A 57,671-nucleotide genomic window follows, 5' to 3' on the forward strand; every position below is an offset into this window, starting at 1 on the left:
GCTTCAGGCTCGCCCTCGGCTTCAGGCTCGCCTTCGCTCTTCAGCTCAACGCCACCACCATCCCGCCCCCATTCCCCCGGCACATCCCGCACCACCACCGGTGGCCCGTGCCGCAACTCGCCGCGCACTCTTGTCCGTTCGGCGAAGAGCGTTTCCGCGCGCAGGCGCAGCGCCTCCGCCGAGGCCTCCCGGCGTCGGGACCTGCCGCGGTAGGGCCGGCGGCGGTGTCGCATGCGACCGTCGGAGACCGGGCCGCGGCCCGGTCCACTGGTGGCTGTCGTGGTCCGTGAAGGTGATCGAAGTGCCATGCGACGAGAATGGGGCACAAGGCACGGTCCCCGATGATCTTGCTCAATTCCGGGGGATTACCGCCCAGTTGTGGATAACTCCGTCACCTGCACGGGTTGAAGCACCCGCCCCGAAGCGTCGGTCCGCCCTCTCACCGAGGCGAGACGACCGCCCCCAGCAGACCGGGCCCCGTGTGCGCCCCGATCACCGCTCCGACCTCGCTCACGTGCAGGTCGGCCAGCCCCGGGACCCGTACCCTCAGCCGCTCCGCGAGCGCCGAGGCGCGGTCGGCGGCGGCGAGATGGTGGACGGCGATGTCGACCTGGGCGCTGCCTGCCCGGTCGGCCACGATCTCTTCGAGACGGGCGATCGCCTTGGTGGCGGTGCGCACCTTTTCCAGCAGCTCGATACGGCCGCCGTCCAGTTGCAGCAGCGGTTTGACGGCCAGCGCGGATCCGAGCAGCGCCTGCGCGGCCCCGATCCGGCCGCCCCGGCGCAGATAGTCGAGGGTGTCGACGTAGAAGTACGTGTCCGTGCCCGCGGCCCGTTTCTCGGCCGCCGTGACCGCGTCGTCGACCGTGCCGCCCGACTCCGCGGACTCGGCGGCCGCCAGCGCGCAGAAGCCGAGGGCCATCGCGACCATCCCGGTGTCCACCACGCGCACGGGCACGGGAGCCTCCCGCGCGGCGAGGACCGCCGCGTCGTACGTGCCTGAGAACTCGGAGGACAGATGCAGCGAGACGATGCCGGTGGCGCCGGACTCGGCGATGCGACGGTAGGTCTCGGCGAAGACCTCGGGGCTGGGCCGGGAGGTCGTGACGGGCCGCCGCTTCTGCAGTGCCAGCGCCAGGGAGCGGGCCGAGATCTCGGTGCCCTCTTCGAGTGCCTGGTCGCCGAGGACCACGGTCAGAGGTACCGCGGTGATGCCGTGGCGCTCCATCGTCCACGACGGCAGGTAGGCCGTTGAATCGGTGACGATCGCGACATGGCGGGACATGAGCTGGAGGTTACCTGTCAGGAGACGTGGACGGCAGTGCGGGCCTCCCCGCCTGCGGCCGGACCGACTGGACCGGCCGGACCGGCTGGATCAAGTCGTGCTCTCCGGGCGGGGCTTCTTCTCCCAAGGGTAAGCGGGCCGCTGTGCGGGTGCGTCGATCGCGGGCCGGGTGGGCTCCTCTGCCGTGCGCGACTCGGCGCTCTCCGGCCAGGTCTGCCGGTCGGCGTCGGCGCTCGGCGCCTTCGGCCACGGCGGCGAGGCCGGGGCGGCGGCGGGCTCCGTCGTCCGCGTGGGCGCCGGCTTCGGCGTGGGAGTGGACGCAGGAGCGGGCGGCGTAGGCGTGGGAGTCGGCTCCGTCGTCCAGTGCCGCAGCGCGCCCGCCTCCATGTCGATCTGTGTGCTCAGCGAGTCCAGGTCGTCGCCCCCGAAACGCTCGGCGCGGTCGCGCGCCGCCCAGCGCAGTGCGTCGGCCGACTTCGTTATCTGCTCGGTGCGCTCCCGCAGCGCGGGCAGCCGCTCAGTGAGGCGCGCCCTGTTCGGTTCGCGCTCCAGCCGCTTCAACTCGCCGTCCAGTTCCTGGCCGTGCACGCTGAGCCGGTCGAACAGTGCCAGGGACTCTTTCAGCGACTCGTCCTCGGCCACGCCCGCGTGCAGTGCCTCCTGAGTGGCCCGCATCGACGTGCGCAGGGAGAGGCGCAGTTGGGCGAGCGCGCCCTGGGCTCCCGGCTGGGCGAAGGTCTTCGCCCTGAGCGTGGAGTCCTCCACTGTCCGGCGGGCCTGTGCGACGGTGCGGTCCACGCCTCGCTTGGCGGCGCCGACCACCTTCACCGTGGCATACGCGCCCAGAACCACGAACAGCACGAAGATCAGTGCCACGATGGCGACCACGGCTTCCATGACGGTCCTCTCGGGTGCTGCGTCGTGCTGCGACCAGTGCCTGCGGGCCCTTTCACGGTAAACGGAAAAGGCAGGCCGAGGGTTCCAGCGGAACCCCCAACCTGCCCTTAGGGGACTACCCCGACCCGAACCGGCCGCACCGGGACGGCGTTCGTCGCTACGCCGGAACGATGTTCACCAGTTTCGGCGCCCGCACGATCACCTTGCGGATTCCCGCCCCGTCCAGTGCCACGACCACCTTGTCGTCGGCCAGTGCCACCTTCTCCAGCTCCTCGTCCGAGATCGACGGGGAGACCTCCAGGCGTGCCTTGACCTTGCCCTTGATCTGCACGACGCAGGTCACGCTCTCGTCCACGGCGTACGCCGGGTCGGCGACGGGGAAGTCCCGGTGCACGACCGAGTCGGTGTGGCCCAGCTTGCGCCACAGTTCCTCGGCGATGTGCGGGGCCAGCGGCGCGACCATCAGCACCAGCGACTCGGCGACCGTCCGCGGGACCGGGCCGCCCGTCTTGGTCAGGTGGTTGTTCAGCTCGGTGACCTTGGCGATGGCGGTGTTGAAGCGCAGGCCCTCCAGGTCCTGGCGCACGCCGCCGATCGCCTTGTGCAGGGCGCGCAGTGTGTCCGTGTCGATGTCGGCGTCCGCGACGTCGACGACGGTGACGTCACCCGTGGTCTCGTCGATCACGTTGCGCCACAGCCGCTGCAGCAGCCTGTACTGGCCCACCACCGCGCGCGTGTCCCACGGCCGCGACACGTCCAGGGGGCCCATCGCCATCTCGTACAGGCGCAGGGTGTCCGCCCCGTACTCGGCGCAGATCTCGTCCGGAGTGACCGCGTTCTTCAGGGACTTGCCCATCTTGCCCAGCAGCCGGGAGACCTTCTCGCCCTGGTGGTAGTACGCGCCGTCGCGCTCCTCCACCTCGGCGGCCGGTACGGCGATGCCACGGCTGTCGCGGTAGACGTAGGCCTGGATCATGCCCTGGTTGAACAGCTTGTGGAACGGTTCCGCCGAGGAGATGTGCCCCAGGTCGAACAGCGCCTTGGACCAGAAGCGCGCGTACAGCAGGTGCAGTACGGCGTGTTCGGCGCCGCCGACGTACAGGTCGACGCCGCCGTGCGGCTGGCCCTCGCGCGGACCCATCCAGTACTGCTCGATCTCCGGGTCGACCAGCTTCTCGGAGTTGTGAGGGTCCAGGTAGCGCAGCTCGTACCAGCAGGAGCCGGCCCAGTTGGGCATGGTGTTGGTTTCGCGGCGGTACGCGCGCGTGCCGCGGCCGTCGCCCAGGTCCAGCGTGACGTCGACCCAGTCCTCGTTCCGGGACAGCGGCGTCTCCGGGGACGTGTTCGCGTCGTCGGGGTCGAAGGTGCGCGGCGAGTAGTCCTCGACCTCCGGCAGCTCCAGAGGCAGCATCGACTCGGGCAGCGGGTGGGCGATGCCGTCCTCGTCGTAGACGATCGGGAAGGGCTCGCCCCAGTAGCGCTGACGGCTGAACAGCCAGTCGCGCAGCCGGAAGTTGACGGTGCCGCGGCCGACGCCCTCGCGCTCCAGCCACTCGGTGATGCGCGCCTTGGCCTCGGCGACGCCCAGGCCGTCCAGCGAGATGTCGTCGTTCGCGGAGTTGACGATCTTCGCGTCGTGCGATCCGAAGGCGTCCTCCCACGTCGACGTGTCGGTGCCGCGGCCGTCGGTGGGCCCGACCACGCAGCGGATCGGCAGCTCGAAGGCGCGCGCGAACTCGAAGTCGCGCTGGTCGCCCGCCGGGACGGCCATGATCGCGCCGGTGCCGTACCCCATCAGGACGTAGTCGGCGATGAAGACGGGGATCTGCTCGCCGTTGACCGGGTTGGTCGCGTACGCGCCGATGAAGACGCCCGTCTTGTCCTTGGCCTCGGCCTGCCGCTCGACGTCCGACTTCGAGGCGGCCTGCGCGCGGTAGGCGGCGACGGCCTCGGACGGCGTGGCGTGGCCGCCCGTCCAGACGTCATGGGTGCCCTCGGGCCAGGCGGCCGAGGTGAACTTCTCGACCAGCGGGTGCTCGGGGGCCAGCACCATGTAGGTCGCGCCGAACAACGTGTCCGGGCGCGTGGTGAAGACCGCGATGTGCTCGCCGTCTACGGGGAAGTCGACGCGGGCGCCCTCGGAGCGGCCGATCCAGTTGCGCTGTTGCAACTTGATGGCCTCGGGCCAGTCCAGGGCGTCCAGGTCGTCCAACAGCCGGTCGGCGTACGCGGTGATGCGCATGTTCCACTGGCGCAGCTTGGCCTTGAAGACGGGGAAGTTGCCGCGCTCGGAGCGGCCGTCCGCGGTGACCTCCTCGTTCGCCAGGACGGTGCCCAGCCCTGGACACCAGTTGACGGGCGCGTCGGAGGCGTACGCCAGGCGGTGGTCACTCAGGATGTCGGCGCGCTCGACGTGAGTCAGCTCACTCCAGGGGCGCCCGCCGGGCACCGCGCGCTCGCCGCTCTCGAACAGGGCGACCAGTTCGGCGATCGGCCGGGCCCTGTCCGCCTCGGTGTCGTACCAGGAGTTGAAGATCTGCAGGAAGATCCACTGGGTCCACTTGTAGTAGTCCCGGTCGATCGTCGCGAAGGAGCGGCGCTTGTCGTGGCCCAGGCCCAGCGCGCGCAGCTGGGACTTCATGTTGGCGATGGCCGCCTCGGTGGTGATCCGGGGGTGCTCGCCCGTCGACACGGCGTGCTGCTCGGCGGGCAGGCCGAAGGCGTCGAAGCCCAGGGTGTGCAGGACGTTGTGGCCCGTCATGCGCTGGTAGCGGGCGGTCACATCGGTGGCGATGTATCCCAGCGGGTGGCCGACGTGCAGACCCGTGCCGGAGGGGTACGGAAACATGTCCATGATGAACTTCTTGGGCTTGGCGACCAGGTCGGGGTCCCCCGCCAGGTCGCCGCTCGGGTTCGGCGCCTCGTACGTGCCCTCGGCGTCCCAGAAGTCCTGCCAGCGTGCCTCGATGTCAGCGGCCAGCGCGGCCGTGTAGCGGTGCGGCGCTGCCACCTCGGAGGCGGCAGCGGTATTCGTCTCGCTCATGATCCTCAAAGCTCCATCGATCGTCTCTGCCAGCGGCTCAGGAAATGAAAAAACCCCTCGCACAGGAGGGGGCGCCGCGCCGATTCCGGTCGCGGATTTCCGGCGACCGGGTGTGATCAGCGCGGCTCACTAAGCAGAAGGCGTACGGCACGCATGGCGTCAGGGTACCGCAGCGGCCCAGCGGACCGCGACGCGGTTTCGGCTACGCTCCGGCACTGAGTGTCGCTCGCGCACTCGCTCACGCACTCGGTCGCCGGAACCCGAGCGAGGGCCAGAGGTTACTTCGCGTAAGGGCCGCTAAGGGGCATCACAGCTCCCTCGCCACCCTTTGATAACAGCGATATAACTGAAACCTCGTACTCATCGGTATGGCTCGACCTAGAGTGCGGCAGCGGGACCGCTTTCCCGAACTGTTCGGAGTTGCCCCCATGAACTCTCGCCGCAACAACAGCACACTCTCCCGGCCGAGTCGCTCGGTCCAGGGCGGAGTGATGGCTGCCGTCTTGCTGCTCATACCCCTTGTCGTCGTGATCGGAGGTGACGGGCTCAGGGACTTCCTCAACTTCGGTGCGGGCGTTCTCTCGCTCGTCGCCCTCACCCTCTCGGTGCTCTGGGGCCTCGTCGCCACCGACCGGGTGTTCCTCAACACCCGCCAGCGCCTGATAGCCCAGGCCGTGCACCGGACCACCGCGGTGAGCTCGGTCGGCTTCCTGCTGCTGCACGTCTCGGTCAAGCTCACGCTCGACCACACCTCGGCGATCGCGGCCGTCGTCCCCTTCGGTCTCGGCGTCACCGGCACCGGCGGACTCATCGGCCTCGGCACCCTGGCCGGCCTCCTGATGGTCTTCACAGCCCTCACCGGCGCGCTGCGCAGCGCGTTCGCGTCCCCCGTACAGGTCGCCGCCCGCTGGCGCGCGGTGCACATGCTGGCCTACCCCGCCTGGTGCTCGGCCCTGATCCACGGCCTCTTCGCGGGCCGCGAGGCGAAGCCGATCTTCGTGATCCTCTACGGCCTCTCCCTGGTCGCCGTCATGGGCGCGCTGGCCCTGCGGGCGGCTCCCCTGCCGTTCAAGCGGAAGTTCGCCAGGCGCGTCCTGACCATGCTCGACGGCGGCAACAACAGGTCGTTCCGCGAGGAGCCCGCGCCGCGCCGCACCGCGGAGGCCCCGCAGGCCGGCGGCCGGCCCGGCTTCCCCGACCAGCCGATACCCCAGCAGCGCACCGGCCCCCGGGGCAGCGAGTCCTTCACGGACACCGGGTCGCTCACCGACACCGGCGGCTTCGCGGCTGCCTACCGGGCCGTTTCGAGCCCGCCGCGCGGTCAGGATCCGCTGGTGCCCGACCCGACGCAGCGCATGCAGATGCCGGCGGACATGCAGCCCACCCAGTCGATGCCGCCCGTCGACGGCATCCCGGGACCCCGCTGGCCGACCCCGTCGCCGCCGCTCTACGAGGCCCCGCCGCGCCCCGCCCAGACGCCGAACTACGACACGGGAAGCTTCAGCCCCGTCTCGGACACGGGCACCTTCAGCGCCGTCTCCTACGAGACTCCCGCGCCCGACGGCTCGTACGGCGGAAGTGACGTGTACAACACCGGTGAGACGAACGACCCCCTCGGTACGTACAACCCGAATGACACGTACAACAGCGGTCCCGCCACTGAAACGCTGCCCGGTTCCTACGAGGCACCGAGCAACGGCGAACCCTGGAACGCGCCTTCCGGAGGCTTTTAGTGAACGAGGCCCTTCCCGACGTACCCGAAGTCCGAGTGGTGGGCCTTCCCCAGCTCACCTCCGGATTCGATCTCGTCGAGAGACTCGACCTGCCCATGCACCTGAAGGTGCACGGGCCGCTTGAGCCCATGGGCGGAGAGCAGCTCGCGCAGCTCTCCGAACGCATCAACCTGAAGGGCCGCGGCGGCGCGGGCTTCCCGTTCCACAAGAAACTGCGGTCGGTCGCCGAGGCGGCGATCCGCCGGGGCGTACGGCCCGTGGTCGTCGTCAACGGAAGCGAGGACGAGCCCGCCTGCCGCAAGGACACGGTGATGATCAACCGTGCCCCGCACCTGATCCTGGACGGTGCCCTGCTGGTCGCCGAGGCCCTGGGCGCCCGCACCCTGGTCATCGGCGTGACCCGCGAATCCACCCAGCGGTCGATGGAGGCGGCGCTCTCCGAGCGCGGGCTGACCAACCGGCGCGGCGCAACCATCCGCGCGCGCGTGCAGCGCAATCCCGTACGGATGGTGACCGGGGCTGCCGCCTCGCTGGTCCGCTCCATCGACGGCGGGCCTGCGATCCCGCCGGGCCGCAAGACCAGCGCCTCGCAGAACGGCGTCGGCGGTGCGCCCACGCTCCTGTCGAACGCCGAGACGTTCGCCCAGCTGGCGATCGGCGCCCGCATCGGCGCCGAGCGCTACGGCAACACCGGCCTGTACGACGAGCCCGGCACCGTCCTGCTCACCGTCTCCGGGGCGGTCGCCCGCCCCATGGTGATCGAGGCCCCGACCGGCGTACCGCTGCGCTACATCCTGCAGCTGGCCGGCGCCCCGCCGGTCCCGCAGGGCGTGCTGACCGGCGGCTACCACGGCAAGTGGCTGGACTCCGCGACGGTCAACGAGGCGATCGTCTCGCGCAACTCCCTGGACGCGGTGGGCGGTGCGCTCGGTGCCGGCGCGATCCTCCCGATCAGCCAGTCGACCTGCCCGCTGGGCGAGTCGCTGCGGGTGGCCCAGTGGCTGGCCGAGGAGAGCGCCGGCCAGTGCGGCCCGTGCTACCTCGGGCTGCCGGCCGCGGCCCGCGGCATGGAGGACATCCTCAACGGCGGCGGCCCGGCCGCCCTCGAAGCGCTCAAGCAGGTCGCCAACGCCGTGAAGCGGCGCGGCGCGTGCTCGCACCCGGACGGCTCCGCGATGTTCCTGGAGTCGACCATCAAGGCGTTCACGGACGACCTGGCCGCCCATGTCCTCGGCAACGGCTGCGGACGGCCCGTGGAGGGCGTTCTGCCGCTCTTCGAGGGCGGCCAGCAGCCCACCGGCATCCCGGGCGGTCAGCCGCCGGAGGAGGAGCAGGGCGCACCCCGCCAGAAGATCTTCGTGGACTGGACGCTGTGCCGCGGGCACGGCCTGTGCGCGGACATCCTCCCGGAGGTCTTCCAGCTGGGCGCCGACGGCTTCCCGACCGTCGCCCAGGCGCAGGTGCCCCGGTACGCGGAGGCGAAGGCGCTGCGGGCCGTACGGCGCTGCCCGGCGCTCGCGCTGCGACTGGAGGAGACCACCGGCGGAGCGGCCCCCCGACAGAACCTGCCCGCCGTACGCGAGGGCGGCGGGGGCGGTCGTCGCGCGCTGGGCCGCGGTCGCTGACCCAGCCCGGCACCTCACCACGCAGAAAGCGGGCCATCCTGATCGGATGGCCCGCTTTCATCTGCTGTGGAGCTAAGGAGAATTGAACTCCTGACCTCCTGCATGCCATGCAGGCGCTCTACCAACTGAGCTATAGCCCCTTGCGGTGTTCCTCCGGGTCTCCCCGGCGGCGACGCCAACATTACCGGTCCTCCCGTGCACCACCAAATCGTTTCCGGCGCTCATCGACATTCCTCGCAAGGGTGATGTCCGGGACGAAACCCCGGCCGGGCTCGGGTCGAGCTCGGGCCGGGCTCAAGCCGGGATCGGACCGGGCTCAGGCAGTCGCGAACGAATAGAAGCGCTTGAGCGTGCAGTGCTCATCGAGGAGCCGGCCGTAGATCGGCTCCCCCTCCAGCTCGCGGTACGTCTCGATGGGGTCGCCTTTTATGATCAGCGCCCGTGCGCATTCCTCGCACCAGTACTGGTAGTCGTGGTTGACCGGTTCCATGTCGCGGACGATGGGCGTACCGCTGCCGCACCAATCGCACTTTCGCCTGTGCGCACCCATCGATCAGCTCCAGCTGTGGCCGCAGGCCGTGCACACGTAGGAAACTCCTCCGTTGTCGCCGAGGACTTGAGCGACGTGGGCCGAACCGCAGGAAGGGCAGTCGAGGCGCGTGATCGGGTTCCGAACCACCTCGGTTCCGGGAAGGTCGACGACCTTCCCGAGGATGCTCGCAGGCATCGCCACTCCCTCCCGTCGGGCCGCGCCCCCTTCCGGCCGTTTGATTCTGCCACGGCCGGAGCAATACGGTCAGCGACGCCTGCGTACCAGTCCGGACACAGCACCTGCCGCGGCGGTCGCGGCCAGCGCGAACATGCAGACGAGTAGCGCGTCCGAAGAGGTATACGCCCCCGAAGCCCCAAGTGACTCAAGCCGGTTCAAGAAGAGTGTGCCGAACGCGGCGACGCCCATGAGCTGGCCGAGCTGTGCGACCGTGGCGAGCAGTCCGCTCGCGTCCGCCGCGTCCTCGGGGCGCACCGTCGCGAGCGCCCCCGTGAGCGTCGGGCTGAAGGAGAGCGCGAGCCCCGCGCCGACGGCGGCCAGAGCGGCGTACAGCCGGAACCCGGCCTCGTGGCCGTCGCGCAGTGCCAGTCCCACGGCCGCGACGGAGACCGCGGTGAGCGCGAACCCGGCCGGGATCAGGGCTCGTTGCCAGGAGGCGGGCCAGGTGCGCCAGGTCAGCCCCACCAGCCCGAAGACCACCGCGGTCGGCGCGAAGGTGAGTCCCGCGCGCAGCGCGCTGTAGCCGAGGCCGCCCTGGATGTGCAGGGTGAGCACGAACAGGAAGCCGCCGTTGACGGCCATCGCCGCCATGATCCGGAAGACCGCGAGCCCGACACCGGGGTGGCGCAGCACCCGGGGCGCGATCAGCGGGGTGCCGCCACGTCGGGCGACCCGGGACTCGTACACCGAGAAGAAGGCGAAGAGCACCGCGGAGGCCGCGAGTGACAGCCACGACCACAGGGGCCAGTCCTTCTCCTGCCCGAGCACCAGCGGGATCGTGAGCAGCGAGACAGCCGCGCCCAGGAGGACCAGGCCCGGCAGGTCCAGGCGGTGCGCGCGCTCCGGAGCGCGCGCGTCGTCGCGCGGCAGGACGCGTGCGCCGAGGAGCAGGAGTACGACGCCCACGGGCACGTTCACCAGGAACACGGGACGCCAGCTCGTGCCGAACAGGTCGGCGCTGACGAGGAGTCCGCCCAGCACCTGCCCGACCGCGGCGCCGGTCGCGAGGACCGCCGAGTACAGGCCGAGGGCCCTGCCCCTCGCCTCGCCGGTGAAGTGGCGCTGGATCAGGCTGAGCACCTGCGGGATCATCACCGCCGAGCCGGCGCCCTGGATCATCCGGAAGGCGATCAACTGGCCGGTGCCCTGGGCGAGTCCGCAGGCCAGTGAGGCCGCCGTGAACAACGCGAGGCCGGCCAGATGGACGCGTCGGTGACCGAGCAGGTCGCCGAGGCGAGCGCCGGTGATGAGCAGAACGGAGTACGGGATGGCGTATCCGGCGACCACCAGCTGCAATCCGGCGCCGGTGGCGTGGAGTTCGGCACCGATGGTGGGCACCGCCACGTTGACGATGAAGGCGTCGACGAGCGCCATGAACTGGGCGGCGAGGACGATCGCGAGCAGTCGTCCGGGGCGATTGTCAGTGCCGGGAGTTCTACTGGAGGCAGGCCTTGAACCGGGTCCGGGTGCGGCGCCCGGGCCCGTGGGGGTTGTGGTCGTCATGGCGTCGAGCGTGGCGGCGGGCGGAGTCGGGTGCCGAGAGTCCGTCGATGCTGGTACTGACAGCACCTGGAAGGCGCGGGGCCCAGGGGCGAGGATGGGGGATGTGACGACGATGGCCAAGACACACCGGCGGCGTCCTGAGCTGGCCGCCTTCCTGCGCAGCCGACGGGCGCGGGTGACACCGGCCGACGTGGGGATGGAGCCGGGTCTGCGCCGGCGCACACCGGGGCTGCGGCGCGAGGAGGTCGCGCAGCTCTCGGGCGTCGGGGTCACCTGGTACACGTGGCTGGAGCAGGGCCGGCCGATCAACGCGTCTTCGCAGGTCCTCGACGCCGTGGCGCGCACGCTGGGGCTCGGCCAGCCGGAGCGCGAGCATCTGTACGACCTGGCCGAGGTGCCGTTCACCCACGACTACGAGTCGGCCGCGCCGGCCGTCGGCCCCGAGATCCAGGAGATCCTCGACGCGCTCGACCCGATTCCGGCGGTCGTCTACAGCGCGCGGTTCGACATCCTCGCCGCCAACCGGATGTACCGGGACCTGTTCCTGATACCGGGGACGGCCGCCACCGGCGGCGGCCGGATGGGCAACGCGCTGTGGTCGCTCTTCGTCGTGGACGAGGACGTCTGTCAGCTGCTGTTCCGGGAGAGCGTGCTGCCGACGATGGTGGCGACGCTGCGGTCCGGGTACGGCAGACATGTCGGTGAGCCCGCGTGGGAGGACTTCATACGCCGGCTGTCGCAGGCCAGTGAGTACTTCGCCGGGCTGTGGCGCAACGGCGATGTGGCACCGCTCGGGCCGCGTGTGAAGACGTTCCGGCACGGGGCGGTGGGCGAGTTGCGGATGACGTCGGTGTCGCTGTCGGTCAACGGAATGCCGGACTGCCGGATCGTGGTCCACCGGCCGGACGACGAGGAGACGAGCGCGCGGATCTCCCGGCTGCGGGACCTTTCCCGGTAGCGGGCCCAGGGAAGGGCGCGGAGGACGACGAAAAATCCCGCCCCCTGATGGGGACGGGATCATCGGTCCACGTTCGTGGAGTCAAGTGGAGCTAAGGAGAATTGAACTCCTGACCTCCTGCATGCCATGCAGGCGCTCTACCAACTGAGCTATAGCCCCTTGTACTGTTCCCACCGGGTCTCCCCGGTGGCGGAACAAGAAGAACTTTAGCCTGCGACCAGCCGGAAAGTGAAATCCGGTACTGCGGGGCACCGGGGTCCGGATTCGAGCCGAGGTCCGGCGGATCGAACCGGGCCCGACGGGCCACGTCACGATCCTCCGGCCGGCGTGGGCGGGCGGTGCGGGCAGGCCCACGCGTCCCGGCCGGAGGTTCTAGTCGTCGTCGCCCAGTACGGGTTCCGGGAGGGTGCCCGCGTTGTGCTCCAGCAGCCGCCAGCCGCGGGCGCCCTCGCCGAGGACGGACCAGCAGCAGTTGGAGAGGCCGCCGAGGCTTTCCCAGTGCTGGGACTCCAGGCCGAGGAGGCGGCCGATGGTGGTGCGGATGGTGCCGCCGTGGCTGACGACCACGAGGGTGCCGTCGTCGGGGAGCTTCTCGGCATGCCTGAGCACGACAGGGGCCGCCCGGTCGGCGACCTCGGTCTCCAGTTCGCCGCCACCCCGGCGAACGGGCTCGCCGCGCTTCCACGCCGCGTACTGGTCGCCGTACTCCGCGATGATCTCCGGGTGCGTCAGGCCCTGCCAGCGGCCCGCGTACGTCTCGCGCAGGCCCTCGTCGTGCGTGACGTCGAGGCCGGTGAGCGCGGACAGCTCACCCGCGGTGTTCGCCGCCCGCTTCAGGTCCGAGGCGACGATCGCGTCGGGCCTGAGGGACGCGAGCAGCCGTGCGGCGCGGCGGGCCTGGCCCACGCCGGTCTCGGTGAGCTCGACGTCCGTGGTGCCCTGGAAGCGGCGCTCCACGTTCCACAGCGTCTGGCCGTGGCGCCACAGGATGACGCGGCGCCCCCGCCCGGCCTTCTTGCCGGTCTCGGACAGCGGCCTGCCGTCCGCCGCCGGCTGCCCCGCGCCGGCGGTCATCGAAGCTCTCCGCGCAGCTCTGCGGCGTCCTCCGTGTCCTGGAGCTCGCTGTGCTCGGCGGCCTTGCCTCGGGTGGCCTTGGCGTCGGCGGGCAGGTCGAGCTCGGGGCAGTCCTTCCAGAGCCGCTCCAGCGCGTAGAACACCCGCTCCTCGCTGTGCTGGACGTGCACCACGATGTCGACGTAGTCGAGCAGGATCCAGCGGGCGTCGCGGTCGCCCTCGCGGCGCACCGGCTTCACGCCGAGCTCCTTGTTCAGCCGCTCCTCGATCTCGTCGACGATCGACTTGACCTGGCGGTCGTTGGGCGCGGAGGCCAGCAGGAAGGCGTCCGTGATCGACAGCACGTCGCTGACGTCGTACGCGATGATGTCGTGCGCGAGCTTGTCGGCGGCCGCCTGTGCGGCGGTGGTGATGAGCTCGGTAGAGCGGTCAGTGGCGGTCACTACAAGGCTTTCCGTAGACGGTCAGGAAACCCCGAGGGGTCATACCCCAAGGGTCTCACGGACCGCCGACGGCGCCCCACGCGATAAAAGGCGCCCTATTCGCTCCGGCTCACCTTGTAGTCCTGGCCCAGGACCACCGACACGTCCGCGTTCGAGGTGACCTTGCCCTTCTTCACGGCGGTCGTGGGCAGGTCCAGCGTCTTGGCGACCTCCACCGCGTCCGCCTTCTTCGCGGCGTCGGCGTATGTGATCTCGGACACCGCCTGTGCGACTTCGGCCGTACCGCCGTCGACGAAGGTGTAGCCGCCGTTGAGCAGCACGACCCGCGCCTTCTCGGTGGCGTCCTTGTCGGCGGTGGCGTTGCGGATGCCCACCTGGACGGCGTCGCCCTTCTCGGGGCTCTTGGCCGCTCCGCCGAGCACGTCCTTGACCACGCTGTCGCTGGCCTGCGTGCTGAGCCGGCCGTCCGTCTGGACCGGCAGCAGAGCCGTCTTGAAGTCGCCCTCCTTGGCCCGGTCCGCGAGTTTGGCGAGGAACGTGCCCAGGTCGCTGTCGGTCAGGGAGGGGTCGAGGATCTGCGCGAGCGTCTGCACGGTGGTCGTCGCGGCCTGCGCGTCGGACGACAGCTTGCGCAGCACGCCCTGCATGACCTGCCCGAACCGCTGCAACTGCGCGTTCTGCGACTCCCCGGAGGCGCGGTACGTGGCGTACGCGACGGCCATCTTGCCGCTGAGCGTCTGCTGCTCGCCCTTCTTGACGAGCGGGGTCTCGCCCTTCTTCTTCGCCTCGGGGTCCGGCACGTCCGTGTCGGTGTCGATGTCGATGTTGCCGACGAGTTCGACGAGGTTGTTGAGGTACGGGGTGTCGAGGCGCCAGGTGCCCTCGATGTCCGTGCCGAGCACGGTGTCGAGTTCGTCGCGCGTCCCCGAGGAACCGTCGTCGTCGACCGACTTGGAGAGTGTGGTCCCGCCGCCGTCCTCGTCCGTCAGGGCGAGGGCGTTGGGCAGCAGGACCGTGGTGCCCTGCTCGGTGGTGGTGTTGTTGACCAGCAGGGCCGTCGAGGTGCCGCTGCCCTTGGTGTTGTGCAGGTGGACGACGATCACGTCACGCTTCTGGGCACCGGCCGCGGTGGTCGCGCCGGCCTTCGAGTCCGACGACGACCCGGGCAGCTTCCCGGCGAACCAGAGATACCCGGTCCCGCCGACCGCGACCAGCGCGAGTACGACGACGAGGGCGACGACCCGGCCGCGCGCCCGGCGCTTGGCCTCCTCGCGCCGCTCGGTGCGGTTCTCGGTGAACGTGAGCCAGTCGATGACGTCTTCGGATTCCTCGGGCTGCTCCTCGACGAAGGCGAACTGCTCGGTGCGGTAGCCCTGTTCGGCCCCTCGCTCGTCGTCCACCGCCGACGCCGGCGCCGGCGGCTCCGCGGGGCCCGTCTGCTGCGGGATGTAAGCGGTCTGCTCCGCGACTTGGGGCTGCTGCAGGCCGGTGTCATAGGACGACACGGGTTGCTGCTGACCGGTGTCATACGGCCCCACAGGCGACGCCTGCTGTCCCGCTTGCTGCCCCGTCGCGTACGGGTCGTATCCGTAGCCCTGTTGCCCGTAATTCTGGCCGTAGTCCTGCCCGTAACCCTGCGCCTGGCCGCCGTAGGGGTCGTACTGGCCGTACTCGTCCTGTTGCCCAGAGTGCTGAGGGTGTTGCGGAGGCTGCCCCGGCTGCGGCACCTGGCGGTACACAGGCTGCCCGAACTCGTCGTAGCCGACGAGTTCGTACTGGTCGCCCCCGTACCCAGCGTCGTATCGGTCGTTCACCGGTGCCCCTCTCGGCTCACTGGCCGCGGTACAGCTCTCGCTTGTCGATGTAGCGCACGACACCGTCCGGCACCAGATACCAGACCGGATCCCCCTTCGCGACCCGGGCCCGGCAGTCCGTGGAAGAGATCGCGAGCGCGGGGACCTCGACGAGCGAGACACCGCCCTCGGGCAGGCCGGTGTCGGTCAGTATGTGGCCGGGCCGGGTGACCCCGATGAAGTGCGCGAGGGAGAACAGCTCCTCGGCGTCGCGCCAGGTGAGGATCTGGCCGAGCGCGTCGGCGCCGGTGATGAAGAAGAGGTCCGTGTCCGGGTTGAGCACGCGCAGGTCGCGCAGCGTGTCCGTGGTGTAGGTCGGGCCGCCGCGGTCGATGTCGATGCGGCTCACGGAGAACTGCGGGTTCTCGGCGGTCGCGATGACCGTCATCAGATAGCGGTCCTCGGCCGGGGAGACCTCGCGGTCGGTCTTCTGCCACGGCTGGCCGGTCGGCACGAACACCACCTCGTCGAGGTGGAACTGCGCGGCGACCTCGCTGGCGGCCACGAGGTGTCCGTGGTGGATCGGGTCAAACGTTCCGCCCATGACGCCGAGGCGGCGCTTGCCCGGGTTCGACGGGCCGTTTCCCGGGCCACGCCGTACGCCCTGCGCCGGCGCGCCCGCCGGACCGGTAGGCATGTCCTGCTCTCCCATGCGTGCAGACCCTACCGGCCCGGACGGCGGGCTCTGTCGCGCGGGCGTCAACGGTCCCGGTTGAAACGGGTGGTGACCCACAGCAGCAGCAGGAGGAGGACGAAGGCTCCGCCGCCGACGAGCAGGGGGTTCAGGCTCTCGTGGTTGCCGCCGTGCTCCTCGCCCTCGGCGGCGAGTGTGACCAACTGGGCAGCGGTGCTGTGGAGGCTCATCTTCGACAGGACCTATCCGATGGTGGTCCCCCGCTCGCGAAGCCGAGAGCGGAGGAGGGCGGGATAAAGACTTCCGCACATCGTAAGCGCGTGCTCTCTCACCCATCACTCCGACTCCGCCGTTGGGAACGTCGGGCGGCGACACCGCGGCGGGAACCTTCCGCGGGGTCTCACTCGTCCCGTTTGTAGCCACGCAACAAGAACCAGGCGCCCAGCACACAGCCGACGACCATCACGACCAGCACGACGCGGAGGAGATTGCCCGCCCCTTGTTGCTGGGCGGCGCTCGCCGCCTCGGTGAGCCACGATCCGGGGGAATGCTCCATGACGTACTACTCCTTCGCTGTACTGCCCGTCCACGGTATCTCCGCCTAGGCTGGGCCCCGTCTCGGGGGCCAGAGAAGGCAACCAAACGCATGGGGGACCACATGCCAGAAGACAGCCACGAGAACGTACCGAGCAGGCAGCGCAGGCGCTTCGAGGGAATCTCCTCCCGGGCGTACGAGCACCCCGCGGACCGCTCGGCCCTGGTCGCCCTGCGCAAGCTCACCGGCTTCGACACGGTCTTCAAGGCGCTCAGCGGCCTGCTCCCGGAGCGCAGTCTGAGGCTGCTGTTCCTGTCGGACTCGGTGCGCGTCTCGGACGCCCAGTTCGCCCACCTGAACACGATGCTGCGCGACGCCTGTTACATCCTGGACCTGGAGAAGGTCCCCCCGATGTACGTCAACCAGGACCCCCAGCCGAACGCGATGTGCATCGGTCTGGACGAGCCGATCATCGTCGTCACCACCGGCCTGGTGGAGCTGCTCGACGAGGAGGAGATGCGGGCGGTCATCGGCCACGAGGTGGGCCACGCGCTGTCGGGCCACTCCGTCTACCGCACGATCCTGCTCTTCCTGACCAGCCTCGCCCTGCGCGTGGCGTGGATCCCCCTCGGCAATCTCGCGATCATGGCGATCGTGACCGCCCTGCGTGAGTGGTTCCGCAAGTCCGAACTGTCCGCGGACCGTGCGGGCCTGCTGGTCGGCCAGGACCTGCGGGCCTCGATGCGCGGCCTGATGAAGATCGCGGGCGGCAACCACCTGCACGAGATGAACGTGGACGCGTTCCTCGCCCAGGCCGAGGAGTACGAGGCCGGCGGCGACCTCCGCGACTCCGTGCTCAAGATCCTGAACGTGATGCCCCGCTCCCACCCGTTCACCACGGTCCGGGCGGCCGAGCTGAAGAAGTGGGCGGAGTCCCGCGACTACCAGCGGATCATGGACGGCCACTACCCGCGCCGCGACGAGGACGGGGACACCTCGGTCACGGACTCCTTCCGTCAGTCGGCGGCCAGCTACGCGACCGACGTGAAGAACTCCAAGGACCCGCTGATGAAGCTGGTCAGCGACATCGCGGGCGGTGCGGGCGACCTCGGCGGCCGGGTGCGCCGCGGCTTCGGAGGCTTCGCGGGCGGCGGCAACGGCGGAGGCGGAGAGGCAGGCGGCAGCGGCGACTCCGAGGGCTCGGGCGGCTCCGGTGGCTCTCCCAAGGACGCGCCGCGCACCGACCGTCCGGACCGTCCGGACGACGAGAGCCCGAACGGCAGCGCCTGATCACGGGCGCCGGCAACCCGGGCCGGGACCAGAGGGTTGGGCCAGGACTAGAGCTTGGGCTGGGCGCTGGCCGCCAGTGAGCCGCAGAGCGCCGTGGCGCTGCCTGTGGCGAACGGGTCGGTGCCGGCCGGGCCGCCCGCCTTGGCCGTCTCCCCCGCGAGCAGCGGACGCAGATGGTTCGTCGAGTCCTCGGCGCAGGCCAGCGGTCCGGCCTGGACGTACGAGACGAGCAGCTCGGCCTGGTGCATGCGCAGGTCGTCGCGGTCGAACCGGAAGTGCAGCTCGCGCCGCAGCGTGAACAGCGAGGCGTCGGCCGTCTCCTGCGAGCCGGTCGGCCGCAGCGCGTAGACGAAGGTGTGGTCGGCGCTGACCTCAAGGGTGTCGGAGTCCGTCTCGGCGGCGGTCAGCGTGCCCTGCACCCGGATCTTGGGGTCGGCCAGCTCGGTCCGCGTCGGGTCGAAGCGCACCAGCCAGCCGGTGGGCGCGTGCCGCCCGTCCGCGGTGGGGTGCTGGAAGCTCTGGTCGAACTGGTCGAGCTGCTGCGGGTCGAGCAGTATCCGTACGGATCGGCTGGCGCCGCCGGTGAGGACGTCCGGGTCGAGCGAGGACTCGACGAGGTAGTCCTTCGCCGTGGTCAGCGCGGTGACGACCTGGCTGTCGGAGAAGTGCGCGGTGCGCCGGGAGGCGGGCAGGGTGATGCCTTCGGCGCCGGTGCGGAACTGGTCGGCCGGGCTGTGCGCGTACAACGCGTCGACGTCGGCCGAGCCGGGCACGCGGCTCTGTGGCGCGAGCGGTATCACCGTCATCCGCAGGGGCTCGGGGTGCTGCGCGACGGGGGTCTGGTACGGATGGCGTACGCCCATGTAGATCGCCGTACCGAACGCCACGGCGATCAGGACGACGAGGACCAGTGCCTGCCGGGACAGCAGACCGCGGCGCATCGGGGGGCGGCGGCGGACGGCCGGGGTGTGGTCGCCTATGCGCTCCTGCGCGGAGAACTCCTGGAGGCGGGCAGCCCGGACGAACGATTCGTCGAAGACGACGGATCGGTACTCCTCCTCGCCACCGCCGGGAGTACCCTCGGGCGCTCCCTCAGGTGGGTCTCCAGGCCCGCCCATACTTTCAGAGTAGGTCTCCTGGGCCTCAGGTAAACGCCCTGCTACACCACAAGTTCTGACAGGTTCTCACCAGGTTCACCGCACGGTCCCGGACCGGCCCGGCAGACTCGCGGAGAGGCTTTTCAAACCTCTTTCGGCCCCCGTCTCACGACTGATGCCCCAGCTGATCCCCCCGCACCTCTCAGGGAGTGCGGGGCACCGCGGAGACGGCCGGCCGGGGATAGCCGGCGGAGGCCGAGGGACCCACGCGGCTGCCCTGTTCGAGGCCGGTGGAGGCGGGCGGCGGAACCTGGTCCCCGCTGCTCGACGAGGCGCCCCGGTAGACCGCCGCGAAAGCCAGCGCGACCATGCCGATGCCCATCACGAGAGCGAGTACCCAGGCCACGGGGCGGTGCCAGCGGGCCTGCTTGCCGTACGTGCCCGGGTTGCCGTAGCCGCCGAGGACATCTCGGTCGTCCAGGTCGTCCAGATCCGGGTCATAGCCGAAGTCGTCCCGGCCGTCGGGGCCGAACCCGTCCTCGAAGAGCTCGTCGTCCCCTCGTACGCGGCGGGCGTGCGCCCGGCGGGCCTCGGCCTCGGAGGCTTCCGCTCTCGCCTGTGCGGCGGCCAGGAGACGCTCGACGGCGGTCGGCTCGTGCACCGGCGCCGCCCGGACGAAGGCCTCGTCGAAGACCACGGAGGCGGACTCTTCGTCGGCACCCCCGCGGTCGCGGTCGTCGTCGGGCTCCCAGCCGTCAGGGAACGGCGTGCCCCCCACGTCCTCCGGCACGGATCCAGAGTAGACCGGGGTGGTCGATTTGGGCAGACCACAAGGAAAGTCGTCCGCCCGGCGAGACGCTTTTCCGAGCAGGCACCGAGCAGGCCCCGAGCAGGCCCCGGCTCAGCGCCGGACGTGTCCGTCGCCCGTGACGATGTACTTGGTGCTCGTCAGCTCCGGCAGCCCCATGGGCCCCCTCGCGTGCAGCTTCTGCGTGGAGATCCCGATCTCGGCGCCGAAGCCGAACTGGCCGCCGTCCGTGAAGCGCGTGGACGCGTTCACGGCCACCGTCGTCGAGTCGACCAACTGGGTGAAGCGGCGGGCCGCCTGCTGCGAGGTGGTGACGATCGCCTCGGTGTGCCCGGAGGTCCACAGCCGGATGTGGTCGACGGCCCGGTCCAGCGAGTCGACGACGGCCGCCGCGATGTCGTACGACAGGTACTCGGTCTCCCAGTCCTCGACGGTCGCCTCGACGACGGTGGCCTTGGAGTTCTTGGCGTAGCCGAGAACTCGCTCGTCGCCGTGCACGGTGACCCCGGCCTCCGCGAGGGCGTCGAGGGCGCGCGGCAGGAACGCGGGCGCGATGTCCTGGTGGACGAGGAGCGTCTCGGCGGAGTTGCAGACGCTGGGCCGCTGCGCCTTGGAGTTGATCAGGATGTCGATCGCCATGTCGAGGTCGGCCCGCGCGTCGACGTACACGTGGCAGTTGCCGGTGCCGGTCTCGATGACCGGGACGGTGGACTCCTGGACCACCGTGCGGATCAGCGAGGCGCCGCCGCGCGGAATGAGCACGTCGACGAGGCCCCGGGCGCGCATCAGTTCCCGTACGGACTCACGGTTGTCGCCCGGCACGAGCTGGACGGCGTCGGCGGGCAGGCCCGAGCCGCCGATGGCGTCGCGCAGGACGCGGACGAGGGCGGTGTTGGACTCGTACGCCGAGGACGAGCCGCGCAGCAGCACCGCGTTCCCGGACTTCAGGCAGAGGGCGGCGGCGTCGACCGTCACGTTCGGGCGGGCCTCGTAGATGATGCCGACGACGCCGAGGGGGACCCGGACCTGGCGCAGGTCGATGCCGTTCGGGAGGGTCGAGCCGCGGACGACCTCGCCGACCGGGTCGGGCAGCGCCACCACGTCGCGCACGTCGGAGGCGATCGCGCGGATCCGCTCGGGCGTGAGCGTGAGACGGTCGATGACGGTCTCGCTGGTGCCGGCCTCGCGGGCGCGCTCGATGTCCTTGGCGTTGGCCGCGATGACGTCACTCGTACGGACTTCGAGCGCGTCCGCGATCGCGAGCAGCGCGTCGTCCTTCTCGGCCCTCGGCAGCGGGGCGAGGTCGGCGGCGGCGCCCTTGGCACGGTAGGCGGCCTGGGTGACCGGGGACATCGAGTCGTACGGCGAGAGCGTCGTCATAACCCGCAGAGTAGTGCGCCCGCGAGAGGTGTTCAGCCGTTGTCCCATACCGCGAGACGGGTCCGGAAATGGCCGTAGAAAGCACGTATCCCCAGGACATCAACGGTATCGACGACATCAACGACCCCGAAGACCCTGTTAGAACGGGTGTACGCCCACGGGGGCGGCGGGCAGTTGCCCGTAACCCTCCGCGATCCGCTGGTGGTAGGTCTCGCGGTCGATGACCTCCAGGCCGACGATCTCCCAGGGCGGCAGCTTCGCGGTCTGGCGGTGTTCGCCCCACAGCCGCAGCGCGACCGCGGCCGCGTCGTGCAGGTCGCGGGCCTCCTCCCAGTAGCGGATCTCCGCGTGGTCGTTGGCGTACCGGCTGGTCAGCAGAAAGGGGTGGTCGTGGGCGAGCTGTTCCAGGCCGCGTCTGACGTCTTTGAGCGGGGCCTCCCCGCCCGAGACGCTCAGCGTGACGTGCCACAGCCGCGGCAGGTCCCGCACCTGCTCGACCTCGTACGTGTCACCGGCAGCGACGCTGGTGAGCGCTCGCTCCTCGCCGGCCGCGCGGGAGCCGGCAACACCGCGGGACGCCGCCGCCCCAGGGCGCACTCGTCTCACGACGGCCTCCTTTACGCAATGGGTCCGCTCGGACTCAGGGGGTCTCCCTGAGTCAAAGTTGAGCAGGTGGGAAGGCGCCGCGTGGCGCTTTTACCGAAGGTCCCCCTCCGGACAGCGGCTTTGTCCGGCGTTCCCCCCTGTTTTCGGCCGGGCCGGGTCGACGGCCGCGACGACGACGCGGAGGGCGTCCAGCGGGGCGGGAGCGGCCCCGTCGGCGTTCACGGGTTCAGGAGCACCAGGTCGTCCCGGTGTACGACCTCGCGTTCGTACGCGGGGCCCAGCTCGCGGGCCAGCTCGTGCGTGGAGCGCCCGATGAGCTGCGGGATCTCCCTGGCGTCGAAGTTGACCAGCCCCCGGGCGACCGGCAGCCCCGCGCTGTCGCGCAGTTCGACGGGGTCGCCCGCGGCGAAGTCGCCCTCGACGGCCGCGATGCCCGCGGGCAGCAGCGACGTACGGCGCTCGACGACCGCGCGCACGGCCCCGTCGTCGAGGACGAGCGCGCCCTGCGGGGTCGACGCGTGCTGGAGCCACAGCAGGCGGTCGCCGGAGCGGCGGCCGGTGGCGTGGAAGTACGTGCCGGTGTCCCGCCCCGCGAGGGCGTCCGCGGCGTGCACCGAGCTCGTCAGCACCACCGGGATGCCTGCCGCGGCCGCGATCCGGGCCGCCTCGACCTTGGTGACCATGCCCCCGGTGCCGACGCCCGCCTTGCCCGCGCTGCCGATGTCGACGTGGGCGAGGTCGGCCGGAGTGCGCACTTCCGCTATCCGCGACGTGCCGGGCCTGCTGGGGTCGCCGTCGTACACGCCGTCCACGTCGGAGAGGAGGACCAGCAGGTCGGCGCGGACGAGATGGGCGACGAGGGCCGCGAGGCGGTCGTTGTCGCCGAACCGGATCTCGTCCGTGGCGACGGTGTCGTTCTCGTTGACGACCGGCAGGGCACCCATCGAGAGGAGCTTGTCGAGGGTGCGGGAGGCGTTGCGGTGGTGGGCGCGGCGGCTCATGTCGTCCGAGGTGAGCAGCACCTGGCCGACCCGGACGCCGTAGCGGGCGAAGGAGGCGGTGTAGCGGGCGACGAGGAGGCCCTGGCCGACGCTGGCGGCGGCCTGCTGGCGGGCGAGGTCCGTGGGACGACGGCCCAGGCCCAGCGGGGCGAGTCCCGCGGCGATGGCGCCGGACGAGACGAGGACGACCTCCTTCCCGCCGCCGGCGCGGCTCTTGGCGAGTACGTCGACGAGGGCGTCCACCCGGTCGGCGTCGAGCCCTCCGGACGCGGTGGTCAGGGACGAGGAACCCACCTTGACGACGATCCTGCGGGCATCCACCACACCCTGCCTGCTTGCCGCTGACACGCTGTACCCCAATGTTCCGACCTGCCACCTGCCCGGTCCGTGCAATCTACGTGACGGTGGGTGGCGGACGCCCGCGGGTTTCGAGTGGCGGACAGGTCCGAGGCGGTTGTGCCGAGGACCGCGGGGAGCACCAGGGGCGCGCCTCACAGGCTCCTATCGTTTTAACCCCATATCCGGTGATAGTTCTCACGCAAGATTGCTAGGCGACCCGCAGAGGTCATACGGTCAGGGATCGGCCTCTCCCGTACGAGCTGTAGGGAGGTACGGCGAGGCCCGACCTCAACGCTTCCCCCCCATCCGCCGCATCCCTCGCAGGAGTCCATTCCGTGCCCTCCGCCGGACTCGCCCCCCGCCGCATCGTGCAACTGTTCGCGCTGCTCTCGATGTTCGCGCTCTTCACGGCTCAGATCGTCTCCGCTCTGGTGCCCAGCATCCCGGTGTTCATCGCCGCGAGCGCCGCGGGACTCGCCCTCGACGTGTTCCTGCAGTACCGGGACCCCGGACTGCTCTCGCTGCTCGGCAAGGTCCGCTTCGACGCCACGGTCCGGCAACTGCTGCGCGACATGATCATCATGGTGGGGCTCCTGCGGATCGAGGGCATCAACCCGACACGCGAGCAGGCGCCGCTGATGGTCGGGCTGTGCGTCTTCTACGCCCTGCACTTCTCCTGCCAGGCCGCCGCGGTCATGGTCCGCCGCGTCCGTACGCTGCCGGTCGTCACCCGCAACATCGACGCGTCCGAGCTGCACCTGACCGCCGCGCCGCCGCGCATGCTGGCCCGCCGCCCCGGCCACCGGCTGCTCACCTTCTCCGTGCCGACCACGGTCGGCCTGGTCGTCACCGCCGCCACCAAGGACGCGTACTGGGGCGCCATCGGCCTCGGGATCGCCCTCGTCCTGATCGGCGGCGGCACCGTCTACCTCGCCACCTGGCTGCTGCCGAGGAAGCGCGCCAAGAGCGAGCAGAAGGTCATGGAGTGGCTGGACAAGTGGCTGGCCGACTACCGGCCGACGGTGGCCATGTACTTCTCCGGCGGTACGACCTCCGCGTACCAGGCGAACATGTGGCTCTCCACGGTCTCCGCGCTCGACGCGAAGCCGCTGATCGTGCTGCGTGAGCGGTTCATGGTGCAGAAGATCGAGGCCACCGACGTGCCGGTCATCTGCTTCCCCAAGGTCTCGACGATGTTCTCCCTGGAGAACTCGACGCTGAAGACGATGCTGCACCCGGCCAACGCCGCGAAGACCTCGCAGGTCCTGCGCATTCCCACGATCAAGCACGCCTTCATCAACCACGGCGAGAGCGACAAGCTCTCCTCGTGCAACCCGTACGCGAAGGCGTACGACGAGGTGTGGGTGGCCGGTCCCGCGGCCCGCGAGCGGTACGCGCAGGCCGAGGTCGGCGTCGAGGACAAGGACATCGTGGAGGTCGGCCGCCCGCAGCTCGCGCCGATCCGCCCGTACTCGGGGGCGCCGACGGGCGCGTACACGACCGTGCTGTACGCCCCCACCTGGGAGGGCTGGGACGGCAACCCCGGCAACACCTCGGTGGTGCTGGCCGGCGAGAACATCGTGCGGCGGCTCTTGGCCGACGACGGCGTACGGCTCCTCTACAAGCCGCACCCGATGACCGGTTCCGTCGAGCCGCGCGCGGGCGCCGCGAACGAGCGCATCAAGGCGATGATCCGCGAGGCCGGCGCCCTGCGCTCGGGCGCCCGTCCGGACGCCGGCGCCGCCGCCGAACTGGCGCGCCGTACGGCCGAGCTGGACAGGCTGACGTCCACCGACTTCCGGACGAGCGCCGACGAAATGGAGCGGATGCTGCTCCAGGGCGCGCCCCGGGGTGACCGCGAGGCCGCCATCACCGAGGCCACACTGGCCTGGGAGAAGGCGTACTGGGCGTCCTTCCCGGAGTGGGAGCACCAGATCATCACGGAGGCGCGGCCGGGCATCTTCGCCTGCTTCAACCAGGCGGACCTGCTGATCAGCGATGTCTCGTCGGTCGTCTCCGACTGGCTGTCGAGCGAGAAGCCGTACGCGGTCGCCAACACCTCGGGGATGTCCGAGGCGGCGTTCCGTACGGGCTTCCCGACCGTGTCCGCCGGTGTGGTCCTCGCGCCCGGTGCGGAGGGGGTGCCGGCGCTTCTGGAGTCGGTCAGGCGGCCCGAGAAGGACCAGTTCACGGCGGCCCGTGCCGCGCTGAAGGAGCACCTGCTCGGTCCGGCCGACCCGCCGTCGATGGTCCGCTTCAACGCGGCGATCGACGACCTGTGCGCGAAGGCCGACGAGCGGCGGGGGCGGATGGAGTCGCGGCTCGCCGCGGAGATTCCTTCGCCTCGGTCGGCGAAGGAGGATGCGGCCGAGGAGGCCGCGCAGGACCCCAACGAGGCGGAGGACTCCGTCAACGCGTAGGCCTGACCGGCGCTCACCTTTGCCGGCCTCGCTGGTACGTGTTCGACTGCGGCCCGGTGGGGGCTGACCGCGCAGTTCCCCGCGCCCCTAGCTCCTTAGGGGCGCGGGGAACTGCGCGATCAGCCCCCACCGGGCCGCGGCGTATCAACCACCCCGCCCGGAGGGAGGGGCAACCCGTCAGAACGGTTTGAAGTCGTCGAACGCCTCGTCCGCCTCGTCCCGCTCCGCCTGCTTGTCCCGGCGCCGCTGCTCAGCCGGCCGCGGCGGCTCGAAGCGGTGGTCCTCACCACGGCGCCCGAGCATCTCCGCGCCCGCCATGACCGTGGGCTCCCAGTCGAAGACGACCGCGTTCTCCTCGGGGCCGATGGCGACGCCGTCGCCCGAGCGGGCACCCGCCTTCATCAGCGAGGTCTCGACGCCCAGGCGGCTGAGCCGGTCGGCGAGGTAGCCGACGGCCTCGTCGTTGCTGAAGTCGGTCTGGCGGACCCAGCGCTCCGGCTTCTCGCCGCGCACGCGGTAGAGGCCGTCCTCCTCCTTGGCCACCGTGAAGCCGGCGTCGTCGACCGCCTTCGGGCGGATGACGATCCGCGTGGCCTCTTCCGCCGGCTTCGCCGCACGGGACTTCGCGACCAGGTCGGCGAGGGCGAAGGACAGCTCCTTGAGGCCCGTGTGGGCGACCGCCGAGATCGCGAAGACCTGGTAGCCGCGTGCCTCCAGGTCCGGGCGGACCATCTCGGCCAGGTCCTTGCCGTCCGGCACGTCGATCTTGTTCAGGACGACGAGGCGCGGCCGGTTGCCGAGGCCGCCGTACTGGCTCAGCTCCTGCTCGATGATGTCGAGGTCGGAGACGGGGTCACGGTCCGACTCCAGGGTCGCCGTGTCCAGGACGTGCACCAGCACCTCGCAGCGCTCCACGTGCCGCAGGAACTCAAGACCCAGGCCCTTGCCCTGGCTGGCCCCCGGGATCAGTCCCGGCACGTCGGCGATCGTGTAGACCGTCGAGCCGGCCGTGACCACACCGAGGTTGGGGACGAGCGTGGTGAAGGGATAGTCGGCGATCTTCGGCTTCGCGGCCGACAGGACCGAGATCAGCGAGGACTTGCCCGCACTCGGGTAGCCGACGAGCGCCACGTCCGCGACGGTCTTCAGCTCCAGGACGATGTCCTGGAGGCCGCCGGGAACACCCAGCAGCGCGAAGCCGGGCGCCTTGCGGCGGGCCGAGGACAGGGCCGCGTTGCCGAGGCCGCCCCGGCCGCCCTCCGCGGCCACGTACGTCGTGCCCTGGCCGACCAGGTCCGCGAGCACGTTTCCGTCCTTGTCCTGGACGACCGTGCCGTCCGGGACCGGCAGGATCAGGTCCTGGCCGTCCTTGCCCGACCGGTTGCCGCCCTCGCCGGGCCTGCCGCTGGTGGCCTTGCGGTGCGGGGAGTGGTGGTAGTCGAGGAGCGTGGTGACGGCCTGGTCGACGACCAGGATCACGTCACCGCCACGGCCGCCGTTGCCGCCGTCCGGGCCACCGAGGGGCTTGAACTTCTCCCGGTGTACGGAGGCACAGCCGTGACCTCCGCTACCCGCGGCGACGTGCAGCTCGACGCGGTCCACGAAGGTGGTCATGGAATGTGCCTCCAGTTACGTACGGAAAATCTCTCATCGATGATCACCACGCGGTCGCCGCCAAGTGATCACTACTCAGTTAAAACACGCGAAAGGCGGACCCGCTTCCCGTACGGGAAGTGAGGTCCGCCTCGCGAAAGATCCGGTCAGGCGACCGGAACGATGTTCACGACCTTGCGGCCACGGTGCGTGCCGAACTCGACCGCACCTGCGGCCAGCGCGAACAGCGTGTCGTCCTTGCCACGGCCGACCTTCACGCCGGGGTGGAAGTGGGTGCCACGCTGGCGGACGATGATCTCACCGGCGTTGACGACCTGACCGCCGAAGCGCTTCACGCCGAGCCGCTGAGCATTGGAGTCGCGACCGTTCCGGGTGGACGATGCGCCCTTCTTGTGTGCCATCTCTCCTCAGTCCCTTACTTCGCAGCCGCGGGGATCTCAGTGACCTTGATCGCCGTGTACTGCTGGCGGTGGCCCTGACGACGGCGGTAGCCGGTCTTGTTCTTGTAGCGAAGGATGTCGATCTTCACACCCTTGTGGTGATCCACGATCTCGGCCTGGACCTTGATACCGGCAAGGACCCACGGGTCGCTGGTCACGGCGTCGCCGTCGACAACGAGCAGGGTCGAGAGCTCGACCGTGTCGCCAACCTGGGCAGTGGAAATCTTGTCAACCTCAACGATGTCGCCGACAGCAACCTTGTGCTGGCGACCACCGCTGCGCACGATGGCGTACACGCGGATCTCTCTCTCACTCGAAATCGGAATCCCCGCAGTCCAGCCACCGAACGAAGCAGGCGGCCTCTCCCGGGGCGCGAGCCACCGGGAGGAAGAGGTTTACGGGAATGCGGCGCATCAACAAACACGCCGAGGTTCAAGGCTACGGGGCCCCGACCTGGGGGTCAAACCGGCTCCGGACCATGCCTCAGGTGGGCTCGCCGTCGTCGGGCAGCGGCTTCACGCCCTTGCACAGGTCCGTGGTGTCCGCGGTGCCCGGGTAGGCCGCCTTGGTCACCCGGTCGAAGTGGATCCGGTACATGTCGTGCACGGCGTCGTCGTCGACCTTCACGATCGACTCGTCGTTCTCGCGCAGCGCGGGCCCCGTGTAGTTGCCGGAGCCGGTGAAGCTGACCTTGTTCTGCACGCCGTCGTACATGCCGTCGACGAGGATGTACTTGGAGTGGATGATGTACGGCGCCGCCAGCTTCTTGCCGGGGTTCAGCGGGTCCCGGTCGTCGTTGTAGCAGCGTACGGTCGGGCCCCCGGTGGTGTGCATCTGCTCCCAGGTGCCCTTGGTGCCGCCGCTGCTCTTGGCGCTGTCCGCCTCCGCGTAGACGATGCTCACGGAACAGCCCGCCTTCTTCAGCGAGACCAGCTTCTCCGCGATGGCCAGTCGCGTGATCTTGAAGATCGCCACCCGGACCTTGGTCGACTGCGTGACGCCCGCGGTGTCCTTGTACTTGCAGGTCACGTTGTTCAGGATCGAGTACACCGTGTCGGTGGCCCGCGAGTTGCCCGTCCGCGGGAAGAAGTACGCCTTGTAGAGGCCGTTGCTCACCGTGCGGTAGTTCCAGGACTTCCAGTCCCGCGTGACCATCGTGTCGAAGTAGTCCGCGTACGCGTCGTACATCGTCGGGTTGTTCGGCAGCAGCAGCGCGTCGTTGAAGAAGCGCGTGTGCGCGGACGGCGTGGAGTTCGAGGTGGTCTCGACGACCACGTTCGTGGCGCCCTGCACCGCCGAGAACAGCCAGAACTTGTTGTGCATGATCGACTTCCCGAACTTCGGGTCGCCGAGGCACGACTTGTCCTTCGGGCAGGTCGAGACGTACGAGCCCCGCGTACGGTCCGTGCCCAGACCCGCGACGAGCGTCCCGTACGCGGTGTTGGTCGGGCGGTCGCTGACGCTGGACTCGTCGAGCAGCACCTGTACGTTCACACCACGGTCCTTGGCGGCGACCAGCGCGTTGACAACCCCGGTCTCCCAGACGTGGTAGACCGCGACCTTGATCGAGGAGCCGGGCAGCGCCGAGTCCGTCAGCTCGATCAGCCGCGTGCGGATCGCGGCCTGCTGGTCGGTGGTGCCGAGCGGATCGTTGAAGATCGGCCCCTCGGTCCACGTCGGGTTGTCGATGGCCTCCGCCGTACCCGCCGACGTGGCGGCCTGGACGCCCGCCGCAGACAGTACCGTCGCCAGCGCGATGGCCTGACGGCCTCCCTTGACCGGCTTCACGGCACGGTGCCGCCCAGTGCTCTTCAGGCGCACGCGCGCCATGTGTTCCCCTCCCCTGACACGCATGAGCGTTCTCCCCAACGCGCATCCGTGTGTCCATACCAATGAGTCTTCAAGTTTTACAGGTAAGTGATCGTGTTCCAAGTGGCGAGCGGTGAATGTGATGTCCGTGTGATGCTGCAAAAACATCTCACGGTACGTCAAACCGGGCGCTCAGGATGGCAGTTCCGCACACTGCGCGGGTCCTGCGAGTTACGTCGGCACCTCCGCCGGATACGTACGGCGGCGCCCGCCGGCCGGGCACACCGACGCCCTCCGACCGGCACGGTGACCGCCGGTCGGAGGGCGTCGCGGGGTCGTCAGTCCTCGTCGGTGGAGGACGTGACGGTGGACGGCGTCTGCTGCTCCGCGGCCGCGGTCTTCTTCGACGTCGACTTCGCGGCCGTCTTGGCGGTCTTGGTCGCCTTCTTGGCCGTGGTCTTCTTGGCTGCCGTCTTCTTGGCCGCCGTCGTCGTCTTCTTCGCGGCGGCCTTCTTCGCGGGCGCCTTCTTGGCCGCCTTGCGGGCCGTCTTCTTGGCCGGAGCCTCGTCGCCCGCATCGGACGCCGCACCGGACGACTCCGCGGGGGCCTCGACCGGCGCCTCGGCTTCCTGCGCCGGGGCCTCGGGCGACGCCGACGGCACGACCACGACGGCGGTGTCCGCGGACGAGGTCGGCGCGGTGGCCTTACGGACCGCACGGCGCCTCGGACGCGCCGGGGCGGCGCTGTCGGCGACGGGCTGCTCCGTCGTGGCGGCGGGCTCGGCGGCCCGCTCCACCTCGGGCTCGGGCGCGACGGGCGCGGCAGGCGGGGCGACCGGCTCGGTGACCGTCACCACGGCGTCCTGTGCCGCCTTGGGCGAACCGGCCGGCGCGGACACCTTGCGGGTCGCCCGACGGCGCGTACGCCCCTTGGGAGCGGCGTCGGTGGCGGCCGGGGCCTCGGCGGCGGCCGGAGCCTCGACCACCGGGTCCTCGGCGGCGACGGGCTCGGTCTGAACGACCGCGGCCGGCTCCTGCTGCACGGGGCGCGCGACCTCGTCCTCCGCTGTCACGGACTGCGCGGTCGGCACCTCGCCCCTGCGCTCGGCCCTCTCGGCCCTCTCGGCCCTTTCCGACCTGCGGGATTCGGACCTCGGCGCACCCGCCGGGGCCGATGCCCGCCGGCTCGCCCGGCGACGCGAACGGCCGCGCGTGGCCGCGGCCTCCGCCTCGGCGGCGCTGCTGTACAGGTCCTCGTCCGGTACGAAGTCGTCCAGGCGTGCCTCCGCCAGGGCGGACTCGGGAAGCTCGACGGACTCGGCGACCTCCTCGGTGACCTCGGCAGCCGACTCGGTCGGCTCGATCGCGTCGGCCGACTCCGGCTCGTACGTGTGCTCGTGCGTGTGCTCGTGGGCCTGCTCGGCACCGCCGCGGCCGCGCTTCTTGCGCTTGCCACCGCCGCCGCCACCCGCGGCGGTCGGCTGCTCCATGTGCACGATCACGCCACGGCCGTTGCAGTGGACGCAGGTCTCCGAGAACGACTCCAGCAGGCCCTGGCCGACCCGCTTGCGGGTCATCTGGACCAGGCCGAGCGAGGTGACCTCGGCCACCTGGTGCTTCGTACGGTCGCGGCCCAGGCACTCCAGGAGGCGCCGCAGCACCAGGTCCCGGTTGGACTCCAGGACCATGTCGATGAAGTCGATGACGACGATGCCGCCGAGGTCGCGCAGCCGCAGCTGGCGCACGATCTCCTCGGCCGCCTCCAGGTTGTTCCTGGTGACCGTCTCTTCGAGGTTGCCGCCCTGACCGGTGAACTTGCCGGTGTTGACGTCGATCACGATCATCGCTTCGGTCTTGTCGATGACCAGCGAACCGCCGCTCGGCAGCCAGACCTTGCGGTCAAGCGCCTTGGCGAGCTGCTCGTCGATCCGGTACGTCGCGAAGACGTCGACCTCGGAGGTCCACCTCGACAGCCGGTCGGCCAGGTCGGGCGCGACATGGGCGACGTACCCGTGGATGGTGTTCCACGCCTCGTCGCCGCTGACGATGACCTTGGTGAAGTCCTCGTTGAAGATGTCGCGGACGACACGGACGGTCATGTCCGGCTCGCCGTACAGCAGCGTCGGCGCGTTCGAACTGCCGCCGCTCTTCGCCTTCTTCTCGATGTCCTCCCACTGCGCCTGGAGCCGCTCGACGTCACGGCGCAGCTCGTCCTCGCTCGCGCCCTCGGCGGCGGTGCGCACGATGACGCCCGCGTCCTCGGGGACGATCTTCTTGAGGATGGTCTTCAGGCGGGCGCGCTCGGTGTCGGGCAGCTTGCGGCTGATGCCGGTCATCGAGCCCTCGGGCACGTAGACCAGGTAGCGGCCGGGGAGCGAGACCTGGCTCGTCAGACGGGCGCCCTTGTGGCCCATCGGGTCCTTCGTGACCTGCACGAGGACCGACTGTCCTGACTTCAGGGCGCTCTCGATGCGGCGGGGGCCGTTGGCCATGCCCAGCGCCTCGAAGTTGACCTCACCGGCGTACAGCACGGCGTTGCGGCCCTTGCCGATGTCGATGAAGGCGGCCTCCATCGACGGCAGCACGTTCTGGACCTTGCCCAGGTAGACGTTGCCGACGTACGAGGTCGACTCCTCCTTGTTGACGTAGTGCTCCACGAGCACGTCGTCCTCAAGGACGCCGATCTGGGTGCGCTCGCCGCTCTGGCGGACGACCATCACGCGCTCGACGGCCTCACGACGGGCCAGGAACTCGGCCTCGGTGATGATCGGAACGCGGCGGCGGCCCTGCTCGCGCCCTTCACGGCGGCGCTGCTTCTTGGCCTCCAGACGGGTCGAGCCCTTGATGGACTGCACCTCGTCCGAGCCGTCGTGGGACCGCTCGTCCTTCTTGCGGGGCTCGCGGACCTTGACGACCGTGCGCTCGGGGTCGCTGTCGCCCGCGCCCGACTCGACCTCGCCGGAGGAGTCACCGGCGCGGCGGCGACGGCGACGGCGGCGACGGCTGCTGCTGGAGCCGCCGGCGTCCTCGTGCTCGTCCTCCGCGTCCGCGGCGTCCTCCTCGACCTGCTCGGCCGTGTCTTCGGCGTCCTGGGCCTCTTGGACCTGCTGGGCCTCCTGGACCTGCTGGGTGCCCTGGCCGGCCCCGGCTGCCTGCTCACCGCGCTCGTCCTGCTCACCGGCGAACTCGTCGTCCGCGTCGGCGGACTCGCCCCGGCGGCGGCGACGGCCACCACGGCGGCGACGGCGGCGCGAACCGGTCTCCTCGTTGTCGTCACCGTCGGCGGCGTCCTCGGCGGACTCCTCCTCGGTGGACTCCTCGTCGACGGGCTCCTCGGCCTCGGGGGCCCGCTCGACCGGGGCCCGCTCCGCCGGGGCGGCGGGCTCCTCGGCCTTCCTGCGGCGGCGCCTGCGCGGTCCGCCGGTCTCCTCCTCGACGACCGCGGGGGCGGCCTCCTGGACCGGCTCCGCGACCTCCTCGGTCTCCTCGGCGGCCTCGGCCGCGGCGGCGGCCGCCGCGCGCTCCGGCGTCTGGAACATCGGCTCGGTGAAGACCGGCGCCTGGAAGACGGCGACGGCGGGACGCGCGGGGCGTCGGCCCGACTCCTCCTCGGCCCGCGCGGCCTTGCGCGGTGCGGGAGCGGAGAAGCCTCCGGCCGCCTTGCGGGTGGCCCGGCGGCGGGCACGGCGCGGGGTGGTGTCCTCCGCGTCGGCGGGGGTCTCGGTCTCGGCGGACCGGTCGTTCTTGGCAGCGGCCACGGGGGCCTCCCTGCGCTCGTCGCGGACAACGGCCTCGGTGGGCTCGGTCGCGGTGGGGGTCTCGGCGCGCTCCGCCTTCGGCTGGGTGGCGCGGCGAGCGGGCTCGGCGGCGGCCTCGTCGGACGCCGGCTCGGGGGTCTCGGTCTCCGCCTGCGGGGCGCCGGCGGGCGCGGTGGCCCGGCGCGTGGCACGACGCCGCGTACGCGGAGCGGGGGCGGCCTCGGCCTCGACGGCCGGTGTCTCTTCGGGTGCCCCGGACGTCTCTTCGGATGTCTCCGCGGCGGCCGGGGCCTCGGCGGCCCCGCCGGACGCGGGCGTCACAACGGTCACCGGAGCGGCTTCGGCGTCGGCCGTCTGCGGCGTACCCGTGGGCGCGGTGGCCCGGCGCGTGGCACGACGGCGCGCGCGGGGAGCGGAGGCGGCCTCGCCATCGGTTTCGGCGGCGGCGGGTGTCTCGGGCTCCGTCTGCGCGAGGGACTCCGCCTGCGCGACGGGTGCGGCGGTCGTTGCCTCTGCGGCGTCGGCCGTCTGCGGCGTACCCGTGGGCGCGGTGGCCCGGCGCGTGGCACGACGCCGCGCGCGGGGAGCAGGGGCGGCCTCGCCATCGGTTTCAGCGGGTGCTGCGGCGGGTGTCTCGGGCTCCGTCTGCGCGAGGGACTCCGCCTGCGCGAGGGGCGCGACGGGTGCGGCGGTCGTTGCCTCTGCGGCTTCGGCGCCCGGCGTACCCGTGGGCGCGGTGGCCCGGCGCGTGGCACGACGGCGCGTACGCGGGGCGGGGGCGGCCTCGTCGGCCGCTGCCTGTACGGGCTCTACGGGGGCCTCGTCGGCGCCCGGGGCGGTGGCCTCGGCAGCCGTCTCCTCCGGGACCCCAGAGGCACCGGCCGGTATGGCCGGCGCAGTGTTCTCCGCCGGTGCCGTGGTCTCTGTCACGGCGGCACCTTCGGCGTTCGCCGAGGGGGGTCCCGCGGGGCGGGAAGCGGCGCGACGGCGCCGGCGTGGTGGCAGCGTGTCGCTGGGGGTGCTGTTGTCGGAGCCCTTTGCGGGCCCAGTGGGTTCGGTCGGCTCAAGCATGCGGGTGGATCTCCCGTCAGGCTCCCGGGCGCCGCGGATCCGGTGACGTCCGCGGCTCGCGCGTTGCGCGGTGCCGCCGTCCGGGGCGCGGGCGCCGCACGGGAGCTCTCTGTGTCCTGTCTCGCCGGTTCCGTACGCCATGTGTGCGTACGGCCTGGCGAAAGTCTTCTGGTCGGTGCGCTGCCCGACCCAGGTGGCTCCCGGATACGAGGGCTGCGCTTCGACGTCCGTCCCTACGCGGGACCTTCCTTACGCCGACGCCTTCGCGGCGGCAGTTGCGGTGTCCCCGGCCGAGGCCGGAGAGGGTGCTGCTGCCTCGCGGTCGGGCGCGAGCGGGTCGGTCACCGTGCCGGTCTCTTCATCGAAAAGCCCCTGCGCCAGCCTGGTCACCGCTGCGGGGACCGGCGGCGCCAGGTCGGCCACGGATCGAAGACCGGACAGGACGTCGTCAGGTCGAACGGCAGGCGTCACGTGCCGAACAACCAGCCGCAGTATCGCACAGGCCTGGTCGGTCGGCCTATCGGCCTGTGCACTGTGCGCCTCCGACTGCGCACTGTGCGCCTCCAGGCTCGCGACTGCGCCGCGGGCGTCGAAGGTGCGGATACCGTTCTTCGCCTTGCGCCGGACCTCGACGGTCTCCGCCGCCATGAAGGCGTCGACCGCACGCTCCGCGTCCTCGGGGGACACGCCGTCGAGGCGCAGCTCCCACACGGACGCGGTGAGCCGGTCGGCGAGACCCGACGTACGGGCCTCCACGGCGTCGATGATGTCGAGCCCGACGGGCATCGACTCGTCGAGGAGCAGGCGCAGCTTGTCGGGGTCGCGCGCGTCGGTGAGCGCGATCTCCAGGTACTCGGCCTCACTGCCCGTGCCGGTGGGTGCGGCATTGGCGTACGACACCTTCGGGTGCGGCGTGAAACCGGCCGAGTACGCCATGGGCACCTCGGCTCGGCGCAACGCGCGCTCGAAGGCACGCTGGAAGTCACGGTGGCTGGTGAACCGGAGGCGACCGCGCTTGGTGTAGCGCAGTCGGATGCGCTGCACCGCGAGTGCGGGCGGCGGGCCTTCGGGCTGTCGCTTGCCCAGTGTCGTTCAGTCCTTCGTGAGAGCCGTCGTACTCCTACCTAGAGTACGTGTCCCGGCGGCCACGTGTTCCCTCCGGGAGCGGTCCGGCGCGCGCTACAGGGGTCCGCCGGGCTTGACCAGGCGTACCGGCTCCGGCTCGCCGCGGGGTCCGGCCAGGGGCGGCGGCTCGCTCTCGCGCGGGGCGCCGAACAGCATGCGCCGGATGTCGGCCCTGGTCTGGCGTGCCGTCTCACGGGCGCTCGCCAGGGCCTGCCGGGTGGCGCGGCCCGCGCTGCGGGCGGCCTGTGCCGCGGGCCGCCAGACGATGTCCCGCACGAGGTGCCCCGCGGGGGTGAGCACACTCAGGTACACCCACCGCACCGGCTCGACGAAGATCCACCGGAAGAGCCGGGCGAGGAACCGCCCGACGGCCAGCGATACGTACCCGGCGACCCGCCAGGCGTGTCCCAGCGCCTCGCCGATCTCCCGCGCGACGACGGCGAGGCCTCGCCCGAACGGGGCGAGCACCCAGCGCCACAGGGCGACGAGGGGCACGACGAGGAGCCACCGCAAAAGCGTCCCGACAACCATGGCGAGCCAAACCCCCACGACCCGCACTCCCCGGCCCACCCATGTCATGCCGGCCCACAGCCCTCCACCGACCCACGTGATGCCGGCCCACAACCCACTGCAGACCCACACGACACCGGCCCAGAGCCCACTGCAGATCCGCACGACGCCGGCCCAGAAGCCCCGGGAAACCCATGTCACGCCCGCCCACACACCACGGCCGACCCATGTGATGGCGGCCCACAGTCCCAGGGTCGCCCAGGCAAATCCCCGCCCGGTCGGCGCGAGCAGCGCCCGGTACAGCCATCCGGCGGGAGTGACGATCGCCACCCGCCACAGCCAGGCGCACCCGGCCCCGAACCCCCGCAGGGCCAGCACCGCACCGTGTCCGAGGGGCGTCAGCACCCACCCGTACAGCCACCGGGCGGGGACGACGAGCAGCACGTGCCCGAGCCAGGCGAGCCCCCGGCCCACCGGCACGGCCACGTAACGCCACAGCCCGACCCACGGCCAGACGAACACGAACCTGCCCAGCCACAACAGCACCTGCCCGAGACCGGTCAGCAGCCACCCGACGACGGTCGCGATGCCTTCCGCCAGCCATACGAAGGCCCGGCCGACGGGCGCGAACATCCAGACGAGCGCCCGGCCGAAGGGCCGGAACAGCGCGTCGCCGAGGAACCGGCCACCGACGACCAGCGCGTCCCACACCAGCCGCACGGGCACGACCAGCACGAACACCACGATCCGCACCGGAATACGAATGGCGACGGCGAGACACCCCTCGGCAGGAGCGACGTCCCGCTGCCGCACGGGAGTCTCGGGTGGCGCGGGCCGCGGCGACTTCTCCAGGTCCATACCCACCAGGACGCGTCAACGGCCCGTTCGGATGCAGAATCGGCCTCTTGCTGCCGGCGGTACGCGGCCTTCGGCGAGGCCGACCGGCGCTGAACGGTGTTCGGGCTGGTCGTCCATGGTCGTATCTCCGACGGTGCTGGGGGCATCAGCCGCGTCGCTGCCACCAGCGCCGCTTCGACTCGGCCTGCCGAGAACGGTCTGCGGTCTCACCAGAGGCAGGTCTCCGTTCCAACGGATGCTGTCGCCGCTGGTGCGCGTAACCTCGCCGACCACCACAGCCTGCTCTCGGGCACCGTCCTCGATGATGTGACCCAGCACGTAGGCCGCGATCGGGTGCTCACCGAGACCGGCGACGTCCTCTTCCGTGGCGGCGATGCCTTCGGTGATCTCGTCGGTCGTCCAACTCCACCCCTTGCGAGCGCCGTGCGCGTGCAATCCGGTGGTGGGCATGACCGCCACCCCCAGGTCGCCGAGATGAGTCCACCCCTGCGCGAAGCGGATGACCTCGCCCTCACCACCTCGCTCAGGTCAGTGGGTGTGTCCGCTGGTTGCCGCAGTGTCCTTCTTGACCGTCAGCGGCAGCAGTTTCCTGCCCGTCGGGCCGATCTGGATGTCGAGGTCCAGTTGCGGGCACACCCCGCAGTCGAAGCAAGGCGTCCACCGGCAGTCGTCGACCTCTGTCTCGTCGAGTGCGTCCTGCCAGTCCTCCCAGAGCCAGTCCTTGTCCAGGCCGGAGTCCAGGTGGTCCCAGGGGAGGACCTCCTCGTAGGTCTTCTCGCGGGTCGTGTACCAGTCGACGTCCACGCCGAACGAGGGGAGCGTCTTGTCGGCGCACCGCATCCAGCGTTCGTACGAGAAGTGCTCGCGCCAGCCGTCGAAGCGGCCGCCGTCCTCGTAGACGGCGCGGATGACCGAGCCGATGCGGCGGTCGCCGCGGGAGAGCAGGCCCTCCACGGTGCCGGGCTTGCCGTCGTGGTAGCGGAAGCCGATGGAGCGGCCGTACTTCTTGTCGCCGCGGATCTTGTCGCGGAGCTTCGTCAGACGGGCGTCCGTCTGCTCCGCGGACAGCTGCGGCGCCCACTGGAAGGGTGTGTGGGGCTTGGGGACGAAGCCGCCGATGGACACCGTGCAGCGGATGTCGTTCTGGCCGGAGACCTTGCGGCCCTCGGCGATCACCTTCGTCGCCATGTCCGCGATCTGCAGGACGTCCTCGTCCGTCTCCGTCGGCAGGCCGCACATGAAGTACAGCTTGACCTGGCGCCAGCCGTTGCCGTACGCCGTCGAGACCGTCCGGATCAGGTCCTCTTCCGAGACCATCTTGTTGATGACCTTGCGCAGGCGCTCGGAGCCGCCTTCGGGGGCGAAGGTCAGACCGGAGCGGCGGCCGTTGCGGGTCAGCTCGTTGGCCAGGTCGACGTTGAACGCGTCGACCCGGGTGGAGGGCAGCGACAAGCCGACCTTGTCCTCCTCGTACCGGTCCGCCAGGCCCTTGGCGATGTCGCCGATCTCCGAGTGGTCCGCCGAGGAGAGGGAGAGCAGGCCCACCTCCTCGAAGCCCGTCGCCTTGAGGCCCTTCTCGACCATCTCGCCGATGCCCGTGATGGAGCGCTCACGGACCGGGCGGGTGATCATGCCGGCCTGGCAGAAGCGGCAGCCGCGGGTGCAGCCGCGGAAGATCTCCACCGACATGCGCTCGTGGACCGTCTCCGCGAGCGGCACGAGTGGCTGCTTCGGGTACGGCCACTCGTCCAGGTCCATGACCGTGTGCTTGGAGACCCGCCACGGGACCCCCGACTTGTTGGGGACCACCCGGGCGATACGGCCGTCCGGCAGGTACTCGACGTCGTAGAACGCCGGGACGTACACGCCGCCGGTCCTCGCGAGGCGGAACAGGACCTCCTCGCGGCCGCCCGGCCGGCCCTCCGCCTTCCAGGCGCGGATGATCTCGGTCATGTCGAGCACGGCCTGCTCGCCGTCGCCGATGATCGCCGCGTCGATGAACTGGGCGATCGGCTCGGGGTTGAACGCGGCGTGTCCGCCGGCCAGGACGATCGGGTCGTCGAGACCGCGGTCCTTCGACTCCAGCGGGATGCCGGCGAGGTCGAGGGCGGTCAGCATGTTCGTGTAGCCCAGCTCCGTGGAGAAGGACAGGCCGAACACGTCGAAGGCCTTCACCGGCCGGTGGCTGTCCACCGTGAACTGGGGGACGCCGTGCTCGCGCATCAGCTCCTCCAGGTCCGGCCAGACGCTGTACGTGCGCTCGGCGAGGACGCCCCGGCGCTCGTTCAGGACCTCGTAGAGGATCATGACGCCCTGGTTGGGCAGTCCGACCTCGTACGCGTCCGGGTACATCAGCGCCCAGCGGACGTCGCAGTCCTCCCAGGGCTTGACCGTGGAGTTGAGCTCTCCGCCGACGTACTGGATCGGCTTCTGCACATGCGGGAGCAGAGCTTCGAGCTGTGGAAACACCGACACAGCGGTTTCGGCAGGCATCTGGCGAACCTTCGTGAGCTGACAAGGGGGGACTGTCAAGCCTAACGTGCCCACGGGCAGCCCCCGTCCGCCGTTCGGAGCCACCCGCAGGGACCCCTCCGGGCACACGCCCCTCCACTACGCGTCCCGGCGCCGCTCAGACGCTCGTCCCCTTCCTGATCGTCTCCCACGCCCCGGGCAGCTCGGCCTCCACGGCGGTGGCGGCGCGCTCCTCACGCCCGTACAGGACCCCGTACGTGAAGCTGTTCTCCCCCGCCGCGTGCGCCTGGGTCGCCAGGTCACGCAGCGCCTCCCGGGCCATCACGCTGTCCTGGTGCTCGCCGAGCAGGCTCTGGAGCGACTTCATGTCGCTCACCAGGCTCTTCGCGGGTTTCCCGAGGACGGGCGCGGCGAGTTCGGCCGCGTAACGGGTGCGCTTGGTCTTCTTGCGGGCCTCGTGGATCGCGAGGTCACGGCTCTCGCCGGGCGGCAGCTCGATGGCCTCCCCGACCAGTCCTGACAGCTTGTCGAAATCCTTGCGCACGGCCTTCGTGACCGCCTTCTGTGTGGTGTCCGCGGCGGCCTCGCGCAGCGGCGGGGTGGCGAGCAGCGCGTCGAGGGAGACCAGGAGATCCAGGTAGCGGGCGCCGTCGAGGACCGCGACCAGGCGGCGCCTGGAGCCGGCCCGACGGGCGTTCGCCCAGGTGCGCAGCCGGCCGCGGACGGGCCCGGCGAGCAGGGCGCGCGGCAGTTCGCCGAGATTCCCGGTGAGCCGCTCGGTCAGGACCTCGTGGTCGCGGTCGACGCCCAGCTCCCCCGCCAGCCACTTCAGTTCGTCGCGGATCGGGTCGGTGACGGCCCGGTCCAGGACATTGCCGTACGAGCGGAAGGTGCTGCGCAGCCGGCGGGTGGCGACGCGCATGCTGTGCACGGCGTCGTGGACGTCCCGCCGGACGGCCGGGTCGAGTTCGACGATCGCGTCGCGCTGGGTCCGGACGTACGCGAGGACGTGGTCGCCCGCGGTGACGGGCGCCGCCCGCACGACGGCCGCCTTGCGCGGCCTGCGGCCGGTCTCCTCCAGTGCCCTGGCGAGCTTGGACGCCGACGTGGAGCGGGAGACGCCTGCCTTACGCAGTTTCTTCTCGACCTTGTCGAGGAAGGCGGGGTCGCCGTCGTCCGCCAGTTCGACCTCGATCTCGGTCCACCGGGCGGTGCCGTCGCCGCCGCTGAGCCGCTCGGCCTCTACGCGGTCGACGCTGATCTCGGCGAGCAGGCCCCCGGCCTCGTCGACGAGGTGGCGGACGTCGCGGGCCGACCGCAGCCGTACGACGGGGATCAGCTCGGCCCCGCGCACCCGGGAGCGGACGAGTCCGGTGAAGGTGCGGGGCACGGTGTCGGACAGCGGGGCGTGGATCTCGTCCCGTACGCCCTCGGAGACGGGAAGTTTCAGATGCCAGCCCGCGTCGTCGCCACCGGTGCGGCGACGCAGGGTGAGTGACGCGGCGGCGAGGCGTTGGTCGGCCGTGTCGTAGTAGGTCGCGTCGAGTTCGGCGACGCCCTTGTCGACGACGGCCGAGACGCCCGGGACACGCGTCAGGTCCGGCAGATCCGACAGTCCGGCATGCTCATCGGCTTCGTACTTACGCTCGATCTCCCGCTTTGTCTCCGCCATGATCTGAATCTAGACGCGATCGAGGCCCCTGGGCAGCCCCCGAACCCCGTATGGATCGCCGACCCGCGCCCCGTAAGGGGCGCGGGGAACTGCGCGCCCAGCCCCCACACACCCGCACCCGACAGGCAGCCCGCACCCCTCGGGGCCACGCCAACCCCAGTGGAACGCCTACGCCGACATGGGGCGCTGCACCCTGATCGACTGCAACAGCCCTATGGCCACCCACACCGCGAACATCGACGAACCTCCGTACGAGACGAAGGGCAGTGGGAGTCCCGCGACCGGCATGATGCCCAGCGTCATCCCGACGTTCTCGAAGGACTGGAAGGCGAACCAGGCGATGATCCCGGCGGCCACGATCGTGCCGTACAGCTCGGTCGTCTCGCGGGCGATGCGGCAGGCCCGCCACAGGACGACGCCGAGCAGGAGCAGGATGAGCCCGGCGCCGAGGAAGCCGAGCTCCTCGCCCGCGACCGTGAAGACGAAGTCCGTCTGCTGCTCGGGCACGAACTGGCCGGTGGTCTGCGAGCCCTTGCCGAGGCCGGTGCCGAACAGGCCTCCTGAGCCGATCGCGATCCGCGCCTGGTTGGTGTTGTAGCCGACGCCCGCCGGGTCCAGCTTCGGGTTGGCGAAGGCCGCGAAGCGGTTGATCTGGTACTCGTCGAGGATCTTGAGCTGCCAGACCGCGATCGCCCCGAGGGCGCCGGCTCCGATCAGGCCGAAGATCCAGCGGTTGGAGGCGCCGGAGGCGAGCAGCACACCGAGCACGATGATGACCATGACCATGACCGAGCCGAGGTCGGGCATGAGCAGGACGACCAGTATCGGTACGACGGCGAGGCCCAGCGACTGCAGGACGGTGCGGTGGTCGGGGATCGCCTTGTCGCCCGCGTCGACCCGGGCCGCGAGCAGCATCGCCATGCCCAGGATGATCGTGATCTTCACGAACTCGGAGGGCTGGAGCGAGAAGCCGCCGCCGACGATGATCCACGCGTGCGCGCCGTTGACGGTCGCGCCGAGCGGGGTCAGCACCAGCAGGACCAGGAAGACGGAGAGCCCGTACAGGATCGGTACGGCCGTGCGCAGGGTGCGGTGGCCGAGCCAGACCGTGCCGATCATCAGGGCGAAGCCGATGCCCGTGTTGAGCAGATGCCGGAACAGGAAGTAGTACGGGTCTCCCTGGTTGAGCTCGGTGCGGTTGCGGGTCGCCGAGTAGACGAGGGCCGCGCCGATGAAGGAGAGCGCGATGGCCGCGAACAGTATCGGCCAGTCGAGTCTGCGGGCCAGCGAGTCGCGGGCGAACAGCCGGGTCCAGCCGGCGCGTTCGGGCCCGTATCCGGAGACGGAGAAGCCGTTCGCGCCGGTCATGCGAGCGACCTCCGCCTCTTCTTCGGGTGGCGGGCCGAGCGTCTGCGCGTGTTCCGGTCGGTGCCGGTGCCGGTGTTCGGCACAGTGGCGGCCGGGTTGTCGTACGCCACCTGCTGCTGTCCCTCCTCGGTGGCCTGTTCCTCCTCCTTGGGCGGGTACACCTCGGCCTTCGGGGAGTCGATCGACCCGTCCTTCTGGACCTTCGGCAGATTCTTCTGCGGCGTGTAGAGCAGGGCCTTCTTCTGGTCGATCTTGCCGTCCTCGGAGACTCCGTACAGCGCGTTGTAGATCTTGCGCACGGCGGGGCCCGAGGCGCCGGAACCGGTACCGCCCTGGGAGATGGTCATGATGACCGTGTAGTCCTTGGTGTACGTGGCGAACCACGAGGTCGTCTGCTTGCCGTAGACCTCGGCCGTACCCGTCTTGGCGTGCATCGGGATCTTGTCCTGCGGCCAGCCGTCGAACCGCCAGGCGGCCGTACCGCGGGTCGCGACTCCCGCGAGGGCGCCGTCTATGGCGTCGCGGGTGCTCTTCGTCATCGGCAGTTTGCCGTGCGACTTCGGCTCGATCTCCTGGACGGTCCTGCCGTCCGGGCTGATGATCGCCTTGCCGACGCTCGGGTCGTAGAGCGTGCCGCCGTTGGAGATGGCCCCGTAGATCGTCGCCATCTGGATCGGTGTGACGAGTGTGTCGCCCTGGCCGATCGAGTAGTTGACGGAGTCACCGGCGCGCATCCGGTTGCCTTCGAGGCAGTTCTCGTACGCGATCTGCTGGGCGTACGAGCCGCCCTTCTTGCCGGACTTGCACCAGGCGTCCTTGTTGGCCTTCCAGTAGTCCTGCTTCCACTGGCGGTCGGGGACGCGGCCGGCGACCTCGTTCGGCAGGTCGATGCCGGTCTCCTTGCCGAGGCCGAACTGGTGGGCCGTCTTGTAGAACCAGTTCTTGGCGTTCTTCTTCGGCGTGATGCCGCCGTCCTTCTTCCACTCCGCGTGCGAGAGGCCGTAGAAGACGGTGTCGCAGGAGACCTCAAGGGCGCGGCCGAGGCTGATCGGGCCGTACCCCTTGGACTCGAAGTTCTTGAAGACCTGGCCGCCGATGGAGTACGAGGCGCCGCATTGGTAGGGGCCTTCGAAGGAGTAGCCGGCGTTTATGGCGGCGGCCGTCGGAACGACCTTGAAGATCGAGCCGGGGGCCGACTGGCCCTGGATGGCGCGGTTCAGGAGCGGGTAGTTGGAGGCCTTGCCGGTGAGCTTCGTGTAGTCCTTGCCGGAGATTCCGCCGACCCAGGCGTTCGGGTCGTACGACGGGTTGGACGCCATCGACACGACCCGGCCGGTCTTGGCCTCCATGACGACGACGGCACCGGAGTCGGCCTTGTAGTTCTCCCCGGTGTTCTTGTCGAACTCGGTACGGGCGACCTTCATCGCCTCGTTCAGTTCGTACTCGGCGACGCGCTGGACGCGCGAGTCGATGCTGGTGACGACGTTCGCACCGGGCTCGGCCTTGTCGCTCTCGGCCTGGCCGATGACCCGGCCGAGGTTGTCGACCTCGTAGCGGGTGACGCCGGCCTTGCCGCGCAGTTCGCTGTCGTACTGGCGCTCAAGGCCCGAGCGGCCCACCTGGTCGGAGCGCAGATACGGCGAGTCGCTGTCCTCGGCCTTGGTGATCTCCTCGTCGGTGACGGGCGAGAGATAGCCGAGGACCTGCGCGGTGTTGGCCTTGCCGGGGGCGGCGTAGCGGCGGACTGCCTGCGGTTCCGCGGTGATGCCGGGGAAGTCCTCGGCGCGCTCGCGGATCTGCAGGGCCTGCTTGGGTGTGGCCTCGTCGGTGATGGGGATCGGCTGGTAGGGCGAGCCGTTCCAGCACGGCTGCGGCGTCTTCGCGTCGCACAGCCGGACCTTGTCGCGGACGTCCGCGGCCTTCATGCCGAGGACGCCAGCGAGTTTGGCGAGGACGGCGGCGCCGTCGTCCTTCATCTTCGACAGGTCGGTGCGGGACGCGGAGACCACGAGCCGGGTCTCGTTGTCGGCGATCGGCACCCCGCGGGCGTCCAGGATCGAGCCGCGCACGGCGGGGCTGACGACCTGCTGGACGTGGTTGCCGGAGGCCTCCTTGGCGTACTCGTCGCCGTTGCGGATCTGGAGGTACCAGAGGCGTCCGCCGAGGGTGCCGAGGAGGGACAGTACGAGGATCTGGATGACGACGAGCCGGATCTGGACCCGTGGGGTCCGGCCGGTCTCGGGAATGTTGGTCACTGCTCCCCCTCCCTCAGCTCGTGCGGTGTGCAGTTGTCGTGCGGTGTGCTGGTGTCGTGAGTGCCGCTGTCACAGCCGCTTGACCCCCTTGATCCGTCCCGCCCGGGCCGCCCGCGCCTTGGCCGCCTTCACTCTGAGTCCGCCGCGCTGGCTGCCGATGCGCAGGCCCGTGCCGGCGGTGAGCCAGCCCGCGGCGACGTCGGCGGGCTTGGCGGAAGCGCTGGTGTCGGCGAGCGGATCGTTCTCCGCGCGCCGGGCCAGGGCCATGATCCCGGGGACCACGAACGGGGCGAGGAGCAGGTCGTACAGGGCGGCCGTGAACAGCAGGTTGCCGAGGCCCACATGGCGCGCTGCGGTGTCGCCGACGAGGGCGCCCACTCCCGCGTACAGGAGGGTGGAGCCGACCGCGGCGGCCACGACCACGGCCATCGGGCCCGTCGCGGATCTGAGCCTGCCGTTGTCGGGCTTGGCGAGTCCGGCGAGGTAGCCGATGACGCACAGCACGAGGGCGTAGCGCCCGGCGGCGTGGTCGGCGGGCGGGGCCAGGTCGGCGAGCAGCCCGGCGCCGAAGCCGACGAGGGCGCCGCCGACGTGGCCGTAGACCAGGGCGAGGCCGAGGACGGTGAGCAGCAGGAGGTCCGGTACGGCGCCCGGCAGGTGCAGCCGGGCCAGGACGCTGACCTGGATCACCAGGGCGACGATCACCAGGGTCGCGGAGAGCAGCATTCGGTTGAAGCGCATGGGGAACTCAGCTCCTACTGCTCTTGCTGCAGGCCGTCGGCGGACGCTTCGCCCGAGGGTGTGACCGTCACGGTCACGGTGGGCGTGGGCGTTGGCTTCGGTTTGGGCGGCAGCACCTCGTCGCGCGGGTCCTTGCGCGGGGCCTGGACGACGACACCGACGATGTCGAGCTTGGAGAAGGACACGAACGGCGTGACGTAGATCGTGCGGGTCAGGTCGCCGCCGGAGGGGTCGACGCGGGAGACCAGGCCGACGGGGACGCCGGGCACGAACGGCTTGTCGGCCTGGGAGCCGAAGGTGACCAGGCGGTCGCCCTTCTTGATCTTGGCCTTGCCGTTGAGCAGTTCCACGCGCAGCGGACGGTCGCCCTGGCCGGCGGCGAAGCCGAGCTCGTCGGTGGACTCCATACGCGTACCGACCGTGAAGTCGGGGTCGTTGGCGAGCAGCACGGTGGCGGTGCGGGGGCCCACGGTGGTGACGCGCCCGACCAGTCCGTCTCCGTTGAGTACGGTCATGTCGCGCTGGACGCCGTCGTTGGCGCCGACGTCGATGGTGACGGTCCAGGAGAAGCCCTGGGCCGCTCCTATGGCGATGACCTCGGCGCCCTTGATCCCGTACTGCCCGGCGCCCGCCGTCTTGAGCATCTTGTCGAACTGTCCCAGACGGCTGCGGTTGCGGTCGTCGCTGCCCAGTTTCGCCTTCAACTCGGCGTTGTCGCGCTCCAGTCGGGCGACGCGGTCGTGGCGGCCGCCGGAGTCCTTCACGGCCTGGATCGCGTTGCCGACGGGATCGACCGCGGTCGACACCCCGTCCTCGATCGGGCCGAAGACCGTGGCGGCGCCGCGGCGGGCACCGTCCACCGGGGAGTCCTCACCACCGCGGATGTCCACCGTGATCAATGCGAACGCGATGGCGATCAGCAGCACCAGGAGCAGCCGGCTCTCTCGTGTGTCCCTCACGTGCGGCGGCCGTGCCTTCCTCGTCGGAATTCGTGTATGGCTCACCCGGCGGCGTCGTCCCGCGGGTCTTCAGGTCTACGGGTCTACGGGTCTACGGGTCTACGGGGGTCTTATGGGGGAGCTTATGTCTCAATATCAGCGATCCGCCGTACGAGAAGGGATCATCTCGTACGGCGGAATCGAAGAGTTACGTCATCTGCGCGGCTGGGCGTCCAGTACCTGCTGAAGCGCCTCGAATTCCTCTACGCACTTGCCGGCGCCGAGCGCCACGCTGTCCAGCGGGTCCTCGGCGATGTGGATCGGCATGCCCGTCTCGCGGCGCAGCCGCTCGTCGAGGCCGCGCAGCAGGGCGCCGCCGCCGGTGAGTACGATTCCGCGGTCCATGACGTCGCCGGACAGCTCCGGCGGGCACTTGTCGAGGGTGGTCTTGACGGCGTCGATGATCGCGTTGACCGGTTCCTCGATGGCCTTGCGCACTTCGGCCGCCGAGATGACGACGGTCTTCGGGAGGCCGGAGACCAGGTCCCGGCCGCGGATCTCGGTGTGTTCGTCCTTGTCGAGGTCGTACGCGGAACCGATCGTGATCTTGATCTGCTCGGCCGTCCGCTCACCGAGAAGGAGCGAGTACTCCTTCTTGATGTGCTGGATGATCGCGTTGTCCAGCTCGTCGCCTGCCACGCGGATGGACTGTGCCGTGACGATTCCGCCGAGCGAGATGACCGCGACCTCGGTGGTGCCGCCGCCGATGTCCACCACCATGTTGCCCGTGGCCTCGTGGACCGGCAGGCCGGAGCCGATGGCCGCGGCCATGGGCTCCTCGATGATGTGCACCTGGCGGGCGCCGGCCTGGGACGACGCCTCGATGACGGCGCGGCGCTCGACGCCCGTGATGCCGGACGGCACGCAGACGACGACGCGGGGACGGGCGAGGTAGCGCCGCTTGTGGATCTTCAGGATGAAGTAGCGGAGCATGCGCTCGGTGATCTCGAAGTCGGCGATGACGCCGTCTCTCAGTGGGCGCACGGCAACGATGTTGCCCGGCGTCCGCCCGATCATCTTCTTCGCTTCCGCGCCGACCGCGAGGATGCCGCCGGTGTTGGTGTTGATCGCGACGACTGACGGCTCGTTGAGTACGATCCCGCGACCCCTGACGTACACCAGCGTGTTGGCGGTCCCGAGGTCGACAGCCATGTCACGGCCGATGAACGACATTGAGTTCCCCATCAGGATTCGTCTGGCCTTCCCAAGTGGAGCTTTTGATGGCTTTTTAGGACGGCGAGGGTGAGCGCTGTGACGTGAAGGCTTCCATCGTAGTCTCGCCTGCACGAACACTGCGCGAGGGTCTTCGCCATTGTCACCAGATGACGCAGCGCCTCGCTCCTGGAGACGGGCCATCGGAGCAACCCGTTCCCCCGATCGCCACGCATATGCCGGTGGGTAGCGACCATTCTGCGCAGACCGCAGGTCAGACGCCTACCTGTCTGACAAGGCTTCAGAAGATTTTCACACCCGGTGCCGTCACGCCGGACCAGAAAGGAAGGTCGTCACACCAGGCCGGGGAAGAAGATCTTCAGCTCGCGCTCGGCGGACTCCTCGGAGTCGGAGGCGTGGATCAGGTTCTCCCGGACGATGACACCGAAGTCCCCACGGATGGAGCCGGGAGCCGCGGCGATCGGGTCGGTCGGACCCGCGAGCGCCCGTACGCCCTCGATGACGCGCTCCCCCTCGACGACCAGCGCCACGACCGGGCCGGACGCCATGAAGGTGACCAGCGGCTCGTAGAAGGGCTTGCCCTTGTGCTCCCCGTAGTGCTGCTCCAGCGTGTCCTGGTCCAGGGTGCGCAGCTCCAGCGCGGTGATCCGCCAGCCCGCCTTGCGCTCGATACGGCCGATGATCTCGCCGGTCAGGCCACGACGGACCGCGTCGGGCTTGAGAAGGACGAGGGTGCGCTGGCTCACGGTGGTGGCTCCTTCAGGGTCACAGATGTGCGGATGACGAGGCTACAGGGCGTGTCAGGGTGCGTGTTACGCAGTGTCAGGTGCTACGGCCCCTGAAGGGCAGGGGCGCAGCCCCGCCTTTCAGGGGCGCGGGGAACTGCGCGACAAGCCCCCACCGACCCGCACCCGACACACAGCCGACATACCCCCGCCGGACACCCACCGCAGGCATTCGAGGGCGGAGGCACCCCCTCCTACCCCTCCACCCCAGCCTGCGCAGCAAACCGCGCCTTCGCTTCCTCCACCTTCCGCCCGTAGTGGACCGAGGCCCACCACAGCGCGGCGAAGACGGCACCGAGGAAGAACATCACCGGCACCACCAACCCGCTCGCGATCAGCGCGATCTGCAGCGCCCAGCCCAGCTGGATGCCTCCCGGCCGCGTGATCACCCCGCACAGGAGCAGGCACAGCACCATCGCGATCCCGCTCACCGTCCAGACCGTGGTCATGGACAGGTCGGGGTCCTTCATCGCCACGAGCCCGGCGAACCCGATCACGAAGAACTCGCCGATCAGCGTCGAAGCACAGAGCGTCCGCATGGCTCAGCCCCTCCCCAGCAGCAGCCGGGCCTCGCCGACCGTGATGACGGAACCGGTCACGAGGACACCACCGCCCGCGTACTCGCCCTCCACCTCGGCCAGCGTGATCGCGGCCTCCAGAGCGTCGTCGAGACGGGGCTCGACCTGCACCCGGTCCGCCCCGAACACCTCGACGGCGATCGCGGCGAGCTCGTCCGTGTCCATCGCGCGATGGCTGGAGTTCTGCGTGACGACGACCTCGGTGAAGATCGGCTCGAAGGCCTCAAGGAGCCCTCGTACGTTCTTGTCGCCGCTCGACCCGACGATGCCGATCAGCCGGCTGAAGTCGAAGACCTCACGGATCGCCTCGGCGGTCGCGCGGGCGCCCGCCGGGTTGTGCGCGGCGTCCAGCACGACGGTCGGCGACCGGCGCACGATCTCCAGCCGCCCCGGCGAGGTGACCGACGCGAAGGCCTTGCGGATCGTGTCGATGTCGAGCGGCTCGGGCCGCTGCGACCCGACGCCGAAGAACGCCTCCACGGCGGCGAGCGCCACCGCGGCGTTGTGCGCCTGGTACGCCCCGTGCAGCGGGAGGTAGACCGCTTCGTACTCCCCGCCGAGACCGCGGAGCGTCAGCAACTGGCCGTCGACCGCGACCTGCCGGCTCACCACACCGAACTCAAGCCCTTCACGGGCCACGGTGGCATCGACCTCGACGGCCTTCTTGAGCAGCACCTGGGCGGCGTCGACGGGCTGCTGGGCCAGGATGACCGTGGCCCCCTGCTTGACGATGCCCGCCTTCTCCTTGGCGATCTCCCCCGGGGTCTCCCCCAGCCGGTCGGTGTGGTCCAGATCGATGGGGGTCACCACGGCGACATCCCCGTCGATGACGTTCGTGGCGTCCCAGCTGCCGCCCATCCCGACCTCCACGACGGCCACGTCGACGGGCGCGTCCGCGAAGGCCGCGTACGCCATGCCCGTGAGCACCTCGAAGAAGGAGAGGCGGAACTCCTGACCTGCGTCGACCATCTCGACGTACGGCTGGATGTCCTGGTACGTCTCCACGAACCGCTCGGCCGGGATCGACGCCCCGTCCAGGCTGATCCGCTCGGTGATCGACTGGACGTGCGGCGAGGTGTACCGGCCGGTGCGCAGGTCGAAGGCGCCGAGCAGGGCCTCGATCATGCGGGCCGTCGACGTCTTGCCGTTGGTCCCCGTGATGTGGATCGCGGGGTACGCGCGCTGCGGCTCGCCGAGTACGTCCATGAGCGCGGCGATCCGCGTCACGGACGGCTCCAGCTTGGTCTCGCCCCACCGCGTGGCGAGCTCGGCCTCGACCTGGCGCAGCGCCTTGTCGGCCTCCGGGTCGTCGGGGCGCGCGGGGATGTCGGCCGGCGGCGGGCCGCCCCGCGTGCGCAGGGTGCGGCTGCCGGCCTCGATCACGGCCAGGTCGGGATCACGTCCCGTCTCGGCCTCGACGATCTCGTCGAACGGATCGGAGACGTCGTCCGGGTCGGACTCACTGCTGTCGCGCGAAAACTCACTCACCCACCCAGTCTACGGAGCCCACGCCTCACAGGAACCGCCGCCCGCGTCGTGCCGCGCCCCGACAAGCGCAGGGGGCCGCGCCCCTGCTTTTCAGGGGCACGGGGAACTGCGCGACCAGCCACAACGGGCCCGCACCCGACGACAGGGCATGGGCAGGCCGAGGGCCCCGGAACCACCGGTTCCGGGGCCCTCGGCCACGTACACACCCGCACCCCAGCCGGCGGCGACTACGCCACAGGCAGCCCCTCCAGCTGGGCCTGAAGCCGGGTGATGTCCTCGTCCGCCTTGGCAAGCCGCGCCCGGATCTTGTCCACGACCTGATCCGGCGCCTTCGCCAGGAACGCCTCGTTCCCCAGCTTGGCGTTCGCCTGCACCTTCTCCTTCTCCGCGGCGGCCAGATCCTTCGCGAGGCGCTTGCGCTCCGCCGCCACGTCGATCGTGCCGGAGAGGTCGAGCGCGACCTGCGCGCCCGCGACCGGCAGGGTCGCCGTCGCCTCGAAGGCCTCGCCCTCGGGCTGCAGACGCAGCAGCTGGCGGATGGCCGCCTCGTGCGCGGCGAAGGCCGTCCCGTCGAGGGTCAGCCGGGCCGGCACCCGCTGGCCGGGCTGCAGCCCCTGGTCGGCACGGAAGCGGCGGACCTCCGTGATGACCTGCTGAAGCGACTCGATCTCCCGCTCGGCGCCGGCGTCGCGGTAGCCGCTGTCCTTGGGCCAGTCGGCGATCACGACGGACTCGCCGCCCGTGAGGGTGGTCCAGAGGGTCTCCGTGACGAACGGGACGACCGGGTGCAGCAGCCGCAGCGTGACGTCCAGGACCTCGCCGAGGACCCGCTTGCTGACGTCGGCGGCGGCGCCGCCCGCCATGAACGTCGTCTTCGACAGCTCGACGTACCAGTCGAAGACCTCGTCCCAGGCGAAGTGGTACAGCGCGTCGGAGAGCTTCGCGAACTGGTAGTCGTCGTAGAACGCGTCGGCTTCCGCGACGGTCTCGTTGAGGCGGGAGAGGATCCACCGGTCCGTCGCCGACATCTCGGACGGGTCGGGGAGCGGCCCTTCGACCGTCGCGCCGTTCATCAGCGCGAACCGCGTCGCGTTCCAGAGCTTGTTGGCGAAGTTGCGGGACGCCTGGACCCAGTCCTCGCCGATCGGCACGTCCGTACCGGGGTTGGCTCCGCGGGCCAGGGTGAAGCGGACGGCGTCGGAGCCGTACTTGTCCATCCAGTCCAGCGGGTTCACGGTGTTGCCGTAGGACTTCGACATCTTCTTGCCGAGCTCGTCGCGGACCATGCCGTGGAGCGCGATGGTGCGGAAAGGCGCCTGGCCGTCCATCACGTACAGGCCGAACATCATCATGCGGGCGACCCAGAAGAACATGAGGTCGTACCCGGTGACGAGGACGGAGTTCGGATAGAACTTCTCCAGGTCCGGGGTCCGCTCCGGCCAGCCGAGGGTGGAGAAGGGCCACAGGCCCGACGAGAACCACGTGTCGAGGACGTCGGTGTCCTGGGTCCAGCCCTCGCCGGCCGGCGGCTGCTCGTCGGGGCCGACGCAGACCGTCTCGCCGTTCGGGCCGTGCCAGACCGGGATGCGGTGGCCCCACCACAACTGCCGTGAGATGCACCAGTCGTTGAGGTTGTCGACCCAGTCGAAGTACCGCTGCGACATGTCGGCGGGGTGGATGTTCACGTCTCCGTCGCGGACCGCGTCACCGGCCGCCTTGGCGAGCGTCTCGACCTTGACCCACCACTGCAGGGACAGGCGCGGTTCCAGCGTCGTCTTGCAGCGCGAGCAGTGGCCCACCGAGTGGACGTACGGGCGCTTCTCGGCGACGATCCGCCCGTCGGCGCGCAGGGCGGCGACGATCGCGGAGCGGGCCTCGAAACGGTCGAGGCCCTCGAACGGGCCGTGCACGGTGATGACACCGCGCTCGTCCATGACGGTCAGCGCCTCCAGGCCGTGCCGCTGGCCGATGGCGAAGTCGTTCGGGTCGTGGGCCGGGGTCACCTTGACGGCACCGGTGCCGAACTCCGGGTCGACGTGGGTGTCCGCGACGACGGGGATGGTGCGGTCGGTCAGCGGCAGCTTGATCTGCTTGCCGATGAACGACGCGTACCGCTCGTCGTCGGGGTGGACCGCGACCGCGGTGTCACCGAGCATCGTCTCGGCGCGGGTCGTCGCGACGACGAGGGTCCGGTCGCCTTCGCCGTACTTGATGGAGACGAGTTCACCGTCGTCGTCCTGGTAGTCCACCTCGATGTCCGAGATCGCGGTGAGGCAGCGCGGGCACCAGTTGATGATGCGCTCGGCGCGGTAGATCAGGCCGTCGTCGAACATCTTCTTGAAGACGGTCTGGACAGCCCTGGAGAGACCCTCGTCCATGGTGAAGCGGTCCCGGTTCCAGGCGACACCGTCGCCGAGACGACGCATCTGGCCGGCGATCTGACCGCCGGACTCCGCCTTCCACTGCCAGACACGGTCGACGAAGGCCGCACGCCCGAGATCGTGGCGCGACTTGCCCTCCTTGGCGAGCTCACGCTCGACCACGTTCTGGGTGGCGATGCCGGCGTGGTCCATGCCGGGCTGCCACAGCGTCTCGTAGCCCTGCATGCGCTTGCGACGGGTCAGGGCGTCGATCAGCGTGTGCTCGAAGGCATGTCCGAGGTGCAGCGACCCGGTGACGTTCGGCGGCGGAATGACGATGGTGTACGGCGGCTTGTCGCTCTTCGCGTCGGCAGCGAAGTAACCCCGTGCGACCCAGCGCTCGTACAGCTCTCCCTCTACCTCGGCCGGCGCGTACTGGGTCGGCAGTTCGGGGGTGTCGGCTGGCGGCTGCTGCTGAGCGTTGTCGGTCACCCACTCAGTTTAGAGGTGTCACGGGCCCGCTCCGAAACTCGATTACTTGGTAACGGTGCGGCCCCCGATGCGCCGGCCACCCGTCCCTTGGGTGAGGATGTTCGAGCCACATAAGCATCTGGAGGGGAACCCAGAATGAGCTACAACCAGCCGGGCCCGTACGACGGGCAGCCCCAGCAGCCCGGACCGTACGGTCAACCGGGTCCTTACGGCCAGCAGCCGCAGGCCCCCCAGCCCGGCTACGGATACCCGCAGCAGCCTCCCGGCCAGCAGCCGGGCTACGGGTACCCGCAGCAGGCCCCTCCCGGAGCTCCTCCGCAGCAGCCCGGCTACGGCCAGCAGCCGCCGTACGGCCAGCAGCCCCCCGGCGCTCCCTACGGCGCCCCGATGCCGCCGGCTCCCGGCGGGGGCAAGAAGAAGACGGGCCTGATCATCGGCGCGGTGGCGGTGGTGGCCGCGATCGCCGTCGGCGCGTACTTCGTCATCGGCGGCAGCGACAGCGGCGGCGGGGACGTCGCGGACGACGGCCCGCACAAGCTGACGACTCCCGCGACGGTGCTCACCGAGTACAAGAAGGGCGACGACTCCGAGGACGGCATGACCAAGTCGGACCTGAAGGACGCCGAGTCCTGGGGCGTGAAGAACCCCAAGGACGTCAGCGCCTCCTACACGGCGGGCGACGAGAGCAACCCGCTGGCCGGCAAGATACTCAGCTTCGGTGGCGTGTACGGGGAGATCGAGGACCCCGAGAAGGCCGTCGACGGGATGTTCACGTACATGGAGAAGCAGTCCAAGGAAGGCGACGCGGACGCGGAGGTCACGCTGGTCGGCAGTCCGAAGGCGTACGAGCCCGCGTCCCTCGACGGCGCCGTGCTCAAGTGCCAGCAAGCCAACGTGGACAACTCCGAGGCCAAGGCGGGCGAGCCGAAGAACGTCAAGATCACGATGTGCATCTGGGGCGACCACAGCACCATCGGCTTCGTGATGCCGATGGAGTTCGCGGACATCGCGGCGGGCAAGAGCGCCGATCCGGCGGAGGCCGCCGAGACAACGGCCAAGTTCCGCAAGGAAGTCCGCGTCAAGATCTGACCGACGCCACACACAACGGCGAAGGCGCACACAACGGCGAAGGGGCCCCGGTCGGTCGACCCGGGCCCCTTCGCCGTACTCGCTTCGGTGCGTCCGTACGCGTCGCTCTACGCGGTCTTCTGCTCCCCCGGGCCCCGGCCGCGCGCGTCGCGCGGGATCAGGGTCGGGTTCACGTTCGAGCGGACGACCTCCGAGGTGATGACGACGCGGGCCACGTCCTTGCGGGACGGGACCTCGTACATCACCGCCTGCAGGACCTCTTCCATGATGGCGCGCAGACCGCGCGCGCCGGTCTGGCGGAGGATGGCCTGGTCGGCGATGGCCTCAAGGGCCTCACGCTCGAAGTCCAGCTCCACGCCGTCCAGTTCGAAGAGGCGCTGGTACTGCTTCACCAGCGCGTTGCGCGGCTCCACCAGGATCTGGAGGAGGGCCTCGCGGTCGAGGTTGTGGACCGACGTGATGACCGGGAGACGGCCGATGAACTCCGGAATCATGCCGAACTTCACCAGGTCCTCGGGCATGACGTCCTCGAAGCGGTCCTTCGCCTCAAGTTCCTTCTTCGAGCGGATCGTCGCGCCGAAGCCGATGCCCTTGGCTCCCGCGCGGGACTCGACGAGCTTCTCCAGGCCCGCGAAGGCGCCGCCCACGATGAACAGGACGTTCGTCGTGTCGATCTGGATGAACTCCTGGTGCGGGTGCTTGCGTCCGCCCTGCGGAGGCACGGAGGCCGTGGTGCCCTCCAGGATCTTCAGCAGGGCCTGCTGGACGCCCTCGCCCGACACGTCACGCGTGATCGACGGGTTCTCGCTCTTGCGAGCCACCTTGTCGATCTCGTCGATGTAGATGATGCCGGTCTCGGCCTTCTTGACGTCGTAGTCCGCCGCCTGGATCAGCTTCAGCAGAATGTTCTCGACGTCCTCGCCCACGTACCCCGCCTCCGTGAGCGCCGTCGCGTCGGCGATGGCGAACGGGACGTTCAGCATGCGGGCCAGGGTCTGGGCAAGGAGTGTCTTGCCGGAACCCGTCGGACCGAGCAGCAGGATGTTGGACTTCGCCAACTCGATGGCGTCCTCACGGCTTTGACCCGTGGTGTTCTCGCCGGCCTGGACCCGCTTGTAGTGGTTGTACACCGCGACCGAGAGTGCCTTCTTGGCGGACTCCTGGCCTACGACGTACCCCTCAAGGAATTCGTAGATCTCACGAGGCTTGGGCAGTTCCTCCCAGCGCACCTCGCTCGTCTCCGCGAGTTCTTCCTCGATGATCTCGTTGCAGAGATCGATGCACTCGTCGCAGATGTACACACCAGGGCCTGCGATGAGCTTCTTGACCTGCTTCTGGCTCTTGCCACAGAACGAGCACTTGAGCAGATCGCCGCCGTCACCGATGCGTGCCACGGTGTGCTTCCCCTTCGCCTGGGAGACGCCTAGGTCCAGCGGCTCCTGGTGCTGCCTTATGTCCGACGGTACCTTGCCGAGCCCCCCGTTCGGGCCCCCCTTGGCGCGGTTCACTTTGTCGTGAACCGCGTCAAGGAGCGGCAGACGATACAGCGCTGCGTCACGCGACCGAAGCGTTGTTCATCTTCCGGGTCGAAATGATCTGGTCGATCAGGCCGTACTCAAGGGCGTCCTCGGCCGTCAGGATCTTGTCGCGCTCGATGTCCTCGCGGATCTTCTCGATCGCCGTCGTCGAGTGCTTGGCCAGCATGTCTTCCAGCTGGGCGCGCATCCGGAGGATCTCGTTGGCCGCGATCTCAAGGTCCGAGACCTGGCCGCGGCCGGTCTCGCTGTACGGCTGGTGGATCAGCACACGGGCGTTCGGAAGGGCCATGCGCTTGCCCGGCGTGCCGGCCGCGAGCAGGATCGCGGCGGCCGAGGCGGCCTGACCCATGCAAACAGTTTGGATGTCCGGCTTCACGAACTGCATCGTGTCGTAGATCGCGGTGAGCGACGTGAAGGAGCCGCCGGGGCTGTTGATGTAGACCGAGATGTCACGGTCGGGGTCCATCGACTCCAGGCACAGCAGCTGCGCCATGACGTCGTTGGCGGAGGCGTCGTCGATCTGCACGCCGAGGAAGATCACGCGCTCCTCGAAGAGCTTCGCGTACGGGTCGTACTCACGGACGCCCTGCGAGGTGCGCTCGACGAAGCGCGGGATGACGTAACGGGACTCCGCGCGAGGACCGGTGTACTCGGCCTGCGTCCGGGCGTAAAGTCCGCTGCCGGGGAAGTCGTTCACTGTGTCTCCTGAAGAGCCTGGTAAGGGCTGAGGCGGTCGGTTGGGGGCTCTGAGGGGCTTGGTGTCGGCCTGCGCCGACGCCCGGTCGGCGTGAGCCGCCCTACGCCGCCCCTGTGCCGCCGCCACCCGGCATTGCGGAAGCGGTGGGCATGATGTCGTCGATGAGGCCGTACGCCTTGGCCTCGATCGGGTCGAACCAGCGGTCCCGGTCCGAGTCGCGGGTGACCTGCTCCACGGTCTGGCCGGTGTGGAAGGAGGTCAGCTCCGCCATCCGCTTCTTGGTGTGCAGCAGCCGCTCGGCGTGGATCTTGATGTCCGACGCGGAACCGGCGAGACCGGCCGAGGGCTGGTGGATCAGGATCTCCGCGTTCGGCAGCGCGAAGCGCTTGCCCGGAGTACCCGCGCTCAGCAGGAACTGGCCCATGGAGGCCGCCATGCCCATCGCGATCGTCACCACGTCGTTCTTGATGTACTGCATGGTGTCGTAGATCGCCATGCCGGCGGTGATCGAGCCGCCGGGGCTGTTGATGTAGAGGAAGATGTCCTTCTCCGGGTCGGAGGCAAGGAGCAACAGCTGCGCCGTGATCTTGTTGGCGATGTCGTCGTCGACCGCCTGGCCGAGGAAGATGATCCGCTCGCCGAGCAGCCGGTTGTAGACCTGGTCGCCGAGGCCACCACCGATGGGGTCGCCGGCGGCTGTGGGCATCAGATTCGTCACGTATCCACCTGCTCGTCTTACGACGGCGCCGGGCCGTCTACACGTCTTCTGCTGGGGGCGTGGGACCCCGTGTGCGTGCCGTGTCGGACGGCTCCGGGGACTACCCCGCCCTCGTACTCATGGACCCTAACGCGCGGGTCCCTCCGGGGAATCCCGGAGAAGGAACTGTTCGCTGTGAGCGCATGCGCTCCGCTGGGTTCAGCAGGGAATTCGCCGGGGCCCGCCCCACCAGGGGCGCGGGGAACTGCGCGAGCAACCCACGACAAGCCGCACCCGCCGAACGGCCGTCGGAGGCAGACGCGACTGCGGCCCCGTGGGGGCTGGTCGCGCAGTTCCCCGCGCCCCTGGAAGGCCCTGCGGGCCCCCAGGACGTGTCCTGGGGGCCCGCAGTACGTACTGACGAGGCGGATCAGGCCTCAGGCTTGGCCTCGGTGGCCTCGGGAGCGTCGGCGGCCGCCGGGGCGTCCTCAGCCGCTTCCTCGGTCGAGCCCTCGGCAGAGACCTCGTCCTCGTCCTCGTCGTCGTCCAGGTCCACGATCTCGCCGTTCGTGTCCTTGACGGTGGCGGCCTCGACGACCACGGCAAGGGCCTTGCCGCGGGCGACCTCGCCGACCAGCAACGGAACCTGGCCGCCCTCGACGACCTGCTGGGCGAACTGGTCGGGGGACATGTTGGAGGAGGCCGCACGCCGCATGAGGTGCTCGGTGAGCTCCTCCTGGTTGACGTTCAGCTTCTCCTTGTTGACGAGCTCGTCCAGGACGAACTGCGT

46 protein-coding genes, 2 tRNA genes and 1 pseudogene (1 of these 49 running past the window's edge) are annotated in these 57,671 nt (G+C 70.1%); 6 read left to right on the plus strand and 43 right to left on the minus strand.

All coding sequences use genetic code 11. The features are described from left to right. The 4 genes and pseudogenes from AOK01_RS44805 to leuS all read right to left on the minus strand — a co-directional run. A pseudogene (locus tag AOK01_RS44805) lies at positions 1-233 on the minus strand (ComEA family DNA-binding protein); the annotation flags it as partial. A 206-nt stretch (positions 234-439) separates the two neighbouring features. Next, positions 440-1,285, minus strand: coding sequence for a DegV family protein (locus AOK01_RS07925; RefSeq protein WP_055509896.1), 846 nt, complete (start codon positions 1,283-1,285; stop codon positions 440-442). 90 nt (positions 1,286-1,375) lie between these two features. Then, positions 1,376-2,182: a hypothetical protein gene (locus tag AOK01_RS07930; protein ID WP_055509899.1), complete on the minus strand. Its 807-nt coding sequence runs from the start codon at positions 2,180-2,182 to the stop codon at positions 1,376-1,378. A gap of 157 nt (positions 2,183-2,339) precedes the next feature. Continuing rightward, a complete protein-coding gene (leuS, locus tag AOK01_RS07935; RefSeq protein ID WP_055509901.1) occupies positions 2,340-5,225 on the minus strand; it encodes a leucine--tRNA ligase in 2,886 nt (961 codons plus the stop codon). A 491-nt stretch (positions 5,226-5,716) separates the two neighbouring features. Here leuS and AOK01_RS07940 point away from each other — a divergent pair, with 491 nt between their 5' ends. Both AOK01_RS07940 and AOK01_RS07945 read left to right on the plus strand, forming a co-directional pair. Next, positions 5,717-6,958 carry a hypothetical protein gene (locus AOK01_RS07940; protein WP_055509903.1) on the plus strand — a complete coding sequence of 414 codons (1,242 nt, stop codon included), beginning with the start codon at positions 5,717-5,719 and terminating at the stop codon, positions 6,956-6,958. Beyond that, positions 6,958-8,583, plus strand: coding sequence for an NADH-quinone oxidoreductase subunit NuoF family protein (locus AOK01_RS07945; protein WP_055509905.1), 1,626 nt, complete (start codon positions 6,958-6,960; stop codon positions 8,581-8,583). Before AOK01_RS07940 ends, AOK01_RS07945 begins: the two co-directional genes overlap by 1 nt. Positions 8,584-8,650: 67 nt before the next feature. Here AOK01_RS07945 and AOK01_RS07950 read toward each other — a convergent pair. The 4 genes from AOK01_RS07950 to AOK01_RS07960 form a co-directional block, all read right to left on the minus strand. Further along, a tRNA-Ala gene (locus AOK01_RS07950) sits at positions 8,651-8,723 on the minus strand. Positions 8,724-8,899: 176 nt separating this feature from the next. Beyond that, positions 8,900-9,133: a hypothetical protein gene (locus AOK01_RS07955; RefSeq protein ID WP_010986886.1), complete on the minus strand. Its 234-nt coding sequence runs from the start codon at positions 9,131-9,133 to the stop codon at positions 8,900-8,902. 3 nt (positions 9,134-9,136) lie between these two features. Next, entirely contained in the window at positions 9,137-9,310 is a 174-nt protein-coding gene (locus tag AOK01_RS44015) for a hypothetical protein (RefSeq protein WP_169800108.1), read from the minus strand. 69 nt (positions 9,311-9,379) lie between these two features. Beyond that, positions 9,380-10,855, minus strand: a complete 1,476-nt coding sequence (locus AOK01_RS07960) for an MFS transporter (protein ID WP_213862068.1) — start codon at positions 10,853-10,855, stop codon at positions 9,380-9,382. Between the two features lie 112 nt (positions 10,856-10,967). On the opposite strand from AOK01_RS07960, the gene AOK01_RS07965 reads away from it, so the two are divergent. Further along, positions 10,968-11,813 (plus strand): helix-turn-helix transcriptional regulator, encoded by an 846-nt coding sequence (locus tag AOK01_RS07965; protein WP_107099763.1) that lies wholly within the window; start codon positions 10,968-10,970, stop codon positions 11,811-11,813. 86 nt (positions 11,814-11,899) lie between these two features. On the opposite strand, the gene AOK01_RS07970 is transcribed toward AOK01_RS07965, so the two are convergent. The 7 genes from AOK01_RS07970 to AOK01_RS44025 all read right to left on the minus strand — a co-directional run bounded on the left by AOK01_RS07970 (position 11,900) and on the right by AOK01_RS44025 (position 16,373). Then, positions 11,900-11,972: transfer RNA gene (locus AOK01_RS07970), tRNA-Ala, on the minus strand. A gap of 213 nt (positions 11,973-12,185) precedes the next feature. Beyond that, positions 12,186-12,887: a histidine phosphatase family protein gene (locus AOK01_RS07975; RefSeq protein ID WP_055509908.1), complete on the minus strand. Its 702-nt coding sequence runs from the start codon at positions 12,885-12,887 to the stop codon at positions 12,186-12,188. Further along, positions 12,884-13,330 (minus strand): ribosome silencing factor, encoded by a 447-nt coding sequence (gene rsfS / locus AOK01_RS07980; RefSeq protein ID WP_055509910.1) that lies wholly within the window; start codon positions 13,328-13,330, stop codon positions 12,884-12,886. The genes AOK01_RS07975 and rsfS overlap by 4 nt, the downstream gene beginning before the upstream one ends. 95 nt (positions 13,331-13,425) lie before the next feature. Then, positions 13,426-15,144, minus strand: a complete 1,719-nt coding sequence (locus AOK01_RS07985; protein ID WP_055509912.1) for a LytR C-terminal domain-containing protein — start codon at positions 15,142-15,144, stop codon at positions 13,426-13,428. A gap of 16 nt (positions 15,145-15,160) precedes the next feature. Further along, a complete protein-coding gene (gene nadD / locus AOK01_RS07990; protein WP_055509914.1) occupies positions 15,161-15,835 on the minus strand; it encodes a nicotinate-nucleotide adenylyltransferase in 675 nt (224 codons plus the stop codon). Positions 15,836-15,882: 47 nt separating this feature from the next. Beyond that, positions 15,883-16,047 (minus strand): hypothetical protein, encoded by a 165-nt coding sequence (locus tag AOK01_RS44020; RefSeq protein WP_169800109.1) that lies wholly within the window; start codon positions 16,045-16,047, stop codon positions 15,883-15,885. Positions 16,048-16,217: 170 nt separating this feature from the next. Beyond that, positions 16,218-16,373: a hypothetical protein gene (locus tag AOK01_RS44025; RefSeq protein ID WP_169800110.1), complete on the minus strand. Its 156-nt coding sequence runs from the start codon at positions 16,371-16,373 to the stop codon at positions 16,218-16,220. A gap of 102 nt (positions 16,374-16,475) precedes the next feature. Here AOK01_RS44025 and AOK01_RS07995 point away from each other — a divergent pair, with 102 nt between their 5' ends. Beyond that, positions 16,476-17,642 carry a M48 family metallopeptidase gene (locus AOK01_RS07995; protein ID WP_107099765.1) on the plus strand — a complete coding sequence of 389 codons (1,167 nt, stop codon included), beginning with the start codon at positions 16,476-16,478 and terminating at the stop codon, positions 17,640-17,642. A gap of 47 nt (positions 17,643-17,689) precedes the next feature. Here AOK01_RS07995 and AOK01_RS08000 read toward each other — a convergent pair whose 3' ends face one another. The 5 genes from AOK01_RS08000 to proB all read right to left on the minus strand — a co-directional run bounded on the left by AOK01_RS08000 (position 17,690) and on the right by proB (position 22,858). Next, complete coding sequence (locus AOK01_RS08000) at positions 17,690-18,760, minus strand: SCO2583 family membrane protein (RefSeq protein ID WP_055509918.1); 1,071 nt, start codon at positions 18,758-18,760, stop codon at positions 17,690-17,692. 181 nt (positions 18,761-18,941) lie between these two features. After that, positions 18,942-19,529, minus strand: coding sequence for an SCO2584 family spore wall biosynthesis protein (locus tag AOK01_RS08005; RefSeq protein ID WP_055509920.1), 588 nt, complete (start codon positions 19,527-19,529; stop codon positions 18,942-18,944). A 111-nt stretch (positions 19,530-19,640) separates the two neighbouring features. Further along, on the minus strand, positions 19,641-20,927 hold the full coding sequence (locus tag AOK01_RS08010) for a glutamate-5-semialdehyde dehydrogenase (protein WP_055509922.1): 1,287 nt from the start codon (positions 20,925-20,927) through the stop codon (positions 19,641-19,643). A gap of 138 nt (positions 20,928-21,065) precedes the next feature. After that, the gene (locus AOK01_RS08015) at positions 21,066-21,524 is read right to left on the minus strand and encodes a hypothetical protein (protein WP_055509923.1); all 459 of its coding nucleotides are present in this window, start codon (positions 21,522-21,524) and stop codon (positions 21,066-21,068) included. Positions 21,525-21,751: 227 nt separating this feature from the next. After that, positions 21,752-22,858, minus strand: coding sequence for a glutamate 5-kinase (gene proB, locus AOK01_RS08020; RefSeq protein WP_055509925.1), 1,107 nt, complete (start codon positions 22,856-22,858; stop codon positions 21,752-21,754). Positions 22,859-23,208: 350 nt separating this feature from the next. On the opposite strand from proB, the gene AOK01_RS08025 reads away from it, so the two are divergent. Next, positions 23,209-25,293, plus strand: coding sequence for a hypothetical protein (locus AOK01_RS08025; RefSeq protein ID WP_055509928.1), 2,085 nt, complete (start codon positions 23,209-23,211; stop codon positions 25,291-25,293). 177 nt (positions 25,294-25,470) lie between these two features. Here the strand turns inward: AOK01_RS08025 and obgE are convergent, their stop codons facing one another. The 19 genes from obgE to AOK01_RS08120 form a co-directional block, all read right to left on the minus strand. Continuing rightward, on the minus strand, positions 25,471-26,907 hold the full coding sequence (gene obgE / locus AOK01_RS08030) for a GTPase ObgE (RefSeq protein WP_055509929.1): 1,437 nt from the start codon (positions 26,905-26,907) through the stop codon (positions 25,471-25,473). A gap of 146 nt (positions 26,908-27,053) precedes the next feature. Further along, complete coding sequence (gene rpmA / locus AOK01_RS08035) at positions 27,054-27,308, minus strand: 50S ribosomal protein L27 (RefSeq protein ID WP_055509931.1); 255 nt, start codon at positions 27,306-27,308, stop codon at positions 27,054-27,056. A gap of 14 nt (positions 27,309-27,322) precedes the next feature. Continuing rightward, positions 27,323-27,643, minus strand: a complete 321-nt coding sequence (gene rplU, locus AOK01_RS08040) for a 50S ribosomal protein L21 (protein WP_055509933.1) — start codon at positions 27,641-27,643, stop codon at positions 27,323-27,325. Between the two features lie 187 nt (positions 27,644-27,830). Beyond that, a complete protein-coding gene (locus tag AOK01_RS08045) occupies positions 27,831-29,177 on the minus strand; it encodes a phospholipase D-like domain-containing protein (protein WP_055509935.1) in 1,347 nt (448 codons plus the stop codon). A 317-nt stretch (positions 29,178-29,494) separates the two neighbouring features. Then, on the minus strand, positions 29,495-33,985 hold the full coding sequence (locus tag AOK01_RS08050) for an Rne/Rng family ribonuclease (protein WP_055509937.1): 4,491 nt from the start codon (positions 33,983-33,985) through the stop codon (positions 29,495-29,497). 249 nt (positions 33,986-34,234) lie between these two features. Continuing rightward, positions 34,235-35,029, minus strand: a complete 795-nt coding sequence (locus AOK01_RS08055) for a TIGR03936 family radical SAM-associated protein (protein WP_055509939.1) — start codon at positions 35,027-35,029, stop codon at positions 34,235-34,237. 135 nt (positions 35,030-35,164) lie between these two features. After that, complete coding sequence (locus tag AOK01_RS08060; RefSeq protein WP_055509941.1) at positions 35,165-36,478, minus strand: hypothetical protein; 1,314 nt, start codon at positions 36,476-36,478, stop codon at positions 35,165-35,167. A 15-nt stretch (positions 36,479-36,493) separates the two neighbouring features. Further along, on the minus strand, positions 36,494-36,928 hold the full coding sequence (locus AOK01_RS08065; RefSeq protein WP_157871217.1) for a hypothetical protein: 435 nt from the start codon (positions 36,926-36,928) through the stop codon (positions 36,494-36,496). Positions 36,929-37,006: 78 nt separating this feature from the next. Next, on the minus strand, positions 37,007-38,971 hold the full coding sequence (locus tag AOK01_RS08070) for a TIGR03960 family B12-binding radical SAM protein (RefSeq protein WP_055509945.1): 1,965 nt from the start codon (positions 38,969-38,971) through the stop codon (positions 37,007-37,009). A gap of 136 nt (positions 38,972-39,107) precedes the next feature. Beyond that, the gene (locus AOK01_RS08075; RefSeq protein WP_055509947.1) at positions 39,108-40,622 is read right to left on the minus strand and encodes a CYTH and CHAD domain-containing protein; all 1,515 of its coding nucleotides are present in this window, start codon (positions 40,620-40,622) and stop codon (positions 39,108-39,110) included. Between the two features lie 168 nt (positions 40,623-40,790). Next, positions 40,791-41,990: a rod shape-determining protein RodA gene (gene rodA / locus AOK01_RS08080; RefSeq protein WP_055509949.1), complete on the minus strand. Its 1,200-nt coding sequence runs from the start codon at positions 41,988-41,990 to the stop codon at positions 40,791-40,793. After that, complete coding sequence (mrdA, locus tag AOK01_RS08085; protein ID WP_055509951.1) at positions 41,987-44,245, minus strand: penicillin-binding protein 2; 2,259 nt, start codon at positions 44,243-44,245, stop codon at positions 41,987-41,989. The genes rodA and mrdA overlap by 4 nt, the downstream gene beginning before the upstream one ends. 69 nt (positions 44,246-44,314) lie before the next feature. After that, complete coding sequence (mreD, locus tag AOK01_RS08090; protein ID WP_055509953.1) at positions 44,315-44,986, minus strand: rod shape-determining protein MreD; 672 nt, start codon at positions 44,984-44,986, stop codon at positions 44,315-44,317. 14 nt (positions 44,987-45,000) lie between these two features. Then, positions 45,001-45,945, minus strand: a complete 945-nt coding sequence (gene mreC, locus AOK01_RS08095) for a rod shape-determining protein MreC (protein WP_055509955.1) — start codon at positions 45,943-45,945, stop codon at positions 45,001-45,003. 192 nt (positions 45,946-46,137) lie between these two features. After that, positions 46,138-47,157 carry a rod shape-determining protein gene (locus tag AOK01_RS08100; protein ID WP_055509957.1) on the minus strand — a complete coding sequence of 340 codons (1,020 nt, stop codon included), beginning with the start codon at positions 47,155-47,157 and terminating at the stop codon, positions 46,138-46,140. Positions 47,158-47,489: 332 nt separating this feature from the next. Next, on the minus strand, positions 47,490-47,903 hold the full coding sequence (gene ndk / locus AOK01_RS08105; protein ID WP_055509959.1) for a nucleoside-diphosphate kinase: 414 nt from the start codon (positions 47,901-47,903) through the stop codon (positions 47,490-47,492). A 233-nt stretch (positions 47,904-48,136) separates the two neighbouring features. Then, positions 48,137-48,481 (minus strand): DUF4233 domain-containing protein, encoded by a 345-nt coding sequence (locus AOK01_RS08110; protein WP_055509961.1) that lies wholly within the window; start codon positions 48,479-48,481, stop codon positions 48,137-48,139. Positions 48,482-48,484: 3 nt separating this feature from the next. Beyond that, positions 48,485-50,008, minus strand: a complete 1,524-nt coding sequence (folC, locus tag AOK01_RS08115; RefSeq protein WP_055509963.1) for a bifunctional tetrahydrofolate synthase/dihydrofolate synthase — start codon at positions 50,006-50,008, stop codon at positions 48,485-48,487. Between the two features lie 227 nt (positions 50,009-50,235). Then, positions 50,236-52,860, minus strand: a complete 2,625-nt coding sequence (locus AOK01_RS08120; RefSeq protein WP_055509965.1) for a valine--tRNA ligase — start codon at positions 52,858-52,860, stop codon at positions 50,236-50,238. A gap of 135 nt (positions 52,861-52,995) precedes the next feature. Here AOK01_RS08120 and AOK01_RS08125 point away from each other — a divergent pair, with 135 nt between their 5' ends. Then, the gene (locus tag AOK01_RS08125) at positions 52,996-53,949 is read left to right on the plus strand and encodes a hypothetical protein (protein ID WP_055509967.1); all 954 of its coding nucleotides are present in this window, start codon (positions 52,996-52,998) and stop codon (positions 53,947-53,949) included. Positions 53,950-54,056: 107 nt separating this feature from the next. Here the strand turns inward: AOK01_RS08125 and clpX are convergent, their stop codons facing one another. From clpX to tig, 4 genes are all read right to left on the minus strand, one after another. Continuing rightward, positions 54,057-55,343, minus strand: coding sequence for an ATP-dependent Clp protease ATP-binding subunit ClpX (gene clpX, locus AOK01_RS08130; RefSeq protein WP_055509985.1), 1,287 nt, complete (start codon positions 55,341-55,343; stop codon positions 54,057-54,059). A 160-nt stretch (positions 55,344-55,503) separates the two neighbouring features. Continuing rightward, the gene (locus AOK01_RS08135) at positions 55,504-56,184 is read right to left on the minus strand and encodes an ATP-dependent Clp protease proteolytic subunit (protein ID WP_055509969.1); all 681 of its coding nucleotides are present in this window, start codon (positions 56,182-56,184) and stop codon (positions 55,504-55,506) included. Positions 56,185-56,284: 100 nt separating this feature from the next. Next, positions 56,285-56,890, minus strand: coding sequence for an ATP-dependent Clp protease proteolytic subunit (locus tag AOK01_RS08140; protein ID WP_055509987.1), 606 nt, complete (start codon positions 56,888-56,890; stop codon positions 56,285-56,287). 421 nt (positions 56,891-57,311) lie between these two features. Then, positions 57,312-57,671, minus strand: partial view of a trigger factor gene (gene tig / locus AOK01_RS08145; RefSeq protein WP_055509972.1) — the 3' end only. 1,059 nt of this gene lie beyond the right edge of the window; the window shows 360 of its 1,419 coding nt (coding positions 1,060-1,419); its start codon lies off the right edge, out of view; its stop codon occupies positions 57,312-57,314.

It is taken from the genome of Streptomyces aurantiacus (assembly GCF_001418335.1).
Taxonomy (GTDB): domain Bacteria; phylum Actinomycetota; class Actinomycetes; order Streptomycetales; family Streptomycetaceae; genus Streptomyces; species Streptomyces aurantiacus.

Excerpts from the sequence above, each read along its gene's own strand:
- nadD (WP_055509914.1), bottom strand. The coding sequence starts at position 15,835 with ATGGGAGAGCAGGACATGCCTACCGGTCCGGCGGGCGCGCCGGCGCAG.
- AOK01_RS08000 (WP_055509918.1), bottom strand. The coding sequence starts at position 18,760 with ATGGGCGGGCCTGGAGACCCACCTGAGGGAGCGCCCGAGGGTACTCCC.
- AOK01_RS08110 (WP_055509961.1), bottom strand. The coding sequence starts at position 48,481 with ATGCGGACGCTCTGTGCTTCGACGCTGATCGGCGAGTTCTTCGTGATC.
- AOK01_RS07960 (WP_213862068.1), bottom strand. The coding sequence starts at position 10,855 with ATGACGACCACAACCCCCACGGGCCCGGGCGCCGCACCCGGACCCGGT.
- AOK01_RS08075 (WP_055509947.1), bottom strand. The coding sequence starts at position 40,622 with ATGGCGGAGACAAAGCGGGAGATCGAGCGTAAGTACGAAGCCGATGAG.
- AOK01_RS08060 (WP_055509941.1), bottom strand. The coding sequence starts at position 36,478 with ATGGACCTGGAGAAGTCGCCGCGGCCCGCGCCACCCGAGACTCCCGTG.
- obgE (WP_055509929.1), bottom strand. The coding sequence starts at position 26,907 with ATGACCACCTTCGTGGACCGCGTCGAGCTGCACGTCGCCGCGGGTAGC.
- AOK01_RS07975 (WP_055509908.1), bottom strand. The coding sequence starts at position 12,887 with ATGACCGCCGGCGCGGGGCAGCCGGCGGCGGACGGCAGGCCGCTGTCC.
- AOK01_RS07995 (WP_107099765.1), top strand. The coding sequence starts at position 16,476 with ATGCCAGAAGACAGCCACGAGAACGTACCGAGCAGGCAGCGCAGGCGC.
- AOK01_RS07925 (WP_055509896.1), bottom strand. The coding sequence starts at position 1,285 with ATGTCCCGCCATGTCGCGATCGTCACCGATTCAACGGCCTACCTGCCG.
- leuS (WP_055509901.1), bottom strand. The coding sequence starts at position 5,225 with ATGAGCGAGACGAATACCGCTGCCGCCTCCGAGGTGGCAGCGCCGCAC.
- AOK01_RS08125 (WP_055509967.1), top strand. The coding sequence starts at position 52,996 with ATGAGCTACAACCAGCCGGGCCCGTACGACGGGCAGCCCCAGCAGCCC.
- AOK01_RS44020 (WP_169800109.1), bottom strand. The coding sequence starts at position 16,047 with ATGAGCCTCCACAGCACCGCTGCCCAGTTGGTCACACTCGCCGCCGAG.
- AOK01_RS08065 (WP_157871217.1), bottom strand. The coding sequence starts at position 36,928 with ATGCCCACCACCGGATTGCACGCGCACGGCGCTCGCAAGGGGTGGAGT.
- AOK01_RS08100 (WP_055509957.1), bottom strand. The coding sequence starts at position 47,157 with ATGTCGTTCATCGGCCGTGACATGGCTGTCGACCTCGGGACCGCCAAC.
- rpmA (WP_055509931.1), bottom strand. The coding sequence starts at position 27,308 with ATGGCACACAAGAAGGGCGCATCGTCCACCCGGAACGGTCGCGACTCC.
- mreD (WP_055509953.1), bottom strand. The coding sequence starts at position 44,986 with ATGCGCTTCAACCGAATGCTGCTCTCCGCGACCCTGGTGATCGTCGCC.
- AOK01_RS07965 (WP_107099763.1), top strand. The coding sequence starts at position 10,968 with ATGGCCAAGACACACCGGCGGCGTCCTGAGCTGGCCGCCTTCCTGCGC.
- rodA (WP_055509949.1), bottom strand. The coding sequence starts at position 41,990 with ATGACCGGCGCGAACGGCTTCTCCGTCTCCGGATACGGGCCCGAACGC.
- AOK01_RS08050 (WP_055509937.1), bottom strand. The coding sequence starts at position 33,985 with ATGCTTGAGCCGACCGAACCCACTGGGCCCGCAAAGGGCTCCGACAAC.
- AOK01_RS08140 (WP_055509987.1), bottom strand. The coding sequence starts at position 56,890 with ATGCCCACAGCCGCCGGCGACCCCATCGGTGGTGGCCTCGGCGACCAG.
- AOK01_RS07955 (WP_010986886.1), bottom strand. The coding sequence starts at position 9,133 with ATGGGTGCGCACAGGCGAAAGTGCGATTGGTGCGGCAGCGGTACGCCC.
- AOK01_RS44025 (WP_169800110.1), bottom strand. The coding sequence starts at position 16,373 with ATGGAGCATTCCCCCGGATCGTGGCTCACCGAGGCGGCGAGCGCCGCC.
- AOK01_RS07940 (WP_055509903.1), top strand. The coding sequence starts at position 5,717 with ATGGCTGCCGTCTTGCTGCTCATACCCCTTGTCGTCGTGATCGGAGGT.
- AOK01_RS07930 (WP_055509899.1), bottom strand. The coding sequence starts at position 2,182 with ATGGAAGCCGTGGTCGCCATCGTGGCACTGATCTTCGTGCTGTTCGTG.
- AOK01_RS08070 (WP_055509945.1), bottom strand. The coding sequence starts at position 38,971 with ATGCCTGCCGAAACCGCTGTGTCGGTGTTTCCACAGCTCGAAGCTCTG.
- AOK01_RS44015 (WP_169800108.1), bottom strand. The coding sequence starts at position 9,310 with ATGCCTGCGAGCATCCTCGGGAAGGTCGTCGACCTTCCCGGAACCGAG.
- AOK01_RS08010 (WP_055509922.1), bottom strand. The coding sequence starts at position 20,927 with ATGACGACGCTCTCGCCGTACGACTCGATGTCCCCGGTCACCCAGGCC.
- AOK01_RS08045 (WP_055509935.1), bottom strand. The coding sequence starts at position 29,177 with ATGGCGCGCGTGCGCCTGAAGAGCACTGGGCGGCACCGTGCCGTGAAG.